At 58.0% G+C, this 56928-nt stretch carries 50 protein-coding genes and 8 pseudogenes (2 of these 58 running past the window's edge); 29 read left to right on the forward strand and 29 right to left on the reverse strand.

The window, feature by feature from the left end; translation table 11 throughout:
• Together EXE52_RS06210 and EXE52_RS06215 are read right to left on the reverse strand one after the other, a co-directional pair.
• Nucleotides 1-758, reverse strand: a pseudogene (locus EXE52_RS06210) (ISH3 family transposase); it reaches 373 nt to the left of the window's first position.
• 121 nt (nucleotides 759-879) lie between these two features.
• Nucleotides 880-1632, reverse strand: coding sequence for a glycosyltransferase family 2 protein (locus EXE52_RS06215; RefSeq protein ID WP_137703536.1), 753 nt, complete (start codon nucleotides 1630-1632; stop codon nucleotides 880-882).
• A 291-nt stretch (nucleotides 1633-1923) separates the two neighbouring features.
• Between EXE52_RS06215 and EXE52_RS06220 the strand changes: the two are divergent.
• A pseudogene (locus EXE52_RS06220) lies at nucleotides 1924-2326 on the forward strand (IS5/IS1182 family transposase); the annotation flags it as partial.
• A 121-nt stretch (nucleotides 2327-2447) separates the two neighbouring features.
• Here the strand turns inward: EXE52_RS06220 and EXE52_RS06225 are convergent.
• Nucleotides 2448-3584, reverse strand: a complete 1137-nt coding sequence (locus tag EXE52_RS06225) for a glycosyltransferase family 4 protein (RefSeq protein ID WP_137703537.1) — start codon at nucleotides 3582-3584, stop codon at nucleotides 2448-2450.
• A 220-nt stretch (nucleotides 3585-3804) separates the two neighbouring features.
• Nucleotides 3805-4671, reverse strand: coding sequence for a glycosyltransferase domain-containing protein (locus EXE52_RS06230; RefSeq protein ID WP_137703538.1), 867 nt, complete (start codon nucleotides 4669-4671; stop codon nucleotides 3805-3807).
• A 147-nt stretch (nucleotides 4672-4818) separates the two neighbouring features.
• On the opposite strand from EXE52_RS06230, the gene EXE52_RS06235 reads away from it, so the two are divergent.
• The 5 genes from EXE52_RS06235 to EXE52_RS06255 all read left to right on the forward strand — a co-directional run bounded on the left by EXE52_RS06235 (nucleotide 4819) and on the right by EXE52_RS06255 (nucleotide 10594).
• Nucleotides 4819-5796 (forward strand): glycosyltransferase family 2 protein, encoded by a 978-nt coding sequence (locus EXE52_RS06235; protein WP_158413989.1) that lies wholly within the window; start codon nucleotides 4819-4821, stop codon nucleotides 5794-5796.
• An 81-nt stretch (nucleotides 5797-5877) separates the two neighbouring features.
• Nucleotides 5878-7215, forward strand: coding sequence for a sulfatase (locus EXE52_RS06240; protein ID WP_137703540.1), 1338 nt, complete (start codon nucleotides 5878-5880; stop codon nucleotides 7213-7215).
• 62 nt (nucleotides 7216-7277) lie between these two features.
• Entirely contained in the window at nucleotides 7278-8291 is a 1014-nt protein-coding gene (locus EXE52_RS06245) for an NAD-dependent epimerase/dehydratase family protein (protein ID WP_241988207.1), read from the forward strand.
• Nucleotides 8288-9307: an NAD-dependent epimerase/dehydratase family protein gene (locus EXE52_RS06250; RefSeq protein ID WP_137703542.1), complete on the forward strand. Its 1020-nt coding sequence runs from the start codon at nucleotides 8288-8290 to the stop codon at nucleotides 9305-9307. Before EXE52_RS06245 ends, EXE52_RS06250 begins: the two co-directional genes overlap by 4 nt.
• Nucleotides 9308-9403: 96 nt before the next feature.
• Nucleotides 9404-10594, forward strand: a complete 1191-nt coding sequence (locus EXE52_RS06255; RefSeq protein ID WP_241988208.1) for a glycosyltransferase family 4 protein — start codon at nucleotides 9404-9406, stop codon at nucleotides 10592-10594.
• Here the strand turns inward: EXE52_RS06255 and EXE52_RS06260 are convergent.
• The 4 genes from EXE52_RS06260 to EXE52_RS06275 form a co-directional block, all read right to left on the reverse strand.
• A complete protein-coding gene (locus EXE52_RS06260; RefSeq protein ID WP_158413990.1) occupies nucleotides 10566-11084 on the reverse strand; it encodes an NUDIX domain-containing protein in 519 nt (172 codons plus the stop codon). The genes EXE52_RS06255 and EXE52_RS06260 overlap by 29 nt on opposite strands.
• Before the next feature lie 266 nt (nucleotides 11085-11350).
• Nucleotides 11351-12253: a hypothetical protein gene (locus tag EXE52_RS06265; protein ID WP_137703545.1), complete on the reverse strand. Its 903-nt coding sequence runs from the start codon at nucleotides 12251-12253 to the stop codon at nucleotides 11351-11353.
• Nucleotides 12250-13026, reverse strand: coding sequence for a hypothetical protein (locus tag EXE52_RS06270; RefSeq protein ID WP_137703546.1), 777 nt, complete (start codon nucleotides 13024-13026; stop codon nucleotides 12250-12252). Before EXE52_RS06270 ends, EXE52_RS06265 begins: the two co-directional genes overlap by 4 nt.
• A complete protein-coding gene (locus tag EXE52_RS06275; RefSeq protein WP_137703547.1) occupies nucleotides 13023-13877 on the reverse strand; it encodes a hypothetical protein in 855 nt (284 codons plus the stop codon). Before EXE52_RS06275 ends, EXE52_RS06270 begins: the two co-directional genes overlap by 4 nt.
• 406 nt (nucleotides 13878-14283) lie before the next feature.
• On the opposite strand from EXE52_RS06275, the gene EXE52_RS06285 reads away from it, so the two are divergent.
• Together EXE52_RS06285 and EXE52_RS06290 are read left to right on the forward strand one after the other, a co-directional pair.
• Nucleotides 14284-14466, forward strand: a complete 183-nt coding sequence (locus EXE52_RS06285; RefSeq protein ID WP_137703549.1) for a hypothetical protein — start codon at nucleotides 14284-14286, stop codon at nucleotides 14464-14466.
• Nucleotides 14467-14498: 32 nt separating this feature from the next.
• Nucleotides 14499-15173, forward strand: a pseudogene (locus EXE52_RS06290) (glycosyltransferase); the annotation flags it as partial.
• A gap of 23 nt (nucleotides 15174-15196) precedes the next feature.
• Here the strand turns inward: EXE52_RS06290 and EXE52_RS06295 are convergent.
• The 3 genes from EXE52_RS06295 to EXE52_RS06305 all read right to left on the reverse strand — a co-directional run bounded on the left by EXE52_RS06295 (nucleotide 15197) and on the right by EXE52_RS06305 (nucleotide 16422).
• The gene (locus EXE52_RS06295) at nucleotides 15197-15610 is read right to left on the reverse strand and encodes a transcriptional regulator (RefSeq protein WP_137703551.1); all 414 of its coding nucleotides are present in this window, start codon (nucleotides 15608-15610) and stop codon (nucleotides 15197-15199) included.
• Between the two features lie 68 nt (nucleotides 15611-15678).
• On the reverse strand, nucleotides 15679-15960 hold the full coding sequence (locus EXE52_RS06300; RefSeq protein WP_137703552.1) for a DUF6516 family protein: 282 nt from the start codon (nucleotides 15958-15960) through the stop codon (nucleotides 15679-15681).
• A gap of 213 nt (nucleotides 15961-16173) precedes the next feature.
• Nucleotides 16174-16422 carry a UPF0175 family protein gene (locus EXE52_RS06305; RefSeq protein WP_137703553.1) on the reverse strand — a complete coding sequence of 83 codons (249 nt, stop codon included), beginning with the start codon at nucleotides 16420-16422 and terminating at the stop codon, nucleotides 16174-16176.
• An 863-nt stretch (nucleotides 16423-17285) separates the two neighbouring features.
• On the opposite strand from EXE52_RS06305, the gene EXE52_RS18995 reads away from it, so the two are divergent.
• Complete coding sequence (locus EXE52_RS18995) at nucleotides 17286-17420, forward strand: hypothetical protein (RefSeq protein WP_255510314.1); 135 nt, start codon at nucleotides 17286-17288, stop codon at nucleotides 17418-17420.
• A 354-nt stretch (nucleotides 17421-17774) separates the two neighbouring features.
• On the opposite strand, the pseudogene EXE52_RS06320 reads toward EXE52_RS18995, so the two are convergent.
• A pseudogene (locus EXE52_RS06320) lies at nucleotides 17775-18745 on the reverse strand (phosphoadenosine phosphosulfate reductase family protein).
• A gap of 146 nt (nucleotides 18746-18891) precedes the next feature.
• Between EXE52_RS06320 and EXE52_RS06325 the strand changes: the two are divergent.
• The 3 genes and pseudogenes from EXE52_RS06325 (at nucleotide 18892) to EXE52_RS06335 (ending at nucleotide 22127) form a co-directional block, all read left to right on the forward strand.
• Complete coding sequence (locus EXE52_RS06325) at nucleotides 18892-19329, forward strand: NUDIX domain-containing protein (RefSeq protein ID WP_049933268.1); 438 nt, start codon at nucleotides 18892-18894, stop codon at nucleotides 19327-19329.
• Between the two features lie 459 nt (nucleotides 19330-19788).
• A pseudogene (locus tag EXE52_RS06330) lies at nucleotides 19789-21000 on the forward strand (alkaline phosphatase family protein).
• A gap of 77 nt (nucleotides 21001-21077) precedes the next feature.
• Complete coding sequence (locus EXE52_RS06335; RefSeq protein WP_137703554.1) at nucleotides 21078-22127, forward strand: hypothetical protein; 1050 nt, start codon at nucleotides 21078-21080, stop codon at nucleotides 22125-22127.
• 126 nt (nucleotides 22128-22253) lie between these two features.
• Here EXE52_RS06335 and EXE52_RS06340 read toward each other — a convergent pair whose 3' ends face one another.
• A complete protein-coding gene (locus EXE52_RS06340) occupies nucleotides 22254-22574 on the reverse strand; it encodes a winged helix-turn-helix domain-containing protein (RefSeq protein WP_080508703.1) in 321 nt (106 codons plus the stop codon).
• Between the two features lie 376 nt (nucleotides 22575-22950).
• Here EXE52_RS06340 and EXE52_RS06345 point away from each other — a divergent pair, with 376 nt between their 5' ends.
• The 5 genes from EXE52_RS06345 to EXE52_RS06365 all read left to right on the forward strand — a co-directional run bounded on the left by EXE52_RS06345 (nucleotide 22951) and on the right by EXE52_RS06365 (nucleotide 27622).
• Nucleotides 22951-23274, forward strand: coding sequence for a helix-turn-helix transcriptional regulator (locus tag EXE52_RS06345; RefSeq protein ID WP_137703555.1), 324 nt, complete (start codon nucleotides 22951-22953; stop codon nucleotides 23272-23274).
• Nucleotides 23274-23744 (forward strand): hypothetical protein, encoded by a 471-nt coding sequence (locus EXE52_RS06350; RefSeq protein WP_137703556.1) that lies wholly within the window; start codon nucleotides 23274-23276, stop codon nucleotides 23742-23744. The genes EXE52_RS06345 and EXE52_RS06350 overlap by 1 nt, the downstream gene beginning before the upstream one ends.
• 92 nt (nucleotides 23745-23836) lie before the next feature.
• Complete coding sequence (locus tag EXE52_RS06355) at nucleotides 23837-26725, forward strand: helix-turn-helix transcriptional regulator (RefSeq protein ID WP_137703557.1); 2889 nt, start codon at nucleotides 23837-23839, stop codon at nucleotides 26723-26725.
• Nucleotides 26722-26979, forward strand: a complete 258-nt coding sequence (locus EXE52_RS06360; RefSeq protein WP_049933263.1) for a hypothetical protein — start codon at nucleotides 26722-26724, stop codon at nucleotides 26977-26979. Before EXE52_RS06355 ends, EXE52_RS06360 begins: the two co-directional genes overlap by 4 nt.
• On the forward strand, nucleotides 26972-27622 hold the full coding sequence (locus EXE52_RS06365; RefSeq protein WP_137703558.1) for a restriction endonuclease: 651 nt from the start codon (nucleotides 26972-26974) through the stop codon (nucleotides 27620-27622). Before EXE52_RS06360 ends, EXE52_RS06365 begins: the two co-directional genes overlap by 8 nt.
• A gap of 138 nt (nucleotides 27623-27760) precedes the next feature.
• Here the strand turns inward: EXE52_RS06365 and EXE52_RS06370 are convergent, their stop codons facing one another.
• Nucleotides 27761-29020 (reverse strand): RNA-guided endonuclease TnpB family protein, encoded by a 1260-nt coding sequence (locus EXE52_RS06370; RefSeq protein ID WP_137703602.1) that lies wholly within the window; start codon nucleotides 29018-29020, stop codon nucleotides 27761-27763.
• Nucleotides 29021-29283: 263 nt separating this feature from the next.
• On the opposite strand from EXE52_RS06370, the gene EXE52_RS06375 reads away from it, so the two are divergent.
• Nucleotides 29284-29553 carry an AbrB/MazE/SpoVT family DNA-binding domain-containing protein gene (locus EXE52_RS06375; RefSeq protein WP_080508717.1) on the forward strand — a complete coding sequence of 90 codons (270 nt, stop codon included), beginning with the start codon at nucleotides 29284-29286 and terminating at the stop codon, nucleotides 29551-29553.
• Nucleotides 29553-29954, forward strand: coding sequence for a PIN domain-containing protein (locus EXE52_RS06380; RefSeq protein ID WP_049933317.1), 402 nt, complete (start codon nucleotides 29553-29555; stop codon nucleotides 29952-29954). The genes EXE52_RS06375 and EXE52_RS06380 overlap by 1 nt, the downstream gene beginning before the upstream one ends.
• Before the next feature lie 245 nt (nucleotides 29955-30199).
• Here EXE52_RS06380 and EXE52_RS18705 read toward each other — a convergent pair whose 3' ends face one another.
• Nucleotides 30200-30337 carry a hypothetical protein gene (locus EXE52_RS18705; RefSeq protein WP_241988209.1) on the reverse strand — a complete coding sequence of 46 codons (138 nt, stop codon included), beginning with the start codon at nucleotides 30335-30337 and terminating at the stop codon, nucleotides 30200-30202.
• Between the two features lie 346 nt (nucleotides 30338-30683).
• On the opposite strand from EXE52_RS18705, the gene EXE52_RS06390 reads away from it, so the two are divergent.
• Nucleotides 30684-31088 carry a helix-turn-helix domain-containing protein gene (locus EXE52_RS06390; protein ID WP_137703559.1) on the forward strand — a complete coding sequence of 135 codons (405 nt, stop codon included), beginning with the start codon at nucleotides 30684-30686 and terminating at the stop codon, nucleotides 31086-31088.
• A 303-nt stretch (nucleotides 31089-31391) separates the two neighbouring features.
• On the opposite strand, the gene EXE52_RS06395 is transcribed toward EXE52_RS06390, so the two are convergent.
• Nucleotides 31392-33635: a hypothetical protein gene (locus tag EXE52_RS06395; protein ID WP_137703560.1), complete on the reverse strand. Its 2244-nt coding sequence runs from the start codon at nucleotides 33633-33635 to the stop codon at nucleotides 31392-31394.
• The gene (locus EXE52_RS06400; protein WP_158413991.1) at nucleotides 33632-35809 is read right to left on the reverse strand and encodes a hypothetical protein; all 2178 of its coding nucleotides are present in this window, start codon (nucleotides 35807-35809) and stop codon (nucleotides 33632-33634) included. The genes EXE52_RS06395 and EXE52_RS06400 overlap by 4 nt, the downstream gene beginning before the upstream one ends.
• A gap of 867 nt (nucleotides 35810-36676) precedes the next feature.
• Between EXE52_RS06400 and EXE52_RS06405 the strand changes: the two genes are divergently transcribed.
• The 6 genes and pseudogenes from EXE52_RS06405 (at nucleotide 36677) to EXE52_RS06430 (ending at nucleotide 41665) form a co-directional block, all read left to right on the forward strand.
• On the forward strand, nucleotides 36677-37957 hold the full coding sequence (locus EXE52_RS06405; RefSeq protein WP_137703562.1) for an RNA-guided endonuclease TnpB family protein: 1281 nt from the start codon (nucleotides 36677-36679) through the stop codon (nucleotides 37955-37957).
• A 286-nt stretch (nucleotides 37958-38243) separates the two neighbouring features.
• Nucleotides 38244-38612 carry a UPF0175 family protein gene (locus EXE52_RS06410; protein ID WP_137703563.1) on the forward strand — a complete coding sequence of 123 codons (369 nt, stop codon included), beginning with the start codon at nucleotides 38244-38246 and terminating at the stop codon, nucleotides 38610-38612.
• Nucleotides 38609-38785, forward strand: a pseudogene (locus EXE52_RS06415) (twitching motility protein PilT); the annotation flags it as partial. The gene EXE52_RS06410 and the pseudogene EXE52_RS06415, both read left to right, overlap by 4 nt.
• Nucleotides 38786-38955: 170 nt before the next feature.
• Nucleotides 38956-39096, forward strand: coding sequence for a DUF2080 family transposase-associated protein (locus EXE52_RS06420; RefSeq protein ID WP_121600587.1), 141 nt, complete (start codon nucleotides 38956-38958; stop codon nucleotides 39094-39096).
• Between the two features lie 9 nt (nucleotides 39097-39105).
• Complete coding sequence (locus EXE52_RS06425) at nucleotides 39106-40347, forward strand: RNA-guided endonuclease TnpB family protein (protein WP_049933324.1); 1242 nt, start codon at nucleotides 39106-39108, stop codon at nucleotides 40345-40347.
• A 409-nt stretch (nucleotides 40348-40756) separates the two neighbouring features.
• On the forward strand, nucleotides 40757-41665 hold the full coding sequence (locus tag EXE52_RS06430; RefSeq protein WP_137703564.1) for a hypothetical protein: 909 nt from the start codon (nucleotides 40757-40759) through the stop codon (nucleotides 41663-41665).
• A gap of 15 nt (nucleotides 41666-41680) precedes the next feature.
• Here the strand turns inward: EXE52_RS06430 and EXE52_RS06435 are convergent.
• From EXE52_RS06435 to EXE52_RS06480, 10 genes and pseudogenes are all read right to left on the reverse strand, one after another.
• Nucleotides 41681-41935: pseudogene (locus EXE52_RS06435) on the reverse strand (hypothetical protein); the annotation flags it as partial.
• Nucleotides 41936-44949: 3014 nt separating this feature from the next.
• The gene (locus tag EXE52_RS06440) at nucleotides 44950-45207 is read right to left on the reverse strand and encodes a type II toxin-antitoxin system HicA family toxin (RefSeq protein WP_049933484.1); all 258 of its coding nucleotides are present in this window, start codon (nucleotides 45205-45207) and stop codon (nucleotides 44950-44952) included.
• A 2-nt stretch (nucleotides 45208-45209) separates the two neighbouring features.
• Nucleotides 45210-45485, reverse strand: coding sequence for a HicB family protein (locus EXE52_RS06445; protein ID WP_080508760.1), 276 nt, complete (start codon nucleotides 45483-45485; stop codon nucleotides 45210-45212).
• Nucleotides 45486-45722: 237 nt separating this feature from the next.
• Complete coding sequence (locus EXE52_RS06450; protein WP_137703565.1) at nucleotides 45723-46961, reverse strand: RNA-guided endonuclease TnpB family protein; 1239 nt, start codon at nucleotides 46959-46961, stop codon at nucleotides 45723-45725.
• 6 nt (nucleotides 46962-46967) lie between these two features.
• Nucleotides 46968-47087 (reverse strand): AbrB/MazE/SpoVT family DNA-binding domain-containing protein, encoded by a 120-nt coding sequence (locus tag EXE52_RS19140; protein ID WP_129452496.1) that lies wholly within the window; start codon nucleotides 47085-47087, stop codon nucleotides 46968-46970.
• 559 nt (nucleotides 47088-47646) lie between these two features.
• A complete protein-coding gene (locus EXE52_RS06460) occupies nucleotides 47647-48468 on the reverse strand; it encodes a hypothetical protein (RefSeq protein ID WP_137703566.1) in 822 nt (273 codons plus the stop codon).
• Nucleotides 48469-49247: 779 nt separating this feature from the next.
• Nucleotides 49248-49922: pseudogene (locus EXE52_RS19000) on the reverse strand (archaellin/type IV pilin N-terminal domain-containing protein); the annotation flags it as partial.
• Nucleotides 49923-49924: 2 nt separating this feature from the next.
• On the reverse strand, nucleotides 49925-50533 hold the full coding sequence (locus EXE52_RS06470) for an archaellin/type IV pilin N-terminal domain-containing protein (protein WP_089308423.1): 609 nt from the start codon (nucleotides 50531-50533) through the stop codon (nucleotides 49925-49927).
• Between the two features lie 342 nt (nucleotides 50534-50875).
• Nucleotides 50876-51460: an SHOCT domain-containing protein gene (locus EXE52_RS06475; protein WP_089308424.1), complete on the reverse strand. Its 585-nt coding sequence runs from the start codon at nucleotides 51458-51460 to the stop codon at nucleotides 50876-50878.
• Between the two features lie 224 nt (nucleotides 51461-51684).
• On the reverse strand, nucleotides 51685-52023 hold the full coding sequence (locus EXE52_RS06480) for a hypothetical protein (RefSeq protein ID WP_049932656.1): 339 nt from the start codon (nucleotides 52021-52023) through the stop codon (nucleotides 51685-51687).
• Nucleotides 52024-52208: 185 nt separating this feature from the next.
• Between EXE52_RS06480 and EXE52_RS06485 the strand changes: the two genes are divergently transcribed.
• The gene (locus EXE52_RS06485) at nucleotides 52209-52547 is read left to right on the forward strand and encodes a helix-turn-helix domain-containing protein (protein ID WP_049932657.1); all 339 of its coding nucleotides are present in this window, start codon (nucleotides 52209-52211) and stop codon (nucleotides 52545-52547) included.
• Nucleotides 52548-52644: 97 nt separating this feature from the next.
• On the opposite strand, the gene EXE52_RS06490 is transcribed toward EXE52_RS06485, so the two are convergent.
• Nucleotides 52645-53376 carry an ATPase domain-containing protein gene (locus EXE52_RS06490; RefSeq protein WP_094579684.1) on the reverse strand — a complete coding sequence of 244 codons (732 nt, stop codon included), beginning with the start codon at nucleotides 53374-53376 and terminating at the stop codon, nucleotides 52645-52647.
• 144 nt (nucleotides 53377-53520) lie between these two features.
• On the opposite strand from EXE52_RS06490, the gene EXE52_RS06495 reads away from it, so the two are divergent.
• On the forward strand, nucleotides 53521-54084 hold the full coding sequence (locus tag EXE52_RS06495) for a HalX domain-containing protein (RefSeq protein ID WP_089308426.1): 564 nt from the start codon (nucleotides 53521-53523) through the stop codon (nucleotides 54082-54084).
• A gap of 152 nt (nucleotides 54085-54236) precedes the next feature.
• Nucleotides 54237-55757 carry a molybdopterin-dependent oxidoreductase gene (locus EXE52_RS06500; RefSeq protein WP_089308427.1) on the forward strand — a complete coding sequence of 507 codons (1521 nt, stop codon included), beginning with the start codon at nucleotides 54237-54239 and terminating at the stop codon, nucleotides 55755-55757.
• Between the two features lie 37 nt (nucleotides 55758-55794).
• Here the strand turns inward: EXE52_RS06500 and EXE52_RS06505 are convergent, their stop codons facing one another.
• Nucleotides 55795-56928, reverse strand: partial view of a DHH family phosphoesterase gene (locus EXE52_RS06505; RefSeq protein WP_089308428.1) — the 3' portion only. 285 nt of this gene lie beyond the right edge of the window; the window shows 1134 of its 1419 coding nt (coding positions 286-1419); the start codon falls outside the window, past its right edge; it ends in the stop codon at nucleotides 55795-55797.

Consider the following 56928-nt stretch of genomic DNA (forward strand, 5'->3'; position numbering starts at 1 on the left):
TCGTCGTACCGTCCATTCAGGTACGTACAGTCGATATAGACGGAAAATCGACGGTCCAACTGTGGCCGTCGGGTCCCCCTGTCAGGTTGTTTGATGACGCGACTCTACCATTCCGAGAGTTCCTACTGAATCGTCTCAACCCACCGGATAGTCGGGACCACGTAGGCGCAGTTGTGCGCTTGAAGCAACGTGAGACACTTGCTGTCGTAGAATCTGCGATCAAGATAGACGGCCTTGACCTCGGTGTCAAGGCCGTTGAGCACACCAAGAAACTTAGCGAGGACACTGCTGGCGGTATCGCCGTCTTCGAGACGGCGCACTGCCAGCGTGTGGCGTTTGTTCTTCACACGCGCTCAGAGCGTCGCGTAGGCGTGGAACACAGTATTCCACGCTTGGCTTCCCAGCGATAAATGTTATCCGTGTCGGCTTCATCAATATAATAGGGCCGCAGGTGGAGGTCTGCGCAGACCGCTACCTGCTCAGGAAGCAGTTAGGTTAGTGACCCGTTCCGGCTCGAACTTCGTCCTGAGGTGGTAGAGGATCGTGTTGGCAGCGGGACTGTTCCGACTCCAAGCACAGAGCGTAGAGACAGAGGTCCCGTCGGCGCAAGCGCCGACAAGGAGTTCATAGATATCCTCAGCAGTAATTTCAGCGTTATTGACTAAGGAAAGTGGAACCTCTTCGTCAAGACGGTTGACGAGAAAATTAAGAAGCTGGTCCTCGTGAATCTCACTGCCTGCTTGCTGGGTCATAGACACACCTTCACCAACCAGACGTTCTAACTAAGTGGCGATGGGAAGTACTAATTTTATTTCTTGTTCTACAATAGAAATATGGCGTAATATGAGTGTATCTAACCGTCAGGACCGATTACCACGTTCACCTACGAGTGATATTTTTTAATCCGTCATATGATAATACATTATTGTATATTAGACGCCATAGAATATAGAGTTCGGATGCAGGCCATGATCCACCGGTCGTATGGATACAGTCTACTTCCGTGTAGTGACGCACTAGGCGTAGTAAGGTGCGATCGTGATGCCAGCCTCGCCAACCGCCATCAGAGCGATGCCAAAGATCGAGTGGTAAGACCTTAACGCTCCTACCAATCCGTTTCATGCGCATCGAATATTCAACACCATATAGGTGCCACCCAGGACACAAAGATGGTGAGAATTTATATTTATCAAATACATCCCGGTGAATGATCAGAAGAAGTTCATCTAATGTTTCCACTTCTGTTGGTTCGGATATAGGGGTTCCGCGCTCCCACTCGCAGTGGTCCGGCCCATGGTGAATGGTATTGACACCCTCTGCACTGTATTTCCCAGTTTCTCGAACGCCTGCTGCACCCGCTATACCAAGATCATCGATATCACTAAGATAACTCACTGCTTTTGAAAGGTAAGATTTGGGCAGCTTCACATCTTGGTGAATGAAAACTAAATATTCTCCTGAAGCCCTTCTGGCTCCTTCGTTTAAAGCATCAGAAGCGGAGTCATACTGCTGTTTTTCGTTGTTAATAAGCACTGTCTCATACTTACTATATGTTTGCTTGTCTATACCATCTAATAGATATTCAGACAAAACTTCTCGGTCATTATATACAGAAATGATACTAAATTTCATTTGTATTTTCTATGATTTGTAAAACTATTGGTGTATTGTATTTATATACAAAACTGTCGGTTTTGAACGTTAAGAATCGTATCATTTCCATTTTTACTCATTTCTATATTGCCTTTTCGTCTTATATTCTGGTGGACTGTTTTCTTGTAATTAGTAGTCAAGTCAGATATATAGATGATCTATTAAATAACTTTTGAAATAAATTGATTATGATTAATTAGTTGTATAGTTTCATTAGACGTGAATCCGACAACTCCGTTATCTGGGTAGAAATCGAAGAGACAGATCGGTGTGAGATCCGAAATCCGTCTCTACACGCGTTTTACGGTAGCTAAGGCAAAGTCAGTTGTCGCAAATTCGGACGAATCCGCCTTCCGCTTCAAGATCGGCGGGTTCACTGAGTGGGCGATGCTCACCTTACATACACTATGTATCGAGCTGGGCAAATCCTACGGTGTCGCAGTGGATTTGCTCTCAGAAATGCCCGGTGTGCTTGAAGAGATCGGACTCACTAGACCCCTACACTACACGGTGCTTCACACGTGGTTTGAGCGGATTCTGACCAAGACGTAGCATGCGTTTCTCGGCTGACGCGCCGAGAAACACACCGGGCAAGCTGTTATCGATTCGACTGGCTTTGACCATGAATGATCAGCCTAGCCGCCACTACGCCAACTACACGAACTACTGCGTTTGAACGCTGTAAGTCACAGACTGGAGGTGAATATAAAACAAATCTAATATACCCTACCACACATTATCATCAACCGTCATTTTGAATTGTCACTATATATTCTTTGAATACGAGCTATACTCTATTCAATACAGCTCATGATTATATCATCAATAACAGTTGCATATTTGTTTATACTATATTCCTCCACGCATCTGGACCTCGCTTGACGTCCTAGGTCTACCCGTAATTCCTTATCTTGGAGTAGTTTGAGGAGACCAGTCCTTATCGCGTCTACTTCATCTGGCGGAACTACCAGTCCACCTTTTCCAATAATTTCTGGAATGTCAGAGACAGATGTTGTGACGATCGGTTTTCCCATTGACATGGCGTCAAAGAGTTTTGCTGGTAGCTGGCCTACTGAACTTGCTGTATCGCGTTGAGGCACACAAATAATATCTGAAGCAGCTATGTATTGAGGGAGTTTAGAGAAGGGCTGTATGCCCTCGTAGAAAATCTGATAGCCGGAGCTATCGGGAAGTTTCTGTATCAACTCATGATTTCTTTCTGCCCCGACAAGGACAACTGCGAACTCTTCGTCCGGAATTTGATTACATGCCTTGATCAACAAACCTAGACCTTTGTGAGGTCTGGGAGTGCCTGAGAACATTATTATTCTTTTTTGAGTGGGTAGATTCAGTTCTTTTTTCATTTTCTTTTGATCGAATTTTTGCGGGTCGAATTGGGTAGTATCTCGTACATGCGGGACTAGTGTTCCACCAAATTTATTCTGAAGAAACCGGTTTGAGACTGTTATTGAGTCTGCTTTCTTGTGAATTTTTTCGAGAAAACGGATAAAATACAAACTATTTATTTCTGCTGACCGTACGATATTCCACAGATAGGTTCCTATTCGGCTTTCGTTAGTATACAGAAACCCTGACTCCCAATCGTCAATATCCAAAATTAGTGGTTTGCCTGTCTTGTACTTTGCGAGAAGTCCAATCCCGAAACTGCTTACGAGAGGTTTCGAAGCGTATAGTACATCACCCTCAATTTTTCTGATGATTTCACTAATGTCAAATATAAAACGATAAGATCTCGAACTTGATCGAACCGATTTGTATTCGAACCTATCTCTCATTGGATACCAAACCTCATCACTGAATTGAGGGCCAACGATCTCAACCTCGTGATTGCGTTCGATAAGTGAGGCCAGTAAACCAACACGCCCCAAACTATTCATCGATAGGTCATTCGCTAGGATTGTAACCTTCATGGCAATTCTTTAAGAATCTAAATTGAGGGATAAGTCAGTTTCTCGTATTGAGTGATATTTAGTTGGATAATTAATATGGTGTGCCACTAATTCTCAATATTGGATTAACTAGCCTGATCTGTTCTTAGCTCTGCTTAAGACTTTGTGGGAACATAATTCCTGGGTATTAGCGGAGTATATTCTTTATTGGGCTCTTCATCTATCATCTGCGAGCAAAATATTATTTAAAATTTCTAATGTTTCTCTCTATTTCGGTAAAAACACCGCCAATCCCCTCATTCATGAAGACATTCTTAGCACCGTTGAGCTTTGAAGTTGAGAGATAAACACTCAGCAGGAAAGAAGCTAAAATAGATTTAGGAGTTAGACTAGATCGCCAACTGTTGCGGAGCAAACGTTCGAAATGCTCTGGAAACCATGTCTGTCTCTTGTGTGGAAAATATCGAAAATATTCTGAGTTAACAGCAATAGCTGATGCTAACTGATTGTATTCGAGCCCAGATTTCCACATGGCATATTCAAAACTGAGCTGATCACGTTCTGGTCCCTGGTGGTATTCTTCCCACCACGTATCCATACTCCGTTTGACTGACGTATTTTGATGATTTCGCAGCAACACTCTCGTTTCACTAAGACCAAAATTCTTAGGAAAGCCGTCACGTTCATACTTTTGGAGTAGTGCTTGTGTCACCTCCGGTTCAATAATACCTCTCTCCATCAAAGCTTCTGCTTCGTTATAGATGCAGCTTCGATAGGGATGCTCCGGTACCGCCAAGTTGAAATCAATTAATTGCTCTTCAAGCAGTTTATCTATGTCCCCCGTTATTCCGATATTCGCATCTACCCAAATGCTTTGATGATATTCTGGGAAGTAGCGGTGTGGAAGAGTTTTTACTTTCCCACTTTTCAACTTTGGAGACAAGGTTTGTTCAGAAAGAGTCCTCACATTCCATGGCTCCGGTATCTTTTCAGGTGAATCTGTGAAGCATACGAATTCGAGGCAATCATTCAAGCATTTCGGTGGAAGTACAACATCGTAATCGCCAAATACAGCGGTATATACAACCGTTTTAGAGCCCTCTTTCATCTCCCTAATATTGCGTTGAGTTCGGCCATATTTTTCGGTCTATTTGTCTAACACACAATGAGAGGACTTAAATAGACTTGTTTCGATATGTTCACATGAGTACAAAAAAACCGACAATCAAAATTAGGTAATATGGCCAATTATAATATGAGAAAACAAGACCCTCCTAAGCTTAGCATTCTAATTCTTAACTACAATGGCCGTGAGCTCTTGGAAGACTGTATAATTAGCATAAAAGATAACACAACATATCCAAATTACGAAATCGTATTAATAGATAATAATAGCTCTGATAATAGCGTTTCTTATGTCAGAGAAAATCATTCTGATGTTCAAATCGTACAAAATAGCGAGAATCTGGGGTTCGCTGAAGCAAATAACAGGGCGATTAAATCTACAAATTCGGAGTATGTTCTCTTATTAAATAATGATACGGAAGTAGGACAGAATTGGTTAAAACCACTTGTTGAATTAGCGGAATCAGCAGAAGAGACCAAAGTAGTCTCCCCGAAGTTAGTTTATGAGAATGGAGATCCTCAATTCATGGGAGACAAAATTATATTACGCGAATCTGGAATCCCAAAAATTGTAAATAAAGGACTGACTGCCATTGAGAAGAGGTATGATCGACAGAAAGAGATATATCGTGCTATAGGGGCAGCAATGCTCATTCAGAGGAATCTATTCGAGGACGTGGGTTATCTGGATGAGAACTATGCATTCTATATGGAGGAATTTGATTTTTGTCTCCAAACGAAAAATCAAAAATATAAGATACTGTACACACCAGAATCTGAGGTAATACACAAATCACGGACTAGCGCAGGGACAGATCCTTACTATTCGTATTATTTACGCAGAAGATCTCGGGTAAGGTTTTACCTTCTCAATTTCAGCCTACTCCGCCTTTTAGTCCAGCTCCCAATTGAACTTGCCACAGTTTTCGATTCAATTGTTCAAGGATACTCAAAGTGGGTTCTTAAGGCGTATTATGATTCATTGAAACAACTTCCTTCGTTGGTAGATGAGCGCAGGCATCGACAGCAATATAACCATACTACAAATAAATTCAGAACTATTTATCGAGAAATCAGATCCTTCCTCGACAGTTTCAAGTCTTTATAGGGTGCTGTCTTGGATGTGATGGCCCTAAAATTTCGACTCGAAACAGTTAGGGGTAAACTTGAGCATAATATAAACTAAATCATGGTCAAAAATGTACTATTAATAACGGTTGATTCGCTCAGGATGGATAGTATTCCGGAGGAGGATACCCAAGTAACCCTTTTTGAAGAGATCATTGACGGTCCTTCTGTCTCTTTTGAATCTGTATTCGCAACTGGACCCGGTACTACGCCATCATTCCCTGCTATGTTAACTGGGACAATGCCGCTCTCATATGGTGGCTTGGGCCCCCTTCTAGATACTCGTCCGAAACTTGCGTCATATCTTCAGAAGAGTGATCTCGAAACTGCCGGGTTCCAGTGTAATCCTTTCCTCTCAAACTATTTTAATTACGACATTGGATACGATGTTTTCAAAGATTATCAGAATCCACTGATGGGGATCGCTACCAAAATATTTCCTCGTGGGATTGAGATAAACAATCCAAAATTCCAACGCATTGATGACGTACTCCACATCACGGACGCTATCAAGAAGTCTTACCAGCTCGTTAAAGGCAAACCCCGACCCTACGTAAGCGCCGAAGTTATCACCGACGACACCATTAAATGGCTTGACAAGATGGCCCAACCGTTCTTCTGCTGGACCCACTACATGGACGTTCATCACCCTTGTTTTCCTCCAGAAGAGTACCGCAAGCGTTACGATATGACGGACGTGACCCAAACAGATGTCTCAGAATGGTACTCGGCTTTACTCCGAGAGCCGGAAACCCTGTCGCAGGAAGAAATTTGCACCCTCAGAACGTTATACAAAGCCGCAATTGAGTACACGTTCGATCAGATCGGTCGGATCATAACACACCTCAAAGACACCGGACGATACGACGACACCCTCATCATCATTACCTCCGATCACGGCGAACTCTTCGGAGAATACGGCCAGTACGGCAAACCCGAACGAATGTATGATGAGCTACTTCGCGTTCCACTCGTCATTGAGAATGGTCCGGACTACCTCAAAGATGCAAAGAATGATCTCGTCAGTCTACTCGATATCCCCCCGCTCATCCACGACGCCTTGGGGCTGGACGTACCGGCTGAATACGAAGGGCGTATTCTCGGGAAAGATGACCCACGAGAGTTCATCATGGCCGAACACGAGGTCGAGGGTGACGTCATCGTCGGTGCACGCTCCGAGGACTGGCTCTACGAGGGTGATGAGATTCACGACGAACACCGTCTGTTTGATCTTCGAGACGGTGGCTTCGAGCAGGTTGTTCGAGAGCACCCTGATGCGGCGACCGTCCGTGAAGCCGTACTTGCACGACTCGACGAGCTCGACGTGGAGGCAAAATATCTCCAGGGCGACGTCGAGACCGATGTCGAGGATCGCCTCGAAGATCTTGGCTATCTCTGACAGGATATCCTGATCGTTAACGTAATAGCAAGATTATTGACGGCTAACAGATATTCATGTGTATGGTAGATTGGAAAGATCAGACTGTTCTTGTTACTGGAGGGGCCGGATTTATTGGATCATTCCTGACTGAAGAGCTACACTCACGTGGCGCGGATATCGTTGTTGCAGACAAGTTCACAAAAGGACACGGACGGATCGAACACCTCGCTGACCAAGTCGAAGTTCGGCCGACTGACCTTACAACGCACAAAGGATGTATCGAGGCGACTGAAGACATCGATCACGTCTTCCATCTTGCTGCGAGCGTCGGTGGGATCCACTTTATTCAGCGTGAGAACATCGGTGGACTCACTCCGAGTGTGCTGATGAACCAGCACATGCTGGAGGCAGCTCGGATCAACAATGTCGATCGGTTCCTCTTCGCGTCGAGCGCTTGTATCTACCGACAACAACACGACGACTTGAACGAGTTCAGCGAAGACCAAGCGATCCCCGCGAACCCCCACAGCACGTACGGGTGGGCGAAAGTCCTTGGGGAGGTCGCATGCGACGCATATCACGAAGACAGCGATATTCAGACCGGGAGCGCCCGGATATTCAACGCGTACGGACCACGTGAAAACCTCGATCCGGACAGTAGTCACGTGATCCCGTCGCTCTGTCGGAAAGCCATCGAAGCTGAGGACGGGGGATCGATAGAACTGTTCGGTGATGGGACCCAAGAACGTGGATTCATTTACGTGACAGACCTCGTCGACGGTTTGATCGAGATGATGGAAGCGAAAGTTGACGGCGAACCGCTCAACATCGGGAACGCGAAAGAAGTCGTGTCGATGAACCAGCTCGCCGAGAAGATCATCGAAATTAGTGGAAAGGACCTCAGCATCGAACACGACCTCTCGATGCCGACTGGGACGGACAAGTACGCGGCGGATACGACGAAGATGAACGACGCCCTTGACTGGGAGCCTTCGGTCGCGCTTGACGACGGACTTGAGCGTGTATACGAATGGGCGAAAGACGAACTCGAAGGGTCTAAACAGACGGCCGTCGCAGATGGAGGTGACAGATGAGTGAATGGAACGACGAGCATGTGCTCGTCACCGGCGGTGCGTCGTTCATCGGGAGCCACCTTGTTGAAGATCTCGTCGCGGAAGGCGCAGATGTCCGCGTCGCAGACGATTTCTCCAGCGGTGAAACGGAAAACCTCGCGGCGGTCGAGGATCAGATCGAGATCGTCAGCGGGAATCTCAAAGATCGGTCGTTCGCCGACGAAGCCACCGCAGACATCGATACGGTCTTCCACCTTGCCGCGGACCACGGCGGGCGAGGATACATCTCGAACTATCCGGCGAACTGTGCCTCGAACATGGCGCTCGACAACATCGTGTACGAGTCTGCCGCCAAGAACGGTGTCGATCGTATCTCCTTCGCTTCCAGCGCCTGTACGTATCCGACGGACATCCAACAGGAACGCCAGCGACTCCGCGAGGACATGGTGAGCTTCGAGGAGCGTGGCGGGGCGTACGCCGACGAAGTCTACGGCTGGGCGAAGCTGATGGGAGAACGATCCCTCCAAGCTTACCAGGAGCAGTACGACATCGACACGAGTATCGTCCGGATCTTCACCGCTTACGGCCCTCGCGAGAACGAGACCCACGCGATCGTCGCGTTCATGGCGAAGGCGTACGCGGAACAGGACCCGTTCCCGATCTGGGGTGACGGCGAACAGACGCGGAACTTCACCTACGTCAAAGACATCACGCGTGCTCTGCGGCTCGCTGCTGAGAACATCACGGATGGGACGCCGGTCAACGCGGGCATCAGCCGATATGTGACGATGAACGAGGCGGTCGAGATTATCTTCGACGATCTCGACTGGGAGCCTGACGAGATTGACTATATGACCGACAAGCCGCAGGGCGTTCGTCACCGGGCCGCGGACACAACCCGCGCGGAGGAACTGCTTGGGTGGGAGCCGGAGTACACCGTGGAAGAAGGTATCAAGAACACGCTCGACTGGTACGTCGACGCGCGTGACAAAGAGTACGTTCGGGAGAACCTCGAAACGCTGCTCCACGAACGATAACCTCCCGTCTCGGATATTTTAATGGCTAACGCAAACAAGGAGTACGTTCTGGTCACGGAGTATTTCCATCCAGATACGGCTTCGACAGGCCAGCTCATGACCGATCTCGCGGTTGGTCTCGAAGATCGTGGCTTGGACATGACAGTCCTCACTGGTCAACCGAACTATCACAGCGGCGATAACGAGAAACAGCCCCGAGTGTCCACTCACGAAGGTGTTCAAATAAAACGCATTCGCGCTCCACAGGTTCGTCAATCTTCGATCCCACGTCGCCTGTTCAACTGGGCGATCTTCACGGTATGGATGTTCTTTGCGCTGCTTTTGAGTCGTCCACAGAAGGAGCGTGAGGTCGTTTTTGTCTCAAATCCGCCGTTCCTTCCGGTCGCGATGTGGCTCGTCTGTCGTATTCGTGGCTGGGAGTACACCTACATCGTCTACGACCTGTATCCGGATCAGCCCGTCGAACTCGAGTATATTCCCGAGGGAAGCGTTCCCCACCGGATCTGGGATCTGCTCAATCGGCGAGCCTTCCTCGCAGCGAAACACATCGTCGCACTCGGTCCGGTCATGAAAGAGCGTATCAGCCGGAATTCGGGGCCGAAGTTCGACGAGAGTAAGGTCGAAATCATCCATAACTGGGAGGACGAGGAGTTTATTCAACCCATGGATAAAACGGAAAACTGGTTCAGCGAAGAACACGATCTCGTCGACCAGTTCACCATCCTGTACTCGGGAAATATTGGGGAGTTTCACGACTTCGAGACGCTTGTTGAAGCGGCTGCGGCGTTCGAAGACGAGGATGTCCAGTTCCTGATCATCGGTGAAGGTGACAACAAAGACACCATCGTCTCGCGAGCCGACGATCTTGGACTGCGTGGCGATACGGTTCGATTCCTTCCGTATCAACCGTGGGACGATCTTCCGTACAGTCTTACCTCGGCCGACGCCTCCGTCGTCACCGTGAAAGAAGGATTCGAAGGGATCTGTGTCTCGAGCAAACTCTACACCGCAATGGCAGCCGGTGAACCGGTCCTCACGATCGCGCAACCGGATGATGACGAATCGCGGATCGTGGATACCTTCGACGCTGGGATTCACGTCGCACAGGGTGACACATCAGGGATCGTTGAAGCGATCGAGACATGGCAAGCGGATCCCGAGCTCGCGGATCAACAGGGGACCAACGCGCGCCGCGCATTTGAGGAAAACTTCACGACGGATGCCTCGATCGACGAATACTACCGGATGCTTGTGGGGACTACGTCTCCGCAATCGCCCGACGCATGATTGATTCGTGACCGAGTTCAATCGACTCTCCGGCCGCTAAGAGTTCGTCAATGTGCCAGAACTGTGCGTCACCCGCATCTGAGCCTGCTTGTACGTCGCCGGAGACCGCGCTCAAAGTCGTTCGGTAAATGATGACTAAGACGTGTGCTCCGTCCCCATGATCGATCAGGTTCGTCTCGAATAGTTCGAGGTCGTCCGGGGTGACGGACACCCCGGTTTCTTCTCGTAATTCTCTAGCAGCGGCGATCTCTGGAGGTTCATCCACCTCGAGGAAGCCAGCCGGTAGACTCCACGACCCGACGGCCGGCGGGTTCGTTCGTTTTATTAACAGTACCTGTTCGTCGTCGACAACGAGGACGCCTCCGCAGGGCTTCGCGTTCCGATAGACTGGTTTCGAACAGTGCCCGCAGTACGCTCGATCACGGCCTTCGATGTGTTTTGATTCAAGCTCTGCGCCGCACTCGCCACGATAATTGGGGACGCCCGCCATTACGTAACAAATATTGAGAGACGGTGTTAGAACTATGGGATTTCGCATCGAGAGCGGCTGCTCAGCAGAATATCGCACCGGTCACACGGCTCGATCACATACCGATACGAACCGCCAATTAGTCCTCTCGGCTCCCGTAGCATCAATGAATTCCGTAACGTCCCATCCTGCGCATCGTCGCTAACGTTGGGGAACCGGTGAAATGTTGGCTAGCAGATCCTGCGCTCACAAAAAAGATAATCAAGATAGAAACGACACGACCAGATTCAGTCCCCGATTACGGAGGAGGAGCCAACGGGCACGACTCGCAGCTCACCGAACCCGTATTTCGAGTGGCTGCCCACACGAAGGACACCCTTCTTGCCAGTCTCGACCGGGCGGTCACCCGCATATGCCACAACCTGCCCGTGATCGATCGTCCGAAGCGCGTACGTGTCACACTGTTCGACGATTTGTTCGGTGCGTTCCCGCAACGCGTCCCGTTCCACACTCCACCACCACGGCGCGTCCACATCGACGGTGTTCGGGTACTCGGATTCAAGCACGAACGGCGTCACGAGTTCGAGACGAAAACGTTCGCTCTCACGAACCCGCGAGTAACCAAGCGCGTCGAGATCAACAAGCTGCGTTTCTTTGAACCGAGTCGTTCCGTACCCATAGTTGCGCTTCCCGCCGAACTGGAGCCCATCGAGTACTTCCTCTTCAAGCGGGAGAACATCATCGCGATCGGCGTGTAGGTAGGCGTTGCAGTACCACTTGGTCGTCCGCTGCTGGTTCCGCGCGTCGTCTGGTCGCCCCATGATCGTTTCGTGTGCGAACCCCGGCTGTCCGCTATGTACACGAATGTCGTGGGTGTTCAGCGCGTCTCGCGGCCGGGAGTCCAACAGCCACCGATGGGTCGGGCGTCGGTGAACGAAGAGATCCGCATAGGCTTCGACCTCGGGAAGGCCAGTCCCGAGGTAAGGCCGAAACCCATTCTGTGAGTGGGCCGCTGGAAACGTACCGAACTGTCCGGGGACGAAGATTCCGTGACTGGCGTGGAGCTGTTGATGCCGATCCTGTGAGAGTCGCTGCCCGAGCGCGTGAAGAATGGCGTTGCCCGACACGTAGTACGGATGTCCCAGATAGTCCATGTCGAGTTCCCAGTGGACTTGCTGGATCAGCGTCATGAGTCGAACACCGCCCCGTACTCCTCGATGTACTGGAGTGCGGTACTCCACGACCGGATACGCCGTAGGTTCGCATCGAGGATCCTGTCCTCAGTCGCATGATCCGTGTCGATCGGGTGTGTCGGCAGCTGGGTCCATATCGACGCCCACGATCGGCGCGGTTGATCTCCAAGCCCTGTGAACGGCTGATTGGGCTCCGTCGCAGTAATCCGCAGTGCGAATCGATCACCCGCGAACACGGTTCGATGGGGAACAATCGTCTCAGCGTCGTCGACGACCAGCCGGAGGTCCGAAAACGCATGACCGTCCCGATAGTTGTCGAGAAGCGCCACCACGAGCAGCGTATGGTACTTCAGCGACGTGTACGGGTATGAGACGGCCTCGTTGAACCGCGCGGCGAGATCGCTGGTCAGCCACGCGTGATGGGCGTCTTCGGGGTCGGTCTCGGAGAGCAGTTCACGAATGGCATGCTCGATGTCGGTCCGCGTGACATCTGGACGGGGGTTCCGACTCTCGCCGTCGACCAGCGAGAGCCGATACGGTGACGTGTGGCTGTCCACCGTCGTGGTTGGTTCGCCGCTGGGACGACTCAGCGCAGCAGCATCGCGATCCGCCCCGTAGGGAACCGACTGGTTCACGCGGACACCAGCGATCTGGTCGACAGCGGCGGCATGGGATCGGCCGTTCAGCTTGTGCGCGTCGTGACGGTAGGCAACGAGCAGGTCCGCCTCACGGGTCGCCGACTGCTCGTGAGCTGGTGGCTGGTCGTTCATGCTGTCTCCTCCTCGATACGCGTCTCAAGAGCGTCGACGAACGCGGGCCGGTACTCGCTGGCCCATTGCTCGTCTTTTTCGTCCATCGTCTTCGTGGTGCCTCGGCTGCGGTTGAAGACGCGTTTTAGCTCGTGTTCCTCATAGAGCGGATTTATCAGATGCGTATCGACGATCCCCGCCCCGAAGTTGCGCGCACCGCCGAGTTGGTGCATAAAGTCGGTGTTGTGCGAATCAAGATACTCAAGACTCTCACAGAGTAGGCCGAGAAACTCGGGTTTCGTCTCCCGAAAGGAGAGCTGCCAACAGCCGTCGAGATTTGCGACGGCGTCCAACTCCATGCTCCGGAGCGATTCACGATTATCATCGGCGTTGCGCGAGGCGACGTGTCGAGTAAGCCGTCGGTAGTGACCCTCTGCCTGTCCGCGCGTGTAGTCAACAGCAGTCCGGACCGGATTGAATTTGATCGGGCGCCGCATCACCTTCCCAGGAACGCCACCAAATCCGCCAAAGAGATCGAAGATCACGCACCCGTCATCTGTGTTCGGGTCGTCCACACACGCCCCCTTCTCGTGATAGCCAGCGTTCAGGTCGCGGTCGTACACGTCCGCCTTTTTGAAATTCGCGTTCGATTCACCGGGGTGACACGCCGAGCCGCCGTATTGTTGAACGACCGCTTCCATCCCGTGACGCAGCCAGCCGGACAGCGGGAAAGCCGGGATAATGCCGCCGATCTGGTTCTGCGGGTCGTCGTCCTCGTAGTTCCCGTTTGAGGCGTGATGGCGGTCAGTCAGGATCGAATCACCGATGACGAGGAGATCGGATCGGATCCGGACGTACACATCGTCGAACATCGCCGCGGATTCGGTGGTATCGCTCATCGCGCTCCCTCACTGTCACGGAACGTCTGGCAGTCGTGGTCCTCGATCCGCTCTGGGAGTCCAATGGCACCGCAGACGGGACACTCACGGAGTGGTGGGCCGAGTTCGGGCTGTTCGTCGTCGACAACAGGCTCTTGTCGTCTTGGATCGGATTGTGTGATGCTTCGTGGGTAGCGAAGCGTGGTCAGTGGGTGCTGGAACACCCAGTGGCCATTTTCATGACCCATTCCACGCTTCTCAAGCGATCTAAAGCGCTCCAGCGGCAAATGACTTTGCTACAAAGCAAACATTAGCATCATAGCAAATTTAAAGTGCGGAGAAACCAATGTAGAAGTGGATGGTACGACAGCTATCCGGCGTGGGAAAATACCGAGCCATCATGACCACGACGGACCGGGAACGGATCCGTGGAGAGGCGGATGTCTCCGCAGAAAAGGAGTACCAGACGGTCCATCGGATCCGGAGTCGCATCGAAGAACTGGAAGAAGATGCGGCGCTCCTGAAAGAGCACCATCCAGAACTTCACGCGGAGCTGCGCGATGCGGTCTGTGGCGACGCGTGACCAAATAAAGAAATCACATTTGCAGAAAGACCCACCCCACCGCGATCTCGGCGATCACGGCCGACCGCCTCGCCGCGATCGGGCCCGACCGCGAGGACATCGAGATCGTGCCGAACGGGATCGACGTCGAGCAGGTTCGCACCGCGCCGCTGCCCGGCGACGACGGCGATGGGGGCTACGACGTGCTCTTCGCGGGCCGGCTGATCGAGCACAAGAACGTCGACGTGCTCTTGGAGGCGTTCGACGCGGTCGCCGCCGACCACGACGCCACGCTCGGGGTCATTGGCGACGGCCCCGAACGCGACGCGCTGGCCGCGCAGGCGGACGCGCTAACCCACGCCGACCGCGTCGAGATGCTGGGCTTTCTCGACGACTACGAGGACGTGCTCGGCCACATGCGGGCCGCCGACGTGTTCGCGTCGCCGAGCACCCGCGAGGGGTTCGGGATCACCTTCTTGGAGGCGATGGCGGCGGACTGTACCGTCATCGCGGCCGATCACCCGGAGTCGGCCGCCGACGAAGTAATCGCTGACGCCGGCTTCCTCGTCGATCCCACGGTCGACGCGCTCACGGAGCGACTCGACGCCGCACTAGGTGGTGCCCGCCCACCGACATCGCCCGTCGCCCACGCCCAGCAGTACGACTGGGACGCAATTGCCGAGCAGGCGGAGACAGCCTATCGGCGGGCGATCAACGGCGCGTGGTGAGATGTCGTGCCCGCGTGCTCCCGCTACGCACTCGCAGCGGTGTCGGCGTCGCCGCGATCGAGGAGGGGATAGTCGATGTGGACCTCGATCCGATCGAACGGGACGATGGGTTGGATCGCGCCGCTGGGGCCGCCTTCTTCGAGGGTGAGGATCCCTAACACGTCGAGCTGCTTCAGGTCCGAGTGGACATCCGACACGTCGCGATCGACGAGCTGGGCCGCCTCGCGCATGCTCTCAGGGGTCTCTGCCGCGATCGCGCGGATGAGCTCGAGGCGGAGCGGGGTGAGGCTGTCGACGAAGTCGTCGTAGGTTCCGAACTGGAGCGTCGCCGTTCCGTCCTGGGTGTCGAGGTCATCGGCGTCGACATCCCGGACGAACTGGAGTGCGTCTTGACGGAGCTGTTCGCGGTCGCCGACGGTGATATGGAGTGTGGTCATGATTGGAATATGGGTGAGACGGGTGCGGTCGATCAGTGGGGTGGGGGCGGGTCACCGCCGACGGCCTCTCAGTACTCGTCGGCGCTCGCCCAGAACTCCACGAGTCGGTCTTCCATCCCCGGAAACTCGATGTCGTCTCTGTCGCCGGCCGCGGTGTGGTGTTCGTGGCCCTTCGTGTCCTCGTGCGAGTTGTCGTACCGGACGAGTGTGAGATCATCGAGGGTGCCCAGGTGGAGCGTGTACGTCCAGCCAGAGGGGTATGTCTCGGTATCATCGGTCGGCCGAAGCACGACGTTCTCGACGAGGCCGGCTTCAACATGCGTATACTGGAAGAGCGGCTCCTGTGGCATCCCCTACGTGTTGGGACAACGGCCAACAGTATAAGTGTTGGGCGAGACTCCAACAAACCCCAAACTGTCCCCGAGTTCTCTCTGGCCGAGGGGTCTCCGTACGTTCGTCCCAGACTGTCGTCGGAACAACCCCGTCGTCGATCTGAGTTTCAACGAGATGAAGCTGTTCGATGAGTGCGAGGGCCAACAGCGGCGGCGTGTGTACGGTAACTGTCAGTCTTGCCCGTACGCAACGTCGAGTGCGAGGTCCGCCTCCGTGTAGTGGCGCTGGATCTTGCGGTCACCGAGTAGTCGGTGGAACGCCGCCTTCGAGAGCCCGGCGAGCTCCCGAGCCGTCCCGAACGAGAGATATCCCTCCCGGTACAGTGAGACTGCGAGTTCCTGCCGAACGATCGGCTCCCGATCCTCGGGCGGTGCCGCCATCGCATCTAGCACGTCGGATGGGAGATCGATACTGCTCATACCTCCCAATTCGGTGTAATGCTACTTAGTGGCGCCGTTCAGTACGGATCCGTCCAGTCACGCCGATGCCGGCTTCTGCGTCGAGCCCACAGTCGACGCGCTCACGAAGCGACTCGACGCGACGCTGGGCGGCGCCCGGCCGCCGGCGTCACCCGTCGATCACGCCCGGCAATACGACTGGGACTCAATTGCCGAGCAAGCAGAAACAGCCTATCAACGCGCCATCGATGGGACTTGGTAAAAATATTTCAAAATGATGACAGAGATGCGATTTCTTTTAAATGGACAAAATGCTTCTCGAGCTGTCGCTCTGGAGATATTGGTGTAGATCTACTGAATTTTGCGACACTATTATATACTATTGTTAAGTGCCGCAAAGAGGACGTTAGAGCAGTTCTACAGAGGTACTATCAGATTTTGAGAATAAAATTCCCAGATTTATCACTCCCACGCCAGTTTGTGTATCCAGCGAATCACCAGACGGGATCGGGCGTATCGTGCTGCGTCACGATATCAAGAGAGAAAACGGGGGGTTGTTTTATAAGCAACCCGCCGCCGTATGGCGTACGCGGACCTACATACGCAGTGACGATCCCTGCGGGGAATCGTCATAGCAAATACTCTCCACATATCTGAGCACAACGTTTTCACAGTACAGCGTGACGCTGCCTGTGTCTCTGGCGATTACTCACTTCGACGTCGGCGGAACGTATACGGCTCTCGTCGCGCTTTACCTCCGACCGCCAACGCTGTACGCACGCGCCCTCGTGCTCCTCGACGGGGACAGAGGCATGCTGCCAGACGTCCACTGAGTCGCCCCGCTGTACGCCACTGAGCTTAACACCCTCCACGCGTCGGACTAGATGAACGTCTTCTGGTTTCATCAGACGCTCGATGTCGTCGACCCCACAGATTCGTACACGGTGGCGGCGCTTGCAGGCACCGGAGACCTCGCGGTGGGCGGCCAGCTCGGTGTCGCGCCGTGGGTCACAGCCTGACTCCTCCGCCGACGGCGACGCGTGGCTTCGTCGTCCTCGGGAGTCTCGTGTTGGCTATTGATAGGGGCACACTGGCTGCCACCCCACTCCGAGATGGCTTGACAGGGCACACGGTCATCGTGGGCGGTATCGGCGCGCTGCTACTCGTGTTAGCCACCGTGGCTGCTCGGATCCGGCTCCACCTTTGAGCGGTGGTGGTATCTCAGACTCGCTCGCAAGGCGCTAGCTAAGCGGAGTCAATTCAGCGGATGATCGTGGAGCGGACACTGACGATGAAATACCCCAAAGTGGTGTAGCAACCGGACAAACAGGCCATATTGAGCCGTGGCGAGGCGTATTCCGCTCTGATCGGCGTTACATGTAGTCGATGTCGCGCAACCGCTCCATCAGGTCCTCCTTGTTCTGGGCGCGGCCGGCGCGCTCGGTCGTGTCCTCGAGGTTCTGCAGCCACGCAGGCTCCTCGGTCGTCTTCTCGGTGCTGACCTCGCTGCCGAGCGAGCGGAACCCGGCGAAGTATTCGGCGAGATGGGGATATCCGCCTGTGTGACGCCCTCGGGAAGGTCGTCGTCCGCCTGCGGGACGTACCCCTCGTCGGGGAATGCCTCAACGGTGTCGGGGACGACGTAGTTCCAGAAGGCGTCCCACACGTCGGCCTCGGCGAACTGCAGGATGGGCTGGATGCGGTCGTGCGGGGGGAACAGATCGGGGTCGTGCCGTGGCGAGAAGAACGTCTCGTCGGCGCGGGCCTCCTGCTCATCCCAGCGAACTCCCGAAATCACGCCGTCGATGTCGTGCGCCTCGAGGGCGTTGTTGAGCGCGACGGTCTTCAGCAGGTGGTTCCCGACGTAGGTGTCGAGCAGGAACGGGAAGGTGTCCTCCTCGAACTCGAGGATGTCACGGATGTGGTGCTGGTTCTGCTCGTTCAGCTCGTCGACCGGGATGTCGTCGCCGGGTTCGAGCCCGTGCTCGTCGACGTACGTGCCAACATCGTTGTTGCGGGCGTACACGAGTTCGATATCCCACTCGTCAGCCCAGTGCTCGACGAAGTCAGTGATGTCGTCGAAGTGCTGGAAGTGGTCGATGAACACCGCAGTCGGCTTCTCGTAGCCATACTCTTCGGCGACCTGGTTGATGACGTACAGCGTCAGCGTAGAGTCTTTCCCGCCCGTCCACATCACAGCCGGGTTGTCGTACTCTTCGAGTCCCTGCCGGGTGACTTCGATCGGCTTCTCGAGTTTGTGCTGAATCGACGGATAGTCGGACGGGGTCTCGCCCTCGCAGTCGGTGTAGTTGACGTCGACACTTGCCGGGAAGTCGTTGGGCATGTAAGTTGACATTTAGCTGTTATTAAAAGGATATTTCAGTACCAACTCAGGCAACGAGGATCTCAGATTTCGTCGCTGAGACGTCGCTCGGATCTGAACACGCGCCGGCCCACAAATTTATTATTACTTGAGTTTCATTTACTGTAATGACAGACGAACTACTCCACGCGACGGTGAGTGTTCGCGGCGTCATCATCGACCCCCGTGGGCGGAACCTTATCCTCCAGCGCGCGACTGACAGAGAGTGGGAGCTGCCTGGGGGACGGCTCGCCCCCAGAGAGCCGGTCCGTCGTGGCCTTTGCCGAGAGATAACCGAAGAGACGGGGATCTCCGTCGAGATTCACACGCCCGTAGCGACGAACGCGTGGGTCAACGACAACGAAGAGGGGCGTTTTGCCGTCCACTACAAGTGCTACACCTCCCAGCGAACCATCGATATCAGCGACGAACACGTCGACTCGGCGTGGATGCTCCCTGAGCGCGCGCGTCGCGTCCTGAACGAGCCGCAGGCCGCGGCCGTCCAAGCGGTCTCGAACCGACCGGCGACCGGCCAGCCCACCGACCAATCGCTGTCGCAAGACTAACGCAGTTGATCTAGTTGGCGTGTATAATCGGTTCTGGTACCAACGTACCGCTGTTTTGGTCAGAGAGCAGTGTCGTCGTCGCGCTCGTCGCGGTAAGCTAGCAACACCATTGGCGACTCACGATTGAACTCGTAGACTTCCTCCCGAGTCCCCTGTGGAATGGAATCTCCACGAGAAACACATCAACAGATTCGCACTAGAGATCTGTACCGCGACTGTGGTGCCGACACAGTCTGCCGATTCCGGTCATCATGTTGTCCATCGTCTTGCGACATCCGACTTCGGTGACCCCTTAATTTCGCATGCGGAACTGCCAGCACGACATCTGCCACAACTGTATGGTGTACAGGCGGTCAAGGCGACTGCCCCGGGGCTTGACCCCGGGGTGCGTTCACTCGGTAGCGTCCTCTAGCGGGCAAGACCGTAAGGAGTCTGTTAGATCACCTACGTGCGGTGTATATAGCTCTGTTTGACCAGCTGCGTGGCGATGACGACGACCGTGTTGTCTTCCTCGGCATTGATGATGTCCTGCTCGAGTTCGTCGAGGACCACCCAGAGGTCTTCGAGAATCGTATTGACATCGCGGAGGCGGGCTCCGGCGGACGGCTGGAGAGCATCGTCTCGCCGGAGTTGAGCGCCTGCTGGCCGAGTCTCACAGCCGGTGTGAACCCGGGCGCCACCGGCTGTACGGCTTTCAGGATCGCGAGTGCGACTTCTACGAGAGGTACGTCCCGCTCGGGCGCCATGTGAAGGCGATTCGCCTGTGGGACCGCGTCACCGACGCCGGCCCCGACGCGACCGTGCTCAACGTCCCGGTCACGTTCCCGCCGTCGACGCGCGTCCAGCAGATGGTCTCCGGGTTCCTCTTGCCAGATCTTGACTCCGCCACGAGCGACGACGAACTCCGCGAGACACTCGAGCGATTTGAGTGCCAGATCGACGTCAACGCGAAGCTCGGCCATGACGATGACAAAACTGACTTCATCGAGAACGTACACGCGACGCTTGGTACTTGATACAAGAAATTTCACATTGCCTCGATCAAGACGATTGGGACCTCTTTTTCGCCGTCTTCATGAGTACCGACCGGGTGAACCCTTCCTATTCGGTGACTACGCGAACGACGGCGAGTACGCCGAGGAATTCATCGAGTTCTACCGCACGCTCGATGAGTACATCGGCAAGATCCACGAGTCGCTCACCGACAGCGACGACAAAACGCGCGCCTACTCGCTCATTCTTGGTCGGTTCTACCTCAACGTGGAGGGCCGTGAGCTGGAGGGTGTCGTTCCCCAAGACCAGTACGAGGTGAGACGGGAAGAGCTCATTGCGGATCTTGAATCGCTGACTGGTCACAACGGTCGACAGATGTGTAAGCGGATAGTGAAAGGTGAGACTGTGTTCGACGGCAACCACGACGACATCGCCCCCGATCTGGTTGTCATTCCTGCCGACAGGTTCGATCTTAATTCCGGCTTCTCCGGCAAGGAGGCCGTCTTCACCGAGGGGCCCCGCAACAGGATGCACAAGTTCGAGAACTCGCTGTTGTACGCGACAGACCCCGACCTCGACCTGACCGACGCGGACCTCTTCGACGTGACACTCGCGATCCTCGACATGATGGATGCTGAGGGCGACGCCGCGTTCGACGGCGAGAGCCTGCGAACGTGAGTCGATAGGCACCGCGTTCTCATGACAAAATAAGAGTCAACAATAGAACTAAGCCGTACGTACGTCACGACCTCACCATGTCAGGGAATTTTGAAGCTAAAGATGAGAAAAATCTCATCGAATATATCGCAGCGTTGTGTGGCTTTTCACGTCTCTCAACAGCACTCCCTGGGCGGGATATCTACCCACCGTATCTATTCGTTGGGGCGTTCAGTGTACTTGATCTGGCAGTCCTCCAGGTCTACGTACACGCTACCGGCGGGACCCACATCCTGATTGAGACCCCAAACACCGCTGCCGGGTATGCAGCCGTATTCTTGGGAGTCTATGGGGTCCGGTATATGTCGAGCGGTTACGAGGAGGCACTTGCCGCGCTCCGAGCACAGGACCGTGTTGATACGGCCGACATCAACCAATTTCAGCGGATATTTAGTTGGCGAACAAAGGTCATCATCTATCTCTGCGCCGTTTTGGTGCTATACGCGAATACTATTCTCAACGTCGGAGTTCCAAACCAAGTGACAGCAATAAATTTTCTCTTTACGTGGGAGTTTGTATTCCTCCCGGTCATCATTGAGTTTGCGTTCACCTACTACGGGATTCACTTCTTATTGCCACGTCGGATCAAAAAGACCGAATTCAATCTGTTCTTTTATGATCCGCGCAACATGGGTGGGTTTGCTGCGGTTGGCCAGCTCCTGAAGCGGTCGTACTATATTTATACGGCTGGACTGATCTTATTCTTTCTCCTCGTCTACGGGCCAGTACTGCTTTCGGTGGACGGCTACGTGCCCGGCCTGTTTGAGTTGGTTTTCTTTTCGACAGCGTGGTTTGTTGGCCTTCTCTCGATTGGCTATTCGATGTACACAATCCACCAGCTCATGTCGAAAAAGAAGGAGCGACGAATTCGCGAACTGGAGACAGAACTCCATCAAGCAATTGAGAATCCGTACGATATTAACAACTCAAAAGTTGTCGATCAAGACAAATTGGACGATGCGCGACGGCGGCTGAAAGAAGTGCGAGACACACGTGTTTATCCGGCAACGTTCACAATGTGGAGCCAAATTGCGATCAGCGTATTGCTCCCACAACTACTCCAGATCACGGTCCAAACGGCGTTGTAACTAGTTCTCAGTGGATAGCGAAGAAAAGTAGATCAGGTTTGTTCTATTGAACTACGGTGTTAACGCCAACAGTTGAGATCCACAACACATTATCCACTGTGAGATACCGGGTAGGAGGTTCCAGTTTCACGAGTAGTTGTTGGCAGAATCTTCATTCGGTTCTGTAGAGCCACCCGCCTTCTGCTCATCATTGTAGTGCCAGTCTTCAGTATCTAGACGGCCGTCAAGATATGCTTCACCATCTTCTGTGATTGTATACACGGCATTTCCTAGGTGTTGTACCAAGCCCTCTTCAGCGAGACGCTTACATCGTCTACCGATATATGCATCAGAATACCTTATTGGTCCATCGTTCTTCATCTTCCTCGGAGAACCTGTCTCATTTTTATGAAGATACTCGAGGATACGATCATCCACGAGAACCATCCATTCACCAGAATATCTCATACCTACCCATGGACACGTAGGTATCTATTATGCTGGTAAACAATATAATTACAGGTAAAAAATCTCTTAGCAAATAGATAAACTATAAGTTATTAGCTATACACAGTGTATCCACAGAGCCCGAGTGACGAACCCTTGGCTCGCGAGAAAGTGTAGAACCCCCGGCTGCGGTGTTCCAGCACCCAGCCGGGACGGGTTCTGTGCCGTATCACAGAACCATGCTAATAGTGGCAACTGTAGGGCTTAAGCCCTGCGAGACGACCGACGAATCGAACAGATACACCGACGGCTCCTGCGCGCTCTGTCCAGCGCCGGCTGAGGGCGTCGACGCCAAGCGCGGCGTTGCTGTCTGTCGCAACTGCGCGGAGGGCGACGCATGAACGAAGACACCGTCGTCAACGACCTCGCAGACTGTACCGCGTTCCAGCGCGATCTCCTGTGGGCACTCTCGCACGATAACACTCACAACGAACGTTCACTGAAAACAGAACTCGACGACTACTACGGCGAGGATCTCGACCACGGCCGCCTCGCCCAGACCCTCGATGCGCTCGTCGAGTCTGATCTTATCGCCAAGCGGACACATCATAAGCGAACCGCCGAGTACCGCCTCACCGAACACGGTCGCCGCGCGCTGTCCGGCCGCCAAGCATGGCAAGCCGGCCATCGTGGTGACACTACGAGCGAGGAGCACAGCTGATGGCCAGCAACCAGCCGCTAATCAGGGACACCCGCCGACTCGCACGCATCCCCCTCAACACGGAGTATCTCGCGTGTCAGGTCTGCGGACAGACCGTCCGTGAGGGCGACGACATCACCGCCTACGCCTACCGGGCGGCGGGCGAGCCGGCGTACGAGATCGGCTACATCATGTGCGAGGCCGATTACCACACGCATCCGACCATCTTCACGCGCGGCGTTCGCGAACACGTCGTCACCGGCCACATCGGAACGTGTGCGGACGCCCGTACCCAGTCGACAGCGTACGTCCTGCTCGATCCGACTGTCGTCGTCACGAGTCCGACGACGACGGCCGACCCACACGTCCGTCCGGACGCTCCAACAGAACGCGAGCCCGAACAGACGAGACAGCGGGACCCGACACCGCTCCTGATCGCGGTTCGGGAGCGCGCTCGATCAGACGGCGGACATCCAGAGCGAGGCGAGTGATGCGGATCACCGGGATAGATCCGGGCATCGGGAATGGGTCGCCGCCAGGGGCTCACCAGTGTCGCTGGCGACAGACGGTACGGTGATCGCTGGTGACGGCACGCCACCCAGCGGCCCCTGAGCGCGGGGTGCGGCTCATCGCCAGCGACTCGAAGGCGTCCGCTGCCGGGATCGTCTGTACAGCGGTCTCGCCGCGGCTGACCGAGTGGGTACCGGAGCTGCTCACGAAGCTCCGTCCACGGAGTCAGCGGACCGTCCGCCGCCACGCCACCACCGAGAAGCCGTTTCGAGCCAGCGCAGCGATCCTCTCGACGACGCTCCCGGAGTGGAACACCACAACGGACACGTGGGGTGACGACACCGCCGAGGCGGTCAGCTACACGCACGCCATCGCGACGCTTGCGCTCACGTACGCCGAAGAAGATCCTGAGTCCCGCTCTGCGTACCACCGGCGACGGTACGCCGACCTCACCGACACGGTCGAGTCCGTTGGGACGGGACGCGGGCCGGTCAACGGAGATCTTGGCGCGCTCGCGAAGGGACCAGTCGTACTTCACCGAGAACTCGACGATCACCCACAGACGCTCACACTGTTCCTCGACGGAGAGACGTGGACGGACCTGACGGACCGACGGACTGGCGTCCGAGCGCTTGCGGCGATCGCCGTCCTGGCCGATGGGTTCGACGTGCGCGTCGTCGCGTCGCCGGCGCTCCAGCGTGAACTGACCCGTCGGTACCCAGCGTGGAGTGAGACCCACCTCGGTCTTACTGGCGACCGGGATCGGTCCCACCGAAATCACCGCCGCACTCCAAGCCAACCAGCGCCCACGGACGACATCCACCCCGCGTGGGCGGCACTCGGTGGGCTCGCCAGCACACCGGGGAAACGGCGTCTCCTCGGGAATCTCGACACCGATCGAGAGCGGAGCTACCGCGATCTCGAACAGGATCACGCGATCGATATCGAGACGGGAACCGTCAGCCGGTACGTGCTCGATCTCGAAGATCGTGGCCTCGTCACGGTCGACCGTCGCGGCCAGCACAACACAGTCTCGCTCTCCGAACGTGGCGACACGGCGGTTACCCAGTGTCTCGACGCCAACGACGAACTCATCCATCCGAACCAGCGCCAGCTGGATACCCGTCTTACTGACACCCCTCACGACGCTACAAGTACAGTGTCTTCCCGCCGGGAGGGCCAGCCGGGAACCACCCCGACCGGGATCGATGAATGGATCGCAACGACGGGTGATCCGGATGGCGACGCCGACTACGTCCAGTGGCTGACCGGCCCCGAGGAATCCCCCGAGACGCAGTCGGTTCACCGGCGCTTCACCGTTCCAGCCCACGAGACGGGCATCACGCTCGTCGACGATCAGCCAGCCCCGTTCGACGACGGTCGGGTCACCTATCTGAGCCACCACGCCGAGACGGCGCTCGTTGTCAGCCAGTGGGGTGGCCCCCTGGTCACGTTGGGACGTCTCGCGGCTGCCTTACTCAGCGACAAAGCGCTGAGTAAGATCCTCACCCCATCGCGAGTCGGTCGCGACTTCACCGCGATCCACGACGGCGTCACCGACCGCGATCCGGGGCAAACGCTTCGTCGCGGCCATCAAGTCGGGTGGTTCAGCGAGGACGAAACGACCTACACGGCGTGGCGTCAGCGCGTCGAAACGGTTCGCGACACGCAGCTTGCCCGACTCGCGGCGCTTACGGACAGCGACGACACGGCCGCTCGGAGCGAGCTCTTCGAAGCCCTCCACGGGCTCGTCGCGTCGGCGACCCACCTGTACCACGCGGCGGGTATCGATCTCACCGCTACGATCAGACTCCCGGATACCGACGCAGTTGCGCGGAAACCCACCCGACTCGAGAATCTCTGTGAGTTTCTCAGCAAGACTGTTCCCAAACAGTCTGTCTACGGGATCCATTCAGGGTATCGGATGCTGTTCGAAGAGCGCCCCGCAAAGCTGTGCCGGCGGCTTCCCTACGACGTGGAGCCCAACGCCGAACTCGATCTCACGATGTCGTGGGTGCTTACCGGGCCGACAATCACCGCACTCCACGACGACATTGCCGCAGCGCTCCGTGCGGAACTCACGACGGTCCGCGAGGCGATCGCCGACGGAACTGAAGACGCACCCACCCTCACGATTCCCGTCAGAGACGGCACGACCTACCCCGCCATCCGGCGGGTAATCGACGACGTTGCGATGACCCACGATGTACAGTGGACACCCCGCGAGCGCCAGCGGCTCGTGCGGCTCTGTCTCCGCTCGTTTGGCCCGGCGGACACCCACGGAGCGTGTCCGTACGATGTCGTGGTGAGCCTTCAGCGAGCGCTGAACGAGTCACCCAACCCAACCCCTGCCGACGTCGAACGCGCGGCGGCCACGCTCCCACCCGAGCGCTTCCGGCCGGATCTCACGCCGACGGCGACGAAGCTGTACGCCGCCCTACTGCGGGCCGACACGCCGCTCGGCCGCAGCGAGCTCCTCGACCGCGCAGACATCTCCGCGAGCAGCTATGATCGCCGACTGAGTGACGTTCGCGAACTCGATCGCGTTCGTCCCGTCCAGATAGATGGCCATCGCCGGTGGACGACCACAGCCACACTCACGTCGCGAACGCCACCCGTGACGGCGTGGCTCCCACCAAACAGGGGTACGACAATACCGCTGGTGACGCATCGCGACCCGCTTCGACCAACCGGGCAACAGCACCCGATCGAGACCAAGCGGGGACGCCACCACCCCCAACCCACGCTGCGTATCACCACCCCGAACGGGGCCACCCCACACACCACGTATCCGATGAATCTGCGCCACGAATGCCCGCAGTCGCACCGAACCGACAAGTACCCACCAGACAGCCGAGACACCCCCGCCAACGAGACAATGGCAGCCACAGCCTACCCGACGACAGCAGTCGCAACGTCACACCAACAGCCACAGCGCTCGCTCACGAGGACCAACCAATGAGTGACCAATCACTCGATCTGGAGACCGTCATCAGATACAACCGCCCGACAGCGACAGATGGGTCCATCCAAGTTAGCACCGACCGCACCGAAGTCACCGAGGGCTCGCGTGTCCTCCTCGGCTTCGGTGATGATCACGAAGTCACCTACGCCGTGCTCACGCCGAGCGAAGCCCAAACAGTCGCGACCGCACTCGAACAAGCAGCCGAGCGCGCAGCCGCCGCAGACACCCTTGAGGATCCAACCAATGAGTAACAACACCCTCGATCTCACGGCGGACATCGACACGGTCGGCACGCCCGACAGCGAAGACCCAGATCACGATCCAACCAACGGCCGGTGGCTCGAAACCCAGGTCGCTGACGCACTCGATCGGTGGGGGTACAGAACTGCCCGCAACGAGTACTGTTTTGGGCTCGAAACCGACGTGATCGCCCGCCGGGACAGACTGCGTGGGGAGCCGACCGACTTCCTCGTCGTCGAATGTAAAGACTGGCATCAAGTGCCGGTCCAGCGGGACGCTGTCGAAGCCGTCGCGCTCCGGGCCGCTCTCGCGCGAGCACTGCCCGTACTCGCCGTCGCCCGCCGCGTCACGGCGAGCGCATGGCAGTTGGCACAGCGCCTCGACGTGCGGATTCTGACCGAACAGGATCTCTTCAAGGACCGGCTCCCGCCGCTCACCGAACGCCGGCCGCCGGGTGGCACGCTCCACGCACAGCGGGAACCGCGCATCCAAGAGATGCGTGACCGGTTGCCACTGTTAGTCCACCGTCGAAGCGGGCTGGATATTGAGGCGCCGGTGTTTAACGGGCCGAATCACGGGCCGTGTTATGTGCCCGATCGGACGGGCAACGGCGAGTATGTCGACGCTCGCGACACTGACTACGAGTTCGGCTAGAAACGAGCGCTGGGGGGATCTCACCCGCACAAGACTGCGGAGGTCCCACCTGCGTTTTATGTCTTGACCTCCTCCCGCGCCTGAAGACGCGGGAATCCCACCACGGGATTTCAGGCCGAGCGAAGCGGCCTGTTGGTTTCAAGACGCATACGTTCCAAGCGTCGTCTGCTGGGTTTCAGCATCGGCTTGGCTGTCTTGTGGCCCGGTCAAAGAGGCCCCATCCGTAGCCGAGTCATCGGCACCAGCCTTCTGCCGGGAAGCCCAGTCGCTTTGGCGGTGACTCTCTCCACTACGGTAGCGGTCTGCAATGTTTATCGCCCCGTTCACGTCGGCTTGATACTCACCGACCCAACAGCCGCCGTTCGAGCATCTAAACGTCGCCTGTCGTGGCCGGTAACCGTGTTCACCGCAGGCGTGACATGCCTTCGACGTGTTCCGGGGATTCACCGTCTCGACGGGAATCCCCTTCTCGGTAGCTTTGTAGCGAATCTGTGCGTGGAGCTTGGCAAAGCCCCACCCGTGCAACCGCCGATTCATGTACTCGCCATAGTCCATGTTCTCGCGGATGTACCTCAGGTCTTCCAGCACTAACACTGGGTTGTCGACGGACTCGGCGTAGTCCACGACCTCGCTGGTCACACGGTGAAAAACGTCGTCAATCTGGTCCCACAGTGCGTCACCGAACGAGTCTGCGATTCGCTCACTACCACGCTTCTGAAGCCGTCTTGTGGCGGTGAAGTGGGTTTTTCGGAGCCGACGAACGGCTTTGCCGTCGGCGGCCCACAGGCGGGGGCGAACCGGAGAACCGGAGCCGTCGCGGTGACACACCGTGACGAGGCTCGCTTCTCCGATGTCCACACCAACCGGTGTCCGCTTATCGGCGGACGCCTCAGATTCGTCCTCCACGTCGCGGGTAGCGGTGATGTGGAGGTACCACGTTCCATCCCGCTCGAACAGCCGACTTTCACCCATCTCGGCGTCGTCTGCGTTTAGCGCTTCAAGCCAATCCCGCTGGTCGGGATTGGCGCGTGCTGGTATCCAGAGGTGGTAATCCTCGTGGTGCGGGACTTTGGCGTACCACTCGATAGCGTTCTGTGGCTGGTGGTCGAGTTGTAGGCCCTCGTTTGTGAACCGCACTGGGTGGTCGTCGTGGATCTCGTTGGCGTCGTAACTGTTCCCACAGAGTTGTGGGACGTACTTCTTGAGGGCATTTTTCGCGTAGCCGCTCAGGTCGTACTCGACAACCACATCGTTGGTTGCTGACTGCGTGTCACAACCAGTGTCAAAGGCGGCCTGAAGCGCCCGTTGATAGGCATCGCGTGTCTCACGAAGTTTCTGTCGCTTATGGAGGTTCGGGTCCACAAGCTTCAGTTCGAGGGTTTTCGTGAGTTCGCCCATCGTCACCGTACGAAGATTTTGGTTGTGGCAGATATATATCCCAGCCATCCGGAGTGGAAGTGAATCCGTGGGAAATCCGGCACTACAATAGAACAGTGGGTTGTCACACTATGATGTCCGCTCGACCCCCGCCTGTTCGTTCCTCGGTTCCGACAGAGTGTCGGAACACTCGTCACTCACGGCAAGGCGGGGGTATGCGCTCGTATCTCTATCAGAGCGACTGGGAAAAGCTTCAAGGTAGTACATCGAATAGTAATACTATAATGAGTACAACTGACGAAGGCCGAATCGTGAACCTGAGTCAGAAAGGCCAAGCGACGATTCCCAAAGAGCTCCGGGAGAAGCATGGAATCGAACCGGGAAGCAGGGTTCGCATTCACGAAAACGAGCAAGGAGAGATTGTCGTTGAACCCCTCCCCAGCCTCCAAGACTTCCGTGGAGCCGCAACCACGGCAGAGTGCGGAACGGCCATCCTTCGTGAGGAGCGGAAGGCCGACAAGGAGCGAAGTCAACGCCTCGAGCGAGACAATTAATGGATCACGTCGTATTCGACGCGGAACCGCTGATTGCCTACTACTGGGACGAGCCTGGGAGTGATGCCGTCGAAGCGATTATTGACCGCGTGGAAGGCGGCCAGCTGAAGGGGTCAGTGAACACGGTGACGTGTACCGAAGTGCGGTACGTCTGCGGACGAGACGACCCACAGACAGCGCAAGCATACGTAACTCGGATTCGAAACTGGTGCGATATCGTTACCGCCGAAGACGTCTGGGAATCAGCCGCCGATTACAAGCGCGACTACAACGTCGCACTCGGAGACGCCTTTACGCTAGCCACAGCAGCGATGGAAGAGGCGACAGCCTACACAGGTGCTGACGACGATTTCGACGACGTGGACGTGACCGTGAAGCGATTTCGCGAAGACGGTGTCTGAGCGGCTCAAGTCCCTGACCCACACCAATGGCCGAGACGACTAGCACCCACGCTACAGTACGATGGGCCTCGAGGATGACGAGGCGGTTCACAAAGCGCGTTGTCGAATTAGGAACTCCTTCCCTCAAGGAACGAACGGCCTCACCCGTGAGCGACTAGGAGGGTAGTTCACTCGTGGAGAACTGACAGTGTACCTCCTCGGTACTCGGGCTACCCGTCGGTGAGGTTCATGTGCGTTCGAGGCGTCTATTCGCGCTCCGTATCCGGGCGATCGATACCGTCTTCGAGATCAGCGAGATCGCGTTCGAGTCGATCGATGTGCGTTTCGAGGTCGTCGACGCTCATCAGGGCGAGACGAAGGAACGCCGCGTCCCGCTCTGGCATCAACGGAAGTTGACTCTCCGATGTTGGCAGGTCGTCTGACTGTCGTGCGCGTTTGCGGACCAGTTCTTCGCGAGCACCGCGCAGTTCTCGACGGAGGAGTTCGGCGTCGTTCATGGAAAGACACACACCGGCGAACAGCCCGCTACGGCCCTGGAAGGGCGGTCGCACGGACCGTCTCACCAAGTGCGTGGCTTTCCGACCAACGCTCGAGCGTTCATGCTAACTTGACTCGAGGGGCATAATAAATGCTTTCTGTCAACTAACGGAACTCGAAACCGAAGAGTCGCACATAGGACACAAGTTGAGAAACTACTATATACTACACGCTACTACAGGCTGGTACAGTATGCCCGTCTACCTCGAAAACCACGACCCAGAACTCGATCTTCGACCGGGCACCACGAAGTCAAACATCGTCGCACACCTGTACCGAAACCCCGAATGGGGATTCTCTCCGAAAGATCTCGATGAGGACCTCGGCATTCCGCGAGGGACAGCCACAACAACGCTTGCTCGGCTCTATGACGAGGAATACGTGGGTAAAACCGAAGATGGGTATTACCATGCGCTTCCCGAGCGTGATGACCTCCACCGGTACGTCAGAAATCTGGATCAGGTGAATCGACTGTTTGGGCACCACCGAGACACGGACGACCCCGACCCCGAAGCGATGACACCGGCAGAAGAGCCGGACGACGCAGACTTGGAGGCCGAACTCGACGAGCTCGAAGCAGACCTCCAACATGAGTAGGCACCCATCTGGAACAGTCTGTTGGGTTCGCGATCCGACGGACGCACACGCAGACCGCCCGGCTGTCATTTTAGCGCACGACACGCACCCGTTCGGCGCAACCGACTGTACGATTATGTGTATCGGGACGAGCGCCAACAAATACCAGACACAGTACACTCCCGAAGTCAAAGATATCCATTTGAAAGGGATCTCACTAAGCAAGCATTCGTATTTTATGCCCTAAGCGCTATATACGATACCACCTAGCGCAATAATAATGCTAGAATCCCTCGAACTACACGCCTCCCCGGTAGCAGCCAGTCACTCCTCAAGGCCGAGTTCGGACAACACAGTTGAGTGACCAACAAATGGCATATCCGGCGAGGTCACATCGTGGGGCCACCGCCACGTCCGGTTTTTGATCAGATCAAGGGCATTGTTGTCACGAGATTTACGCTCAGCGAACTGCCAGAGCGCCCGGCCAGACTCACGCATACCGGGGGCTTTGCGTGACGTCTGCGGTTTGTAGATCCGCTCGTTCATCGGCTTGATAAAGTCGGGCTTTTCAATCTCGCTGTAGTCGACAGCGACAGTGTATCGGTCAACAAATGTTTCGTAGGCATTCTTGTACCGTTCACGTTTGCCAGCCGCGTCGCTTTGATTCCAATTAGCAGGGTACTCATTTGGATCAAGCCGCTCGAGTTGGTCGCCGTTACGATACCGAAGGCTACTCCGGGCTAAGTACGCAAGTTGCGTTGGGACAAACGGTCCATGAACATTGCTCCGGTCGGCAGCACTCGGATCCGATTCGCAGAGGAGATCTTCAAACTCCCATGTTGCGACGCTCTCGTCAACGGACCCAGCGGCAAGCACCTCCCCATCCGGTGTCTCAAGCCGGAGTTCCGGCTCGATCTGTGATGGCGAACGTGCTTTGATATCAGTATCGTCCTCGTCTTCGGCTTCCGGTGGCTCCTGATACCTTAGATACCACTGGGATGACTCGACATCCGGTGGCAACACCGGTTTACTCCCGTCAGTAAGCGTCAGCTCGTCCGACATCGTGTACAGCTGCGCGCCATTATGAACGTCGGTGTCGGTGACGGGCTCTCGAAGCATTTTGGCGATCGATTGCGCTTTGGATTTATTTTTGGCAACAAAAATGACCTCCATATCATAATGCGCGGCGCGTGCTGCGTTTGTCAATACATTTGCTGGTTGATCGGTGTTTTTTTCTTCGACTTCAACGAAGTACTCGATCTCGTCTTTTTGTATCCAGATATCAGGCACAGACTCGGTTGCCTCAGTATCGAGTTGCTTGACCGTCCAGCCAGCGTCCGCAAAGTAGTCCATAACCCAGTCCTCGTTGAGCTGATGTTCCGCTGACCCACGAGTGGCCAGTCTGACCGACTGCTCGTCGTCGTACTGGGTGACGTTTTCGGGCGAAGCGCCCTCCGGATCCGCTGTCTCGCCCGCAGTTGTTGGTACGACGACGGGATTCGTGATCAGCTTGGGTGGATCGATGTAGCCGACGTTCTCCCACGGAGAGTACTCGATCGAGTCAGACACGAGCGCAACGAACGCTCGCACTGTTCGCTTATCAACTGGGATCTTCGTGTAGTAGTTGGCATACTGATAGAGGTTCTCGAGTTCTTTGTCGGTGTCGTGATACCCGGCGTACAGGTCGTGACAATCTTTGCGCCCGGCAAGCACACGTCGTGCTGCACGGATGATTTCGACATCATGTTTGTGCCGTGAGACGGCCTCGTAGCGATCGCCGGAGGTGTCGATATCGAAATACCGTGTTGCGTCGAGATCAAAGTTTGAGCGAATCCGATTCGTTTGGTCGTCATAGTACGTGCTAAGATCGACTCGCTCACCAGTATCGAGATGTTTGGCGAAATCGTGTTCGGTGGCAAGTCCGTAGTTGGGCCGATAAACGGCAAGCCGCTGTGAGAGTTCGAAATCAGATTGTTTTCCGCCCCGCGAAATAATTGTCTGTAGCAGATAAGGAACATCTTGGTCGTTGAGATCGCTGATGAGCTCAACGACACCGTGTGGATTCCGCTGTGCTAGCGGGAGCAGATCGGGACTTTCCCGAACCGCAAGCCGACACGTCGGCCGAATGGTTCCTTCAAGCGGTGACAGATCGACAGCACACCGGTCGTAGCCGTACCCATACGGCTTGACAAGCTGCTCTTTACACGCCGATTCAAGCGCCCCAGTCGCCGCGCTCGCTTCGTCGTGAGTCACCGATGTTGGAGTGCCAAATTGGCCAACCTGCGTCTGATTGGGGTCATCAAGATCATCGTCTTCGTCTGGTTGGGCTTGGACCGTCGAATCAATCGGGTGAAGCACCCATTCTTGATGCGGTGCTGCCGGCCATGACAACAACTCAAGCCGCCGGAGTTTGGTGTTTGAAAACGCCGATCGGATCACCGACGCAAGGGGATGACTCTGCGCCGGTGGCGTCCCATCGTCGCGTTCCGGTGGCCGCAACCGGAGACAGCCGACGCGGGGCCACTGTGAGTAAATCTTTACATCGTCCGTGTCAGTTGGGTCTGTCATTTGTAGTCAGGGGCAACCGCAAGGCTCTCTGCAAGCGATGCTGTCGGCGTCCCGGCCGCCGTCGCGTCAGCAAACGGGGCGGCCGGCCGGTCCGCTGTCGTGTCCGGGTAGATCCACCCACGTTGGGTGAGCGTCACCGTCTCGGGCTCCATGAGCGCTGATTCGGTGTGAGTCGGCCCTGTCGTCCGGCGTGAGAGGTCTGTCACCAACCGTTTCAGCTCCATGTGTGACACCACGGTGACCGACTGTGGGCACAACAAGCGGCGGCACGCAGTGGCGATCGTCGACGCTGTCAGCGTTGTTTCGGCCTGACACGTGTACGTGGTGACGAACGCTTCGAGAGCCGTTTCGAGTGACTCTTCGTGTCTCCCGAACCGCCGGCGTGGATCGACCACTGACGGGCCAGCTGGGCCAACTGAGAGACACGTCGCGCGTGGACTCCACCAGCGCCGGGCGGGGACCGCCGGGAGCTGGATCGACCGGTACTCGTCAGCGAGCGCAGCTGGCGTGTCGTACTGATCGCGAGCCACGCCATCGGTCGTCCGCACAACCGGCGGCGACTCTGGGGCGACCCATCGCAGCGGGGTGGAGGGATCATCGGACGGCACTGTCGGTCGGAGCGGCTCCCCCCAGACAGTTCCACTGGCGAGACACGCATCGGCAGCGTACAACCGAACCGTTCCATCTGGATCAATCGTCCACTGAAGCGGCATCTCGCGAGGCACAACAGCAACGTGTCCCGACGTGATCCAATGACGGGCCGTCCGTGGGTACAGGATCGTTTCCGTGTCGGCTGTCCCAACGAACGGTTCTCGCAAGATTGCGGCCGCCCGTTCGGCGGCGGCCTGCGTCTCGGTGACGACCGTTATCGCATGCGTTGCGACACCATGCGAGGCGGACGCAATAAGTTCGCCCGGCGGGACAGACCCATCGTCATCAACCACAAGAATACTCGCGTCGCCGTCTGGCGGGCGCCGCACAGCGGTGGCCCACGGCGTATCAACACCAGACGTCGCAGTCATCGACAGTGAGTCGCCGTACTCACGAAGACACTTGATCGCCCGCCGTGTCACGGCTGACGCTGCCGGCCCCACCGCTCCGGATCCCGGCGACGGCAGCGGCCAGTCAGCGACCGTCGCCGACGCCGGGGTCCAAAAGTTGGACGACGACTGATCACCAGCCGGAACCCGTGGGTTATGCCCAGCCGTTTCATCGGTCCCAGGAGCCGATCGAAGCAGCGCGAGCGACTCAAGGATCGGGGGCCGGCGATCGAAGTCGTGTTGGGTCTCCCACGCCGGTGTGTCATACCCCCAGACGAGCCCCAGCATGCTCGTCAGTGACGCAGCTTCAACTTCGAGTGTCGGTGAATACGCGAGGGTGTCGTACTGTTGGGCAAGCGACTGTGGATCCCCAAGCGTCCCGAGCAATCGCTGATACTCCAGCTGTTGGGTACAAAGATCAACCAACGTGCCCGCAGCCGCACCAGTCCTAGGCTGGCGGTGAAGCGTCGGCTGACACGGTGAGTGGCTGCGTGGCGTGCTGGGTTCCCACTTAGCCTCGGTCAACAGCTCCCACGTCGACGTGATCGCGTCGGCGTCGTACTGCGCGGCAAGCGACGGCCCAGTGTTTTGCGTACTGTGGCGTGCGAGGTCGCGCCGCTGGAGCGTGCGTGCCTGCGGGGTGACATGGCCAACCTGTTGTTCGACGTGGTAGGTGCCCGACCCAGCCGGCGCAACAATCGTGCGCGCAACGTGGGGGACCGACTGTTCGATGAGCTCGTCAAGATACGTCGCCAGATGACTCTGTGACCCGGCTCGGTCGACTGCGATCGGTGTCTCCGAATCGGTCACCAACCGGGTCGTGAGTGTCTGCGTCCGGCCGAGCGGCGTCGGATCGCAGGTGACGATTTCGACACCGATCCGATCAATGAGTTGGTCTGCGAGCCACGCCCCAAACCGCACGGTAAGCGTATCGACATCCTGAACGCTGGCAGAAGTCGTCTCAATCTCTGGGTCCGAGGGAATCGGGAGTGCCGACCCGCGACGGCTGTCTGGAGCTGGACACGCCCGCAGGAGATACTCCTCGTGAGCGATTCCCCGGTAACACAGGATATCGATAGCCCGAAGATTCGGCGGGGCAGCGCTGACGATCGTCCCGATTGCCTGTGCCAACATGCCCCCCATCGAATCGGCAATCCGCGCAGCTGGATCGGTGACGCCGGGCGGAATCAGTCGGACCCACTGGGCGTCGGTCTCGGCAGGTGTCTGTGATACGCTCAGCACTGGTCACCTGTCGCCAACTGAGCGCGCTGCCTGGTCGCTGCTGGCCACGGGACCTGTCGGGTGCCGGAACTCGCTCGGGGCTGTCCTGGTGGCCACCGGCGTCGCGACGCCTGTCGCTCCCGAGCGTCGCCCGGACGTCGTCGACGCGATCGACGAGCGCGTTCGGGACGTGTCCAGGCCCCCCACGGCGGTGACCCGGTGCGCCGCCGTCGAGCCACTTGCCGTATCAGGGTGCGACAGCCAGCGTGTCGCCACGCCGCAGGTGACCGCGCTCTCTGGCTCGCTCTCGTTGTCGTTCGGGCTGGCGGCGTCTCCTGTACACCGTCGCGTCGAACGGACGCCTGAGGGCACACCTGTGACAGTCGGGATCCGTCCGGCGGCTGGTAGCGAGCCCGACGGTACTGCTCGTCGACAGGAACGGGTACCCGCTCGCTCCCGAGCGTGGATCCGGCCGCCCACCGGCACCACACCGGCACCACAACTCGTCGTCGTCGCAACATATCGTGTAATCAGGCGATCTTCAATACCACAGTATAAACGGCCGGTTGAGAATATTGATTGTGATAATACCCAGGCAACTCTGGGTTGGTGTGTCGGTGATAGAGACCCAATTACGGAGAATCGAGGAGAAAGCCTCGCGCTTTAGCGCGGGGATGAATCCGACACTACACTTCACACTCCACCGTTCGATGGTACGGCTGGATATTCCACGCTGAGCAAATACACACCTTCAAGTAAGTATATCTACATGGGTTACATATGGCGAAACAGGTCGTTACCCGCACCTATACTGCTTCCATACGGAACCAGTCGCGGGTGCAAGACGACCTTGATTCGCTCGGGTTCGCCGCCTCGAAACTCTGGAACGTCGGACGGTGGACATGTAGCCGGATCTGGGACGAAATCGATCACATCCCGAACCACACCGAACTCACCACGTACCTCAAAACCCACGAACGCTATGCTGACCTGCATTCGCAGTCAAGTCAGCGAGTCCTTCAAGAACTCGCTGAAGCGTTCAACGGCTGGTACGGCAAACGACGTAACGGAGACACGAGAGCGAACCCGCCCGGTTACCGTAAACACGGTGACGAACACCCGCGTTCCACAGTCACGTTCAAATCCGCTGGCTTCAAACTCGACACCCAGTACAACCGCGTTCGACTCTCAAAAGGATCGAACCTCAAGGAGTATTGGTCGGACTTCATCCTCTGTGAGTACCAGACTCGCCCCGACGTTGATCTTTCGACCGTCGAGAACGTCCAACAGGTTCGGGCAGTTTGGACAGGTGAGAAATGGGAACTACACTTCGTCTGTAAGGTTGAAGTAGAGGTGGCTGAAGCCCCCGGTGAGAAGGCGGTGGGCGTTGATCTCGGGATCAACAACTTTGCCGCGCTTGCCTATGAAGACGGCCACAGCGAACTGTATCCGCTGAACTGTCTGAAGCAGGACGACTACTACTTCAGCAAGCGGATTGCCCGGTGTGACGACTCGAACTCTGAGCAGGCCACCCTGCTGAACCAGAAGAAATCAGCTCGTCGTACCCACTATTTCCATACGCTCTCGAAACACATTGTTGAACGGTGTGTTGAGCAAGGCGTTGGAACGATCGTAGTGGGAGATCTCTCGGGAATCCGCGAAGAGGATGACTCTGACGAGTCGAAAAACTGGGGCAAACACGGCAACCTCGACTTACACTCGTGGGCGTTCGACCGGTTCACAGACCTTCTCGAATACAAAGCCGAAATGGAAGGTATCACCGTCGAGGAAGTCTCCGAGGAGGACACGTCGAAGTCGTGTTCGTGCTGTGGTCGCAAGCGTGACGCAAACCGTGTTGAACGCGGACTGTATGTCTGCGATGAGTGCGGGACTGTGGCGAACGCGGACGTGAACGGTGCTGAGAACATTCGGCAGAAAGTATCTCCAAGTCCCGCCACGGATGGCGGTGATAGGAGTAACGGCTGGTTGGCACAGCCATCGACGTTCTTGTTTGACAAGGAAACTGGTGCGTTTACACCTCAAGAACAGGTAACGTCGTAAACCACAATATCCCAACCCAGCGGTGCCGTGGGAATCCTCGCGCTTCAGCGCGGGGAGGATGTCAAGGTGACGGTTATTAGTAGTCCAAATCGACAGCAGGCGCCGAGTTATGCTGACCACAATCCGACTGATAATAAGAATAAGTAGTGTAGAATTAGGGGGGCTGGTGAGAGAGGGATTCAGGACGGAGCCCCACGATAACAGAAGTTGAGACTAGCCTTCTCAATACATATGGGATTCTGACGCAGTTCATAAATAGTATGAAGACGTAGTCTGGCATAGAACGATGGCACGAATCACCGGCTCCTATCCAGACGACCTTGACCTCCTCATCGAGGGTGCTGTTGAGGCTGGTGTGTTTGGTGGCAAGAGCGATGCATTGCGAGAGTTCGTGCGTGAATACTTCGAGGACCACGAGAACGAACGTATTGCAGCTGCGGTGGCCCTCTACGAACGTGAGCGGATCACGCTCGGTGATGCAGCGAGACTTGCTGCTGTCGACCGCTGGACGATGCGTGACATCCTCCGTGAGCACGGCGTTGAACTCCGCCTCGGGCTCATTGACGAAGACGACGCGGCCTACGAGGTAGAGACAGCAAGTGAACTCGAATTTGATGAGGATGACTCGTCTGATGAGTATTCACCTACTAAATGACAAGCGACGATATTCCAGCGAACCCGAGCGTCCTGAACACGACTGACCTCTCGAATTTCGCCTACATCGACCAGCTGTGGGTAGTTGCTAACCTCTCTGGAATCTGTACGGTCCCAGTTGTTCGCGAGGAGCTCGAGCACGGTGTTGATGACCACCCATATCTCCAGTTAGCTGAATACAGGCGGTAAGCCCCTTCCTCAAGGAGCAACGCAGGCCGGAGGCCGAGTAGCGCAGTAGGGAGGGGATACACCGCCGTCATCGCCTCACATACACTGCTCTGTATCACTACTCCATGCCCCACGTACCGACACACTTACGTTGAAACAATGTATAAATACAGGTGATGGATAGACACGAAATCGAAGGCCACGAAGTCATCGAAGGCGAGGTGAAAGCCACCGGAAACGGCGCACACGTTCTCGTTCCGAAACAGTGGCGTGGCGCAGACGTGAAAATCGTCCGAACGTCTGATCCCGACGAATAGCTACTCCCAATGTACTACGCCTATAGGTTCCGACTCAATCCCACGCCCGAACAGCGTGAGCAACTGGATTACCACCGTGACACCTGTAGGCAACTCTACAACCACGCACTCAACAAATTTGAGCAAATCCCAGACTCGGCGGGGACACTCAACCAACGAGTGCGGCAGGTTCGGGATCAACTCACCGACCTCAAAGAGTGGTGGGAGGAACTGAACGATCTGTACTCGACAGTCGCACAGGCGGCTGTCATGCGAATTGAGGACAGCATCAAAGCTCTCTCCGAACTGAAAGAGCGGGGCTACAACGTCGGTAGTCTCAACTGGAAAGCCCCACAGGACTTCCGTAGTTTCACTTACGTACAGTCTGGTTTCGAGTTCGATAGTAAGAACGGCCAGCCTGTACTGTCACTGTCGAAACTCGCGGATATTCCAATCGTGAACCACCGAGTGATCCCCGACGACGTGACGATCAAAGAAGTCACGATCAAGAAAGAGCCGACAGGTGAGTGGTTCGCCTCATTCGCTGTCGACGGCAAACAGACACCGGAGAAACCAACCGGCCCCGAGCGATGTGTTGGGATCGACGTTGGGATACTCAAATACGCCCACGATACCGATGGCACTGCTGTCGGGTCACTTGACTTGTCCGACGAACGCGAACAGTTGGAACGCGCCCAGCGCGACCTCTCACGGAAAGAACATGGGTCGAACAACTGGGAGAAACAACGGAAAGTCGTTGCCCAACGCCATGCCGATCTAAAACGGAAGCGACGTGATTTCTTGCACAAGCTGTCGAACTACTACGCCACCGAGTACGACTTGGTGGCCGTCGAGAGCTTGGACGCGAAAGGGTTGGTTGAACTACCGGGCAACTCTCGAAACCGGGCGTCGGCGGCGTGGGGGACGTTCAAGCGGATGCTCGAATACAAATGCGACCGTGAAGGCACGCACTTTGTAGAGGTCGACCCGAAAGACACGACCCAAGAGTGTGCGTCCTGTGGCGTGAAAACCGAGAAACCGCTGTGGGTTCGTGAACACTCTTGTCCTTCCTGCGGGTTTGAAGCGGATCGGGACGCGAATGCGGCGTGGAATATTCTTTCTCGTGGTCTTGAAGAAGTAGGAGTGGTTCACTCCGAATCAACGCCTGTGGAGACTGCGCTCCCTGCGGATACATCCGTGTCTGCAAAGCGCGTCGTGGAAGCAGGAAGCCCCACCCTCAAGGAGCGAACGGCGTCAGCCGTGAGCGAGTAGGGTGGGGTAGTTCACTGTGACCATGAACACGTCTTTTACGGAGAATCAAGGAGAAAGCCTCGCGCTTCAGCGCGGGGATGAATCCGACAATTCTCTACAGCAGCCACGAACTTCTGGCTGGGTGTTTTAACTGAGTGGTCGTCGTATTAATAATCATCCGAGGCGGTCCACCCGCCCACTTAATCGGACAATATTGGGATTCCCGACCACACACACAGAAAGTACCCCTTTCTGTTGTAGTGTTCGGGTACAGTACGAAGTACCTCTGAATCCCATGCCGGGATAGGAGTAACGGCTGATTGGCACAGCCAGTAGCCGTCATCGGGACAGCTACAAACCGTAAACACCCCAACCCAGCGGTGCGGGGCCGTGGGAATCTTCACCCTTCAGGGCGGAGAGAATGTCAACAATGAGTGAAGCCGACAGACGGCTGTCCGAAGAGAGCGAACAACGGTTTCTTGATCTGTACGCCCACCTCTTGATGTATGTCAACGATCGATTCGATGTCATCGAAGAGATCGAAACGGTCGCTGACCTCGAACAGCACTACACTGACGAGCTTCTCCCGCTCCGAAACACGCTGTACAACGAGTCAACGACGGACCTGATAGAGGACTTCGTTGACCAGAACCCTGCTGACCTGTCGGAGGCTGATCTCGAGCAGGTCGCAGCATGGACTGACTTCATCACCGGAGAGTTTGTCGTCGTCCGCTATCGCGAAGACGACGCGATCTTCCTCGATTGGACAGAACCGCCGAAGGCATATGCAGTCCGCCCGGCTCGGCTGCCGTTCGTCGAAGTGTGGGATGAATCTGCACTTCCAGTCCCGGTTTCGAGTGTCGTCCTGTTGCCATTTGAGGATCAGATCGTCTACGATGGGTGGATCGGGGTTAAGAACATCATATTCGGGGGCTCGCTCAGCACTGACATCGACGACGGGTACGAAGAGGCCAAACATCGCTTCGGCATCATCGACTCGTTTCCAGTTCCCGAGGAAGCCGAAAAGACGGACGCCGAGGAGTTGCGCTTCTACATGAAGAACAAGCGCAACCGAGAGCGATACGCGTCGGAGATCGAGCAGTTGCGGGAGAAAACCGACGAACTGGAGCAGATTTACCATCAGGAGATGGGGAAGGCTCGAGCCCGCAGCTTGGGTCGCGAACTGCGCGAGTTGGGACTCAACAAAGCCTATGTAGCAATCTACGACGATCGAATCATCACCAGTGCTCCCTCCGAATCCGAGGTTCGCGAGCTACTCGAAGAAATCATGCCCGCTGGGAAGGCTGAGTACCCCTACATCTACCACTTCGATCCCTGAACGAGAGTCCACAGCCTACGACTGAAGTTGCGTGACAGTCGACGCGATTTCGCTTTTGATCGGTACGCCGGAGAACTCGAACACGCTGTCTCCGACACCGAAGGCGTAACTCTGGTAGGAGACGTCGGCGTGAATCCAGCATTCGACATCGCTGTCCGTTGCCTCATACTCGGCTTCACCTGTATTCTCTCCGTGCTTCAGCACGTTGAGCAGGTACTCTTCGATACGTGGCGCATTCGCGATCCGCAAGAGATGGTCGGCAGCGACGTTGTGTGAACTACCCTACCCTACCCTACTCACTCGCCGCTGACGCGGCTCGTTCGTTGAGGGTAGGGCTTCCTGCTTCCACGACGCGCTTTGCAGAAACCGTGGTGGTTCCCGTAGATCAAGGTGAGCGTTCGATATGAACCCACCGTGGCCCCAGAGTACTTTTTGTCTGAACCCACCGAGAGCCCAGAGTAATTCTAATGTGAACCCACCGAGAGCCCAGAGTAATTCTCGTCTGAACCCACCGTGGCCCCAAGTGTCCCCAGGCCGATCCGGGACGTGAGACCAGCCTCCCACCACACGCACCACGACGTCGCCTCCGCTCTTGGCATGGCGCCCTTCCGGGCGGCGTCGCTGTCGACGTCGTCGGGACGCTTCGTACACCGCCACAGCACCGTGCGATCGATCCGTCACCACTACAGCAACACCGACTGTCCCACGCCGCGCAGTTCCCTCACGACCGTGGTGTTCCCCACCACAATCACAACGCAAGACGCCGTCGTTCCCCACCACGATCACAACGCAAGACGCCGTCGTTCCCCACCACGATCACAACGCAAGACGCCGTCGTTCCCCACCACAATCACAACCCAAGACGCCGTCGTTCCCCACCACAATCACAACCCAAGACGCCGTCGTTCCCCACGTCGACATCACGCTCAGCACAACGCCACTGGTCGCCACGCCGTGCTCGGACGACCGAAAAACCGCACACACCACACTGAGACACCGCCGTGACCACTGCGACGCACCGAGACGCACGACTCGCCAGCAGCCATCGCTCCCTGAACGGGACCACAGTCCATCCCCCGTTAGGAGACGGGACGCCAGCCATCCATGACGCACTCGCTCAACACTGTGTCCTGGTTCACCACCCGGTTAGCTGTCGCGTCGATCCATGCCGCCGACTGGAGAAATCCCTGCGGACTCCCCGCGTGATCCGTGTGACCAGATCATGACCCACCCGACCACCGCGTTGTCACTGCGTGCGCGCCCCAGTAGGGACCCCCTCGTTCCCGACGCCAACGACGATCGCGACACACCGCAGCCACGACGACGACGCCGTCGTTTAGGGAGGCTCCCGACACGACGCCACGCACCGCATACCCGTCTTACCCACCCTCGATCCAGTCGTACCCACCGGCTCGCACCGTCACTCGGGACGGCTAACTCGTGGCTGCCCACCGGCGATGCTACCGATACCACATGTCGCGACCCGCAAGCACCCGACACTCGCGCAGTGAACACACCCCCAGTCCCTGCTCGCGCCGTCCGCGTGACCCGTATCTGTGGGCGCCAGTTGGACACGACATTCACCGGTGGTGTCTCGGTTGCGTTCACCATGTAGCACCAGCAGCGCCGCCTGACAGCGGCTCCTGACAAGTCCGGCGCAGTGACAGGCGGCATACATCGCATGCCCTGTGGCGGACTCTCAAGTTGGGTTCCTGTCAGCGCTACCCCCCGTTCGAGTGCTTGCTGGCCTACAGTTGACCGGGTGATAGCTTGGACAGGCCTCGCCAATCCAGTTCTTGTGAGTAGCCGCTTCCGGACGCAGACGTGTCCAGTGTGTGAGACAGACGCCGCCGTGTCCGGACGCACGGCTCCGTTTGTCCGTGCGCACCCCCGTCCGTTCTCAACCGCAGGACCAGCCGCTGGCGACAGATTGCCCCCCGTTCCCTACCGTAGGACCAACCGTATCCTGATGGAAGATCAGTTGTTCCCGACTGTAGGATCAGCAGTTTCCCACCGCAGGACTCACCGTTTCCCAATACAAGACTCATCGTTCTCCATCGCAGGACTCAGCGTTTTCCGCCACAGGACTCATTGGTTCCCACCGCAGAACTCATTGGTTCCCACCGCAGAACTCATTGGTTCCCACCGCAAGACCCCCCGTCCCCCAACGCAGGACAAACGATCCCCCAACGCAAGACACCCTGTTTCCTACCGTAGGACAAACGATCCCCCAACGCAGGACAAACGATCCCCCAACGCAGGACAAACGATCCCCCAACGCAGGACAAACGATCCCCCAACGCAGGACAAACGATCTCCCAACGCAAAACATCCTGTTTCCTACCGCAGGACAAACGATCCCCCAACGCAAAACATCCTGTTTCCTACCGCAGGACATCCCGTTCCTGAAAGAACAACGTCTCGTTTTCCAACACAGACCCCGTCATTGCCTCCCGTAGGAGACCCGCCTGCTCCGTTTTTCCTCCCGTAGGAGACCCGCTTGCTCCGTTTTTCCTCCCGTAGGAGACCCGCCTGCTCAATGAAGGAGTCTCATGTCTTCGCGACAGACCACCAGTTGCTACTCGGGACTGTCCGTCTACTCCCAGGCAATCGCCCTGCTTCCCGCCCTGGTATCGTCTGTTGGCTGCTACCGAATCGGAGGTCTCCTGAAAGGCGTGTATGATATAACGATATTACAGCCGTCTCACCAGACTGTGGCGAGCCGCATCACTATCGGCCTGGGGCTTCCAGTGTGCGTGGCCTTGGTGGGCTGACGACAAGGGGTGGGTTGCTGCTGAGCAGATCAGACCGGATCCATCCACGTGGGTTCGTCCTCGGTGTGGCTGCCGATGTTGAGGCCGCGTCGAGTGGTTTCCCAAGTCTCGGTGCTCTGGTCGCTTGCCGATCTGTGTAGTGTATTGGATCGGGTGTCCGCCCCGGTCAGTGGTCGCTTGGGCCCCGGTGGATGGCACCGCCCTATGTTATTCACACGCTCTGTCGGATCCTCTGGGTAGCTCTTTTTTATTTTTATTATCAGTCGGTTTCCTAACAGAGTAACCCCGCTACGTCTTGCGATTATACTGCTTATTGTCCGTAATTTAGAACTTCAGCTAAGCGGTCTAAGTATAATCGTGTCGGTAATCGGGTGTGATGGCAACGCTACCGTATTTTTGTGAATTATTCTATTTAAATTTGAATGAGGGGCTCCGTTGAAATCCTCAGAAAGTGATACGTTCTACTCCGGTTCCGGTCAATACAGGTGACTCAGAAACCTATATCGGTCGTCACCGATTCTCGTCGATCCACTCGCAGAACGCTTCGAAATTCTCCGCACCGGCGTCGTCAGCAATATCATGGAGCGTTCCGATGCTGATTGAGTCGTGGGCCGGAACAATCACGGTACGCGTATCCGTGTTCTCATGGCTTTCTGGTGGGTCCCATCGAAGAATCAGGTGATCCCCTGTGGTACGGACGTGCTGAAATCCACCAACGTTCGTCAGCACTTTGTACACGTCTTCACCGGAAAAATCCCGCGTCACCATTGCTACTGTAAAACATCGGGGATCTCATCGCTCTGTGATTGAGCGACTTCAGGATCAACACCGAGGTCACGTATCTCCTCATCGGTTGGAGGCCGCCCGCCATCACCTTCTACCGCCTCAATGACGGCATCAAGATTGTCAAGTGCTACGTCCCGGCTTTTACCTTGAGCAGTCACGCCGACACGGAGATCACGAGCCGTCCACTGACCATCTGGGTTCTTCACTAAGCGGATTTCCCGTTCAGGAGGGTCCGAATTCCCAGAGTCAGCTCGTGCCATACCTGCCGGTACTTCACCGAGACGCAAAACGCTTCGGGAGACCTACCGTCTCACACAGACCATTGATGCTCGATACGCACTCTTTGTCGACCGGCTGTTTCAGCCGATAATATATCTGAATAATAGGATTTCAGCAGAGCCGAATGAGAATTTGGATTGCGGTACGTCAAGTGAACGCCTGTGGGCTCAGCCATCGAGATCTGATCCCGTCTAGTAGTTGGTGAACGCACCCCGGGGTCAAGCCCCGGGGCTTCCTGCTTCAACGACGCGCTTTGCATCCACGGCCTCTCGGTGAGGCGTGAACGTAGGGAGCGCAGTCTGCACAGGCGTTGATTCGGACTGTCCCAGCCCTAACTGCCGCAATCCACGAGTGAGAATATTCTTCGCCGCGTTCAAATCACGATCTTCCTTGTGTCCGCACGCAGGGCACGAATGCTCCCGCACCCAGATCGGCTTGGCCGTCTCGACGCCACAAACCGAACACTCTTTTGTCGTCCCACGAGGTTCAACCGTTTCAACGTGTGTGCCGTGTAATTCACCTTTGTACTCTAACAGTTCGATGAACTGCGACCACGCCGCATCCTGTTTGCTTTTCGCATTTTGACTGGTTTCCAGCATCGGTTTCACGTCCAAATCCTCCACGGCCACCACATCGTACTTTTTCACGAGCCACGTTGTCAGCTTGTGCTGGAAATCTTCGACCTTCCGCTTGATTTTGCGTTTGGCTCGCGCCACCTGTTGGCGTTGTTTCTCCCAATTGTTAGAGCCGTGTTCTTTCCGAGCGAGTTTCCGCTGCTCGCGTGCGTACCGGTCGTACTCGTCCGACAGGTCAAGCGTAGCCACGGACAGATTTTTCGAGGTGTGGATGTAGTTGGTGATGCCGAGGTCAGCACCCACACAGTCTTCGGGTTTAACCTCACTCAGTGACGGTTTCTCTGGCGTGTCTTCCACGGTGGTGACGAGCGAGACGTACCACTCACCCGTCGATTCTTTTTTGAGGATGACCTCGTCAATCTCATCTTTGGATGGCACGTTGCGGTCTGCTCGGATATTGAACCAGCCGATCTTTTCGAGTCGGAGTCGCACGAATCGGTCGTCGCCCGTGTTGTGATCCACGTTCCAGCGACGGGGTTGATTGTACGACACTGAGCGAAATTCGCCGTTGCCTTGCCACTGTAACCTTCCGACGTTGTAGCCGTTTTCTCGACGTTCTTGTAGTGTTTCCAGATCGCTGTGGATCTGAGTGATTGCTTGTTGTGCGGCGTGTCTGGAGGGTTCCGCGAAGGTCGGCCAGCGGTCTGCCCAAGCGGTGAGTTTGTTGTGTTGGTCGTAGTCTGATGGTCGGTCGTTGTAGTCGGAGTTGTAGTAGTCTCGGACAGCGTGGTTGCGGATCTGCCGGAGGATGTCGATGTGGTGCCACGCTTCGCTCTCCACGTCGTCAGGCAGGTACGCGCGAAAACGAAGCGTGTGTTTCACGGTTGGTTAGTCGAGTTTTTCGACGATGAGTTTCAGTTGGTCGCCTTCTTCCAGATCAAGACCGTCTCGGACTTCTTCTGGGATCGTGACAACACCCCGTTGTCGCAGTTTTGGATAGCATTCCATCTGTCCAATACTGAATTATACTGTCTTAAGCATAATAATGCTGTCGGCTTCAACCCCGGGGTCAAGCCCCGGGGCAGTCGCCTCGGCCGCCTGTACAAAAGTAGTTTGTACCCCCCGAGCGGGGTGGAGGGTATGATTGAGAGATTCCCTCCGGTGAACAAATGTCAGACAGCAACACAGCAACGGTCGACAGCGCTTCACAAACTGAATGTACAGCTCCACAAAGTACTGCGACTCCAACACAGCCAATGACGTCGTCAACTCGGTGTGAACAAGTTCTCGAGTTTACTGACCACGCAGGAACCCGCCATCGAGTGCGGTTCATTCCACAGTCGAATGACCACTGGCAGCGTGTCGAAGAGACCTGGAATGGCCAGACGTGGGTCCATGTGAGTCAAGAAACCGTCAGCGACCTCAACCAGTGGATGCGGCCCGTTCAAAAACCGAGGTGATTCGGGCGTTGTAAGCCTTCTACAACAGTATCTGCGCTCTGTAGTTAATCAACGCTCGCGTTGAAGTGGTGGTGTGAACCTGTCCTGAGAATCGACCTCAACAGGGCTCACTCAATCTGGAAGCCGCCTTCCTCTTCGGCGGCGCGCACGAGGTCGCCGATACTATCGCTCGCCGTGAGCCCCTGGTTTGCGGCGAACCGCTTGATCACCACCGGCGGCAGGTTGACTGTCGTTTCGGAAGCGGCGAGCAGCAACCCGATCGCCTCCGGCGTCGGCGAGTTCGGCCCCGCATTGGAGGCGAACCACGAGATCAGCGTGTCGAATGTCGCCGTCACGTCGTTCGACACGGTCCGCTGGCGGGTGGTGTCGCCGTTCGCGTGGAGCGTCGCATCGATACCGTAGTCGAAGCCGTCGCCGTCGAAGGAGGTCGCCAGCCACCGGCTCACCGTCTGCCGGTCGACCGCGTTCGCGTCGGACGGAGACCGCTGACCGCCCGAACGCGACCGCGCGCGACCCTGACGCCCGACACCGCTTTCGCCGCTTGCGCGGTCCTGCCTCCCGGGCTGTCCTTGCTCGCCGCCACGCTGCCGTCCCCCCGATCGACCCCGCTCATCGGCCTGTCGCTGGTCGCGGTCCTCGACGCCGGGCCCGGCGGCGCTCGCCCGCGGGTCGTTGCCGGCCGGGCGGCGGTCGTCGGGGTTTGCGGGTTCCACGGCGGTGAACTCGCTCGAGTCGGCGGGAGGAGCGGCGTCGTTCGGCGGCGGCCGGCGGTCGTCCTGCGAGCGCCCGACGTTGGGGCGGCCGTTCGTCCCGACGACGTACCGACCCTCCTCGATCTCAACGACATTCTCGTCATCGGTGAAGTCGAGCTCGTCGGGGTCGGCGGGCGGCGCGTCCGGGTCGGCCGCGGGCGCGTCGTGGTCACTCATGCGTCATGGTATCGCGCGCCGTAAAATAGGTGTTGCGGGCGGATCGGCTCCGCCGAGGCGGTTAACTTGTAATTCGAGAGTCGTTAGAGCCGGACAGCTTCGCCGTTCTTGTTGAAGAGGTCAGGTGCACGGAGTTCGACGCTCGTCGTCGCGCCGGAGGGCGAGACAATATCGAGCGTGGCGGAGTCACTCTCACCGAACGCCTCGGAGTCGTCCGTGTCTCGTAAGGCTCCCACTTCAGGGTTGATCAGGATTGTGTAGTCTTTCCCTTCGTTGAGTACCGCCGAGGACCGGAAGTTGCCGTCCGAACCGACGGCGAACTCGTTCGATCCGAGGTCGGTAACCTTGTTGCTGAGGACTGCCGTCGCCTTGAGATCACTCGTTGGGCTGATTTCTATTCCGCTACCGCTACCAACAGTGAGCGTAGTAACAGTTCCAATGGTGTTACTGCCATCAGTCAGTTCGATATCAATGTCTTCGCTATCGAACTCGCCAGCGGTGGTGCCGCCGGAGGCGTCGATTTCCGTATTACCGCTAGCGGTGCCATCAATCGCAGTGATTGTCACCGAGCCACTAGTGATGTCATCAGCCGTTGCTGTCGTCGTGGTACCCGCACCCCCCGGATCGTAGGTAATCTTCACCTTTTGGGTGTCATCCGAGTCGTCGATTGATTCGATGTTGTCGTAATTAATATCCACAGTAAATTCGGTTGCCCCATTCGAAACAGGACCAACTGTGAGCGCAGTCCTCTCGACTGTTTGGGTAACCGTTTCTTGAAGAACGCTACTGTCGCCGTTGTCGTCATTAACAAGGTCGAAGGTGACTTTGTCGCCTTTGCTGGGGGATGCCGTGATTTTACCATCACCAGAGGAAGCAGCGCCAAACTCGATCGAGCTACTGTCGAGGTTGCCACCTGTCACTTGCGTCGTTTCCTGGATACTGCCGTCACCACCGGCATCGTACTCGACGACCAGCTTCTGGCTAGAGTTACCAGAATCGAACGCAGGAATATTAGTGTAACTAACGCCTACGTTGATAGTACCCGAACCGGAGGAAATTGACGGCACGGATAGTTGCGTCACTTCGCTCCCACCGGACGGGGTGCTCGTGAACACGAGGTTCTGTTGTCCGCCGGGGCCGACTGCTTGGATAGTCGTCTGTGTTAAGTCGATCTGGTCGGCGCCGGGAGCACCGGAGACGCCCAACCGAACTTCGTTTAACACACCGGTAGCCGGGTCACCGACGATTCCGACCTCACTCGTCACGTCAATCCGCTCAGAAACGAGGTCAGTACTCTCTTGGCCCGTTGCTTCTGCCTGGGTCTGGAGGAACCCGGCCGTGTTGATCAAGACACCGGCGGCGATCGCCGCCACCAGCACCATCGCGATGAACACGATGAGGGTCCCGATCCCCACCTGACCGCGCTCCTCGGGGTTGGTAATGAATTCGAACATTGTTATAGCCTCACTGAATCGCTAACGACGGTGCTGGGCACGCGGATTTCACTCGTCGTCGTTGCACCCGACGGCGTCGTGAACGTTACCGTTAACGAGTCGCCTTCTTCGAGAACGTAGGCGCTCTCACCAGCGTTGTTATCAACAAAGTTGCTGCCCGCGTCAAGCCCAATTGTCACTTGCGCGCGGTCACTGCTATCGGTGAAGACAACATTATTTTCTCCTTTGAACATGTCAATTCCGGTCCCATCAGAAGCGGTGCTGAGTGTGAATGACTCCTGTCCACTTTCACCGATGAGTTCGACTGAGGTCTCACTCAGGTCGACATTGGACGCGCCTGGCGACTGAGCGAGCACGAAGTCCAGTTCGACGATCTGTCCGTCTCCTTGATTATCGTCGAACGTTCCGGACTGACTCACGACTTGAAGCCGGTCACTCACCTGCTGTGTACTTTCCTGCCCCGTTGCCTCCGCCTGCGTCTGGAGGAACCCGGCCGTGTTGATCAGGACGCCAGCGGCGATCGCCGCCACCAGCACCATCGCGATGAACACGATGAGGGTCCCGATCCCCACTTGACCGCGCTCTTCCTCGTCCAGTATGGTTTCGAACATTGGTTGTGTTGCGTCGGCCCCCGGCCTGCCCGGCGGGCGTTATCGATAGCGAAGCGGATTTCCTACTTAAGATCACGTTCCCGGTTATCCGAGTTGATAAACACGTCACGTCGTGCGATTTTCGGGTTATTTTGAGTAGTTTAGTTACAGAATATATCAACGACTTCGGCGAGAGAGTATCAGATCTGGATCTGCGGCGCAGCGGCGGTACCGACTGGTCTCTATCACCAATCCGATGTGCGAACGAGCGGCGACCGCGTCGGGCGAGACGTGACAAGCGAGAAGGAGAGAATACCGAGTGTCAACGACGCCGTTCGAAAAAGCGATCCCCCAAAGGCCGTTTCAGCGCTCGTGCTCGGGGGCAGTCGTCTCGGGCGGCTCGCGCCGAGACGCCGAGTCGGTGCGGTCGCGGTCGGCGGAGACCAGTCGGTCGAGGCGGCGCTCGAACTCCGCGTCGGAGATCTCGCCCTCGACGTAGCGGTGTTTGAGGCGCTCGATCGGCGTCGCGGGCGCCTCGCGGTCGGCGTCCGCCGGCGAGATATCGCGCTCGGCGGCGATCCGGTCCGCCAGGTAGCCGCCGAGCGCGCCGCTGCCGACGACGTACGCCGCGCCGAACAGCGTGAGCGCGAGGACGCCGACGGTCGCCGCGGGCGACACCGCGGCGGCGACCCACACCGCAAAGAACGTCAGCGGCAGCGACAACAGCGCGACCAGCGCGCCCGTGGCGGCCCCGATCTTCGGGCCGCGGGGGCGCTCCGCGTCGTCGGTCCAACTCGCCACGCCGGCGCCGACCGCAGGCGCGACCAGCCCGACGACGGGCAGGACGCTCACGAGCACCGTGACCCCGGCGCCGACGCCGGCGCGCGCGGCGAGATCCGAGAGGCGCGCGACCGGCGAGCGACCCCCGCGGGCGTCGGCAGCCGTCATCGTCGACGCCCCGAGCCTCGGGGCGATTCACCGGGTCGGCGCCGCCGCGGAGCCGGTCGCGGGCTCGGGGTCGCGCCGCCGTTTCGACAGCGATCTGTCATCGAGATCGCTACGAACCGAGAACGCAAAAGGGCGTCGGGGGGCGGGGTACGCTTCCGGTTTCGCGGCGTTCGCTTAGGATCGATTCGGCGGCGACGCGGGGGGTTAGGGCTCGGACCCGACTGTCACCGATCGCGCAGACGCGACAGCTCCGACTCGGGGATCACGAACTCGCGCGTTCCCGGCTCGTACACCGCGAGGCTCCCGGCGACGAGCGCCATCGACGCCGCCAGCAGCCCGGTGTTGACGAGGAGGAGGGCCTCGGGGTCGGCGAATTCGGTCCGGAAGGCGGCCGCGGGCGTCGCGACCGCCGCGACGACGACGAGTCCGAAGCCGACCGCCAGGTACGCCATCGCCGTGCGGCCGGACGACCGATACGCCGCGACGGCGAACGCAACCAGCGTCGCGCTCGCGCCGGCCAGCACGGTGGTCGTCATCAGGTACAACCCCTCAATGAGCTCCATACCTCACCTGCTCGAATGCGGATTATAAACCCACGGGAGCGGGTATCAGCGGCGATAACACGGCAAACCGATTCGAGTCGCCGAACCGCCCGTGGTCCCGTACCGCACGCCGGATCGCGAGGGTTGCCGCCCGGGGCACTCACCGGTACCGTTATAAGAGATAAAAATCAATCCCGATAACGTGAATGGTGGGGGACAATCTGATCACCGTACTCGGTAACAAATACAACACGGACATCCTGACGGCGACGGGCGACGCGAAGTCGGCGCAGGATCTCAGCGACCAGCTGGACGTCCCGATCGCGACGTGTTACCGACGGATCAACGAGTTGGAGGAGGCCGATCTACTGGAGTTACACGACCGCCCGCTCTCGGACGAACACCGGCGCGTGAAGGTGTACCGTCGGAGGGTCGACGGGGTCGAGGTCGACTTCCGCGACGGACTCACCGTCGAGGTGGAGGAGCGGTCGGCGGTGAAGAACCGCCTCGACGACGTCTGGCGCGACCTCTCATCGCGAAAGTGATCAGCGTTGGGCGGCGGCGGCGGTCGGAAGACCGTCGATCGTGCCGCGATCGAAAGAGCGTCACCGGGTCGCGATCGACGCAGCCGCGCTGCGAGGGTTAGAACGAGGGCTGGTCGTCGGAGCCGCCCATCATCGAGAACCCGCCGGCGCGCTCATGGACCGTGATCCCACCCTGCCCAATCTCCATCGGGAAGATGTCGGTGTCAATGTCCTGTTTCCGCATCTTCGCCACCCAGACGTAGCGGTTGACCCCGGAGTCGGTCGGCGTCTGGATAAAGTAGATGTTCCCGTCCGTGAGGAAGTTCTCCAAGCTGACCTCCGTGTCGGGGAAGACGGCGCCCTGCTCGTTGATGAGCAGGGAGGTGAGCCCGTTCGCCTTGAGGATGTCCGAGAACTTCAGCAGGTAGGTGCGCTTCTCCTGTTCGGCGTCGAAGAACAACTGGAACATCGACAGCGAGTCGAGAACGAGCCGGTCGAAATCGCCGTCCTCGACCGTGTCGAGCAGGCGGTCGACCGCGGTCGAGAAGTCGGTCTCGCGTAACATCTCCCGCTTGTCGAGGATGACGATGTCGCCGTCGTCGACCATCTCGTCGAACCCCTCGAAGCCGACGGACGCGGCCGCGCCGCGGATGTCGGCCTCGTCCTCCTCGAAGGAGACGTAGACGCCGCGCTCGCCGTGTTCGGAGACGCCGTGATGGAGGTACTGGATGCCGAAGATGCTCTTGCCGGTGCCCGGGTTGCCGGAGACGAGGACCGTCGACCGCTCGGTGATGCCGCCGGTGAGAATGGAGTCGAGCCCCTCGACCCCGGTGGAGACGAGTTCTGACATTCGTCTCCTCTTTGACGGCCAGGGTATATAAAAGACGGTTGAGCACATCGGGCGAGCGAACGGCGACAGTTTTATCTCTCGACACGCCGCCCATTCGTGTATGCCCGGTGAAGCGTGTCCGGTCGCCCTGGGCGGTGATCGGCGGTGAGCGATCCGTCGGTGCTCGTCGTGGAGGACGAGCCAGACATCGCGGCGCTGTACGCCGGCTTCTTAGAGGAGCAGTACGCCGTCGACGTGGCGGAGACCGCCGCCGAGGCGATCGACCGCGTCGACGCCGCCGTCGACGTGGTGCTCCTCGACCGCCGCCTCCCCGACGGGAGCGGCGACGACGTCTTGGGACACATCCGCGAGGAGGGGTACGACTGTCGCGTGGCGATGGTCACCGCGGTCGAACCCGACTTCGACATCATCGACATGGGGTTCGACCTCTACCTCACCAAGCCGGTGAGCCGCTCGAAGCTGCTCGCAGCCATCGACACGCTACTGACGCGCAGCGAGTACGACGACCTCGTCCAGGAGGCCGCCGCGCTCGCCAGCAAACGCGCGGTTCTCAGCTCACAGAAACCGGCCGCACAGCGCGAGGAGAACGAGGCGTACGCCGAACTGGTCGACCGGTTGGAGGACTTAGACGCCGACATCGACGACCTCGGCGAGTCGCTGTCGACCGACGACTACCGCGCGATGTTCCGCGACCTCGGCGAGGCCTAACGCGACGCCGCTCCCTCGCTGCGATCGCTCGCGGCGCTCGTTCCGATCGCTTTTCTCGCCGTCACGGCTGTGCGTACTCCGGCGACGCCGACGGTACTGTAGCGGTTTCGGCCGAGGCCGCAGTTCAAGTTACTGCGGCCCTAACCCTGACCGTGACCAACGTTACCGAGCGACGGGAAACGCTTCTCGCCGCGGCGGCCGGCGCGGCCGCGATCGCCGGCTCGTACCTCGTCGCGGGGTGGACGCCGTCGTTCGTCGTCAGGCCGATCGACCAAACCGTCGTCAACCTGACTCCTGGACCGATCGTGACGGCGACGATCGAAACGCTCGGCGAGGCGGGCCACCTGATCCACATCGCGCTGGCGCTCGCGATCGCCGTCGGACTGTTCGGGACGGTCGCGTTCGCGGGCCTTCGGCTCGCCGTGCGCACCGATCGGCGAGCAGTCGGCGCCGCGATCGCGGGTGGGGGATCCTGGCTGCTTGCCGCCGGCTTGACGGGCGTCTCGACGGGTGCGCTGGGCGCGGCACTCCCCGCGGCGGTCGTCGTCGGGATCGGGTGGTTGCCGTCGTCCGCGACCCCGTCCGGAGGTGACACCGGCACAGTGAGGGGCTCGCCGGCGGTCGTCGACGCGGTGCGCCGCCGGACGCTCGGGGTCGTCGCCGGCGCGCTCGGGTTCGTCGCCGCGACCGTCGTCGGCCGGCGGGCGATCGCGTCGGCCGACGATCCCCTCCCCAACGCCCCGCGGTCGGAGGGCACAGCCGCGCGGCTCCGAGAACTCGACTCGGCGTCGCTGACGGTCGAAAGCGACGGGCTCCAGGAGATGGTGACGCCGATCGGCGAGTTCTACAACGTTGACATCGCGGAGTTCGACCCGGAGGTCACCGCCGAGGAGTGGTCGCTGACGTTCACCGGCGAGACCGGCTCCGGGCAGACGGTCGACTTCGACGAGCTGATCGAGCGCCCCGCCGAGAACCGCGCGGTGACGCTGCGGTGCGTCGGGGAGGACCTGAACGGGCGCCGAATCGGCACCGCCGTCTGGACGGGGACGCCGATCCGGCCGCTGCTCGAATCCGTGGACCCCCAGGGCGACTGTAACTGCGCCATGCTGCGCGGCGAGGACGGGTACTACGTTCAGTTCCCAGTGGACATACTCGCCGAGGGGTTCCTCGCGTGGGGGATGAACGGCAAGGAGCTCCCGACGAACCACGGCCACCCGGTCCGGACGCTGATCCCGGGCCACTGGGGCGAAACGAACGTGAAATGGCTCTCGGAAATCGAACTGCTGAACGTCGAGGACGACGGCTACTGGGAAGAGCGCGGCTGGGAGGGGACCGGCGAGGTGACCACCGTGGCCAAGCTCTGGGACGAGGGGATCACGGAACTCGGCGACGGCCGGATCGAACTGGCCGGCCACGCCTACGCCGGGACGCCCGGCGTCAAGCGCGTCGAGGTGTCGACCGACGGTGGCGACTCGTGGACCGACGCCGAGCTCTCCGACGCGCTGCCCGACGCGGACGTCTGGCGGCAGTGGCGCCACGCCTTCGAGCCCGCCGGGGAACACGAGGTCGTCGTCCGCGCGGTCGACGGCGAGGGGACGCGCCAGACCAGCGAGGCGTCCGGCCCGGTCCCGAGCGGCGCGTCGGGCTGGGTCCGCCGGACGGTCGGCGAGTGAACGGTCGGCGAGTGGGCGGGCGGGGAGCCGACGGCGTTCACGAGAGCTGTTCACCGACGATCCGGTCCGCCTCGGCGAGGAACGCGTCGCGCTCGCCGATCGGGATGGTCGCGCCCGCGGCCACGTCGTGGCCGCCGCCGTCGCCGCCGACCGATCGGCTCGCCTCGCGCATCACCGTCGAGAGGTCGAGCCCCCGCCGGACGAGCGCGTGCGAGCCGCGCGAGGAGACCTTCAGTTCCTCGGCGCTCTCCTCGGCGAAGGCGATCACCGGCTTCGACCGGTCGACCGCGGGGGAGCCGACCGCCATCCCGGCGACGATACCGACGATCGTCTCGCGGATGCGGGAGCCGGCGTCGAACCACTGGAGGTGGTCCTCGTGGGTGACGCCCTCGGTTTTGACCCACTGGAGGCCCTCAGAGAGGTTCCGCCGGTGCGTGCGCAGCAGCCGGCGCGCCTCCGCGAGCGCGTCGCCGCGGTCGCCGAGACACACCGCGAGGCCGACGTCGCCGCGCTCGTAGCGGGCGGTCGCGTTGAGCAGCGTCGAGAACTCACTGACATCTCGCAGCTCCGTTCCGGGCTCCTCGTCGACCAGCGTGTAGGAGGTCCCGACGAGCGCCTCGATCCGCTCGGACGGGACGCCCGAGACGACCGCGCGGCGCATCAGCGCGGAGGCGAGCCGCTGGCGCTCTTCCGCGTCGAGGTCTACCCAGCGGCGCCACTCCCCGTCGCGTTTCACGTCGACGTCGAGGTCGGTGAGGAAGGAGATGGCCCCCGCCTCGTCGTTCGAGATCCCCGGGATGTCCACGTCGGAGGCGTACTCCAGCAGCTTCGGGAGCGGGCGGGTCTGTCTGCCGTACAGGTCGAGGTCGGTCTGCGCGTTGAGGACGCCGGCGTCGACGCCGTCAGCGACGATCGACTCGTTGGCGCCGACGAGCCCGTCCGCCGAGTCCTGCATGTCGCCGACCGCGCCGACGACGGCGAGCCCGGCGAGGTCGCGGTTGTCGCCGTCGGGCCCCTCCAGCGCGCGGGCGAGAAGGTAGCTCGCGCCGGCACCCGACAGCTCGCTCGCGCCGTCGATCCCCTCCAAGAGGGGGTTGAGGTGGTACCGCGTGTCGCGGTCGGCGGGCTGGTGGTGGTCAGCGATGACGGGGACGAAGTCGCCGCGGTCCTC

Source organism: Halorubrum sp. CGM4_25_10-8A, from assembly GCF_005435025.1.
Classification (GTDB): Archaea; Halobacteriota; Halobacteria; order Halobacteriales; family Haloferacaceae; genus Halorubrum; species Halorubrum ezzemoulense.

What these genes read in the sequence shown, in the direction of transcription:
- EXE52_RS06215 (WP_137703536.1), bottom strand. Translation starts at nt 1,632, where the DNA reads ATGAAATTTAGTATCATTTCTGTATATAATGACCGAGAAGTTTTGTCT.
- EXE52_RS06225 (WP_137703537.1), bottom strand. Translation starts at nt 3,584, where the DNA reads ATGAAGGTTACAATCCTAGCGAATGACCTATCGATGAATAGTTTGGGG.
- EXE52_RS06230 (WP_137703538.1), bottom strand. Translation starts at nt 4,671, where the DNA reads ATGAAAGAGGGCTCTAAAACGGTTGTATATACCGCTGTATTTGGCGAT.
- EXE52_RS06235 (WP_158413989.1), top strand. Translation starts at nt 4,819, where the DNA reads ATGAGAAAACAAGACCCTCCTAAGCTTAGCATTCTAATTCTTAACTAC.
- EXE52_RS06240 (WP_137703540.1), top strand. Translation starts at nt 5,878, where the DNA reads ATGGTCAAAAATGTACTATTAATAACGGTTGATTCGCTCAGGATGGAT.
- EXE52_RS06245 (WP_241988207.1), top strand. Translation starts at nt 7,278, where the DNA reads ATGGTAGATTGGAAAGATCAGACTGTTCTTGTTACTGGAGGGGCCGGA.
- EXE52_RS06250 (WP_137703542.1), top strand. Translation starts at nt 8,288, where the DNA reads ATGAGTGAATGGAACGACGAGCATGTGCTCGTCACCGGCGGTGCGTCG.
- EXE52_RS06255 (WP_241988208.1), top strand. Translation starts at nt 9,404, where the DNA reads ATGACCGATCTCGCGGTTGGTCTCGAAGATCGTGGCTTGGACATGACA.
- EXE52_RS06260 (WP_158413990.1), bottom strand. Translation starts at nt 11,084, where the DNA reads ATGGCGGGCGTCCCCAATTATCGTGGCGAGTGCGGCGCAGAGCTTGAA.
- EXE52_RS06265 (WP_137703545.1), bottom strand. Translation starts at nt 12,253, where the DNA reads ATGACGCTGATCCAGCAAGTCCACTGGGAACTCGACATGGACTATCTG.
- EXE52_RS06270 (WP_137703546.1), bottom strand. Translation starts at nt 13,026, where the DNA reads ATGAACGACCAGCCACCAGCTCACGAGCAGTCGGCGACCCGTGAGGCG.
- EXE52_RS06275 (WP_137703547.1), bottom strand. Translation starts at nt 13,877, where the DNA reads ATGTTCGACGATGTGTACGTCCGGATCCGATCCGATCTCCTCGTCATC.
- EXE52_RS06285 (WP_137703549.1), top strand. Translation starts at nt 14,284, where the DNA reads ATGACCACGACGGACCGGGAACGGATCCGTGGAGAGGCGGATGTCTCC.
- EXE52_RS06295 (WP_137703551.1), bottom strand. Translation starts at nt 15,610, where the DNA reads ATGACCACACTCCATATCACCGTCGGCGACCGCGAACAGCTCCGTCAA.
- EXE52_RS06300 (WP_137703552.1), bottom strand. Translation starts at nt 15,960, where the DNA reads ATGCCACAGGAGCCGCTCTTCCAGTATACGCATGTTGAAGCCGGCCTC.
- EXE52_RS06305 (WP_137703553.1), bottom strand. Translation starts at nt 16,422, where the DNA reads ATGAGCAGTATCGATCTCCCATCCGACGTGCTAGATGCGATGGCGGCA.
- EXE52_RS18995 (WP_255510314.1), top strand. Translation starts at nt 17,286, where the DNA reads ATGAACGTCTTCTGGTTTCATCAGACGCTCGATGTCGTCGACCCCACA.
- EXE52_RS06325 (WP_049933268.1), top strand. Translation starts at nt 18,892, where the DNA reads ATGACAGACGAACTACTCCACGCGACGGTGAGTGTTCGCGGCGTCATC.
- EXE52_RS06335 (WP_137703554.1), top strand. Translation starts at nt 21,078, where the DNA reads ATGTCAGGGAATTTTGAAGCTAAAGATGAGAAAAATCTCATCGAATAT.
- EXE52_RS06340 (WP_080508703.1), bottom strand. Translation starts at nt 22,574, where the DNA reads ATGAGATATTCTGGTGAATGGATGGTTCTCGTGGATGATCGTATCCTC.
- EXE52_RS06345 (WP_137703555.1), top strand. Translation starts at nt 22,951, where the DNA reads ATGAACGAAGACACCGTCGTCAACGACCTCGCAGACTGTACCGCGTTC.
- EXE52_RS06350 (WP_137703556.1), top strand. Translation starts at nt 23,274, where the DNA reads ATGGCCAGCAACCAGCCGCTAATCAGGGACACCCGCCGACTCGCACGC.
- EXE52_RS06360 (WP_049933263.1), top strand. Translation starts at nt 26,722, where the DNA reads ATGAGTGACCAATCACTCGATCTGGAGACCGTCATCAGATACAACCGC.
- EXE52_RS06365 (WP_137703558.1), top strand. Translation starts at nt 26,972, where the DNA reads ATGAGTAACAACACCCTCGATCTCACGGCGGACATCGACACGGTCGGC.
- EXE52_RS06370 (WP_137703602.1), bottom strand. Translation starts at nt 29,020, where the DNA reads ATGGGCGAACTCACGAAAACCCTCGAACTGAAGCTTGTGGACCCGAAC.
- EXE52_RS06375 (WP_080508717.1), top strand. Translation starts at nt 29,284, where the DNA reads ATGAGTACAACTGACGAAGGCCGAATCGTGAACCTGAGTCAGAAAGGC.
- EXE52_RS06380 (WP_049933317.1), top strand. Translation starts at nt 29,553, where the DNA reads ATGGATCACGTCGTATTCGACGCGGAACCGCTGATTGCCTACTACTGG.
- EXE52_RS18705 (WP_241988209.1), bottom strand. Translation starts at nt 30,337, where the DNA reads ATGCCAGAGCGGGACGCGGCGTTCCTTCGTCTCGCCCTGATGAGCGTC.
- EXE52_RS06390 (WP_137703559.1), top strand. Translation starts at nt 30,684, where the DNA reads ATGCCCGTCTACCTCGAAAACCACGACCCAGAACTCGATCTTCGACCG.
- EXE52_RS06395 (WP_137703560.1), bottom strand. Translation starts at nt 33,635, where the DNA reads ATGACAGACCCAACTGACACGGACGATGTAAAGATTTACTCACAGTGG.
- EXE52_RS06400 (WP_158413991.1), bottom strand. Translation starts at nt 35,809, where the DNA reads ATGTTGGCACAGGCAATCGGGACGATCGTCAGCGCTGCCCCGCCGAAT.
- EXE52_RS06405 (WP_137703562.1), top strand. Translation starts at nt 36,677, where the DNA reads ATGGCGAAACAGGTCGTTACCCGCACCTATACTGCTTCCATACGGAAC.
- EXE52_RS06410 (WP_137703563.1), top strand. Translation starts at nt 38,244, where the DNA reads ATGGCACGAATCACCGGCTCCTATCCAGACGACCTTGACCTCCTCATC.
- EXE52_RS06420 (WP_121600587.1), top strand. Translation starts at nt 38,956, where the DNA reads ATGGATAGACACGAAATCGAAGGCCACGAAGTCATCGAAGGCGAGGTG.
- EXE52_RS06425 (WP_049933324.1), top strand. Translation starts at nt 39,106, where the DNA reads ATGTACTACGCCTATAGGTTCCGACTCAATCCCACGCCCGAACAGCGT.
- EXE52_RS06430 (WP_137703564.1), top strand. Translation starts at nt 40,757, where the DNA reads ATGAGTGAAGCCGACAGACGGCTGTCCGAAGAGAGCGAACAACGGTTT.
- EXE52_RS06440 (WP_049933484.1), bottom strand. Translation starts at nt 45,207, where the DNA reads ATGGTGACGCGGGATTTTTCCGGTGAAGACGTGTACAAAGTGCTGACG.
- EXE52_RS06445 (WP_080508760.1), bottom strand. Translation starts at nt 45,485, where the DNA reads ATGGCACGAGCTGACTCTGGGAATTCGGACCCTCCTGAACGGGAAATC.
- EXE52_RS19140 (WP_129452496.1), bottom strand. Translation starts at nt 47,087, where the DNA reads ATGGAATGCTATCCAAAACTGCGACAACGGGGTGTTGTCACGATCCCA.
- EXE52_RS06460 (WP_137703566.1), bottom strand. Translation starts at nt 48,468, where the DNA reads ATGAGTGACCACGACGCGCCCGCGGCCGACCCGGACGCGCCGCCCGCC.
- EXE52_RS06470 (WP_089308423.1), bottom strand. Translation starts at nt 50,533, where the DNA reads ATGTTCGAAACCATACTGGACGAGGAAGAGCGCGGTCAAGTGGGGATC.
- EXE52_RS06475 (WP_089308424.1), bottom strand. Translation starts at nt 51,460, where the DNA reads ATGACGGCTGCCGACGCCCGCGGGGGTCGCTCGCCGGTCGCGCGCCTC.
- EXE52_RS06480 (WP_049932656.1), bottom strand. Translation starts at nt 52,023, where the DNA reads ATGGAGCTCATTGAGGGGTTGTACCTGATGACGACCACCGTGCTGGCC.
- EXE52_RS06485 (WP_049932657.1), top strand. Translation starts at nt 52,209, where the DNA reads ATGGTGGGGGACAATCTGATCACCGTACTCGGTAACAAATACAACACG.
- EXE52_RS06490 (WP_094579684.1), bottom strand. Translation starts at nt 53,376, where the DNA reads ATGTCAGAACTCGTCTCCACCGGGGTCGAGGGGCTCGACTCCATTCTC.